The organism is Pseudoalteromonas sp. SW0106-04 (genome assembly GCF_001293805.1).
Taxonomy (GTDB): domain Bacteria; phylum Pseudomonadota; class Gammaproteobacteria; order Enterobacterales; family Alteromonadaceae; genus Pseudoalteromonas; species Pseudoalteromonas ruthenica.
The window spans coordinates 1-57671 of sequence record NZ_BCAI01000010.1 but is presented as its reverse complement, the minus strand read 5'-3'; the positions used below and the strand labels follow the sequence as shown (position 1 = coordinate 57671).

51 protein-coding genes (1 of these 51 running past the window's edge) are annotated in these 57671 nt (G+C 46.4%); 17 read left to right on the top strand and 34 right to left on the bottom strand.

Annotated elements, in window-relative coordinates:
* On the bottom strand, positions 1–434 hold the start of the coding sequence (glmS, locus tag W04_RS12195) for a glutamine--fructose-6-phosphate transaminase (isomerizing) (protein ID WP_022944908.1). Its footprint begins 1387 nt before the window's first position; the window shows 434 of its 1821 coding nt (coding positions 1–434); it begins with the start codon at positions 432–434; the stop codon falls past the left edge of the window.
* A gap of 63 nt (positions 435–497) precedes the next feature.
* On the bottom strand, positions 498–1262 hold the full coding sequence (locus W04_RS12190; protein WP_022944907.1) for a DeoR/GlpR family DNA-binding transcription regulator: 765 nt from the start codon (positions 1260–1262) through the stop codon (positions 498–500).
* Between the two features lie 241 nt (positions 1263–1503).
* Here W04_RS12190 and W04_RS12185 point away from each other — a divergent pair, with 241 nt between their 5' ends.
* Complete coding sequence (locus W04_RS12185; RefSeq protein WP_053911022.1) at positions 1504–2976, top strand: methyl-accepting chemotaxis protein; 1473 nt, start codon at positions 1504–1506, stop codon at positions 2974–2976.
* A complete protein-coding gene (locus W04_RS12180) occupies positions 2963–3481 on the top strand; it encodes a DUF6436 domain-containing protein (protein WP_053911021.1) in 519 nt (172 codons plus the stop codon). Before W04_RS12185 ends, W04_RS12180 begins: the two co-directional genes overlap by 14 nt.
* A 5-nt stretch (positions 3482–3486) precedes the next feature.
* On the opposite strand, the gene W04_RS12175 is transcribed toward W04_RS12180, so the two are convergent.
* From W04_RS12175 to W04_RS12155, 6 genes are all read right to left on the bottom strand, one after another.
* Positions 3487–3807: a DUF6482 family protein gene (locus tag W04_RS12175; protein WP_045979451.1), complete on the bottom strand. Its 321-nt coding sequence runs from the start codon at positions 3805–3807 to the stop codon at positions 3487–3489.
* A 98-nt stretch (positions 3808–3905) separates the two neighbouring features.
* Positions 3906–5336, bottom strand: coding sequence for an FtsX-like permease family protein (locus W04_RS19105; protein WP_231658135.1), 1431 nt, complete (start codon positions 5334–5336; stop codon positions 3906–3908).
* Positions 5337–5354: 18 nt separating this feature from the next.
* Positions 5355–6311, bottom strand: a complete 957-nt coding sequence (locus W04_RS19100; RefSeq protein ID WP_231658134.1) for an ABC transporter permease — start codon at positions 6309–6311, stop codon at positions 5355–5357.
* Between the two features lie 169 nt (positions 6312–6480).
* Complete coding sequence (locus tag W04_RS12165; RefSeq protein ID WP_053911020.1) at positions 6481–8874, bottom strand: FtsX-like permease family protein; 2394 nt, start codon at positions 8872–8874, stop codon at positions 6481–6483.
* Between the two features lie 2 nt (positions 8875–8876).
* Positions 8877–9584, bottom strand: a complete 708-nt coding sequence (locus W04_RS12160) for an ABC transporter ATP-binding protein (RefSeq protein WP_022944901.1) — start codon at positions 9582–9584, stop codon at positions 8877–8879.
* Between the two features lie 10 nt (positions 9585–9594).
* Complete coding sequence (locus tag W04_RS12155) at positions 9595–10848, bottom strand: efflux RND transporter periplasmic adaptor subunit (protein ID WP_053911019.1); 1254 nt, start codon at positions 10846–10848, stop codon at positions 9595–9597.
* 219 nt (positions 10849–11067) lie between these two features.
* Between W04_RS12155 and W04_RS12150 the strand changes: the two genes are divergently transcribed.
* From W04_RS12150 to W04_RS12140, 3 genes are all read left to right on the top strand, one after another.
* Positions 11068–12465, top strand: coding sequence for a sigma-54 dependent transcriptional regulator (locus W04_RS12150; RefSeq protein WP_053911018.1), 1398 nt, complete (start codon positions 11068–11070; stop codon positions 12463–12465).
* A 5-nt stretch (positions 12466–12470) separates the two neighbouring features.
* On the top strand, positions 12471–13766 hold the full coding sequence (locus tag W04_RS12145) for a PAS domain-containing sensor histidine kinase (protein WP_053911017.1): 1296 nt from the start codon (positions 12471–12473) through the stop codon (positions 13764–13766).
* 194 nt (positions 13767–13960) lie between these two features.
* Positions 13961–15199 (top strand): LysM peptidoglycan-binding domain-containing protein, encoded by a 1239-nt coding sequence (locus W04_RS12140; protein WP_053911107.1) that lies wholly within the window; start codon positions 13961–13963, stop codon positions 15197–15199.
* Here W04_RS12140 and W04_RS12135 read toward each other — a convergent pair.
* The 22 genes from W04_RS12135 to rpmH all read right to left on the bottom strand — a co-directional run bounded on the left by W04_RS12135 (position 15196) and on the right by rpmH (position 35347).
* Positions 15196–15870 (bottom strand): hypothetical protein, encoded by a 675-nt coding sequence (locus W04_RS12135; protein ID WP_053911016.1) that lies wholly within the window; start codon positions 15868–15870, stop codon positions 15196–15198. The two genes, W04_RS12140 and W04_RS12135, sit on opposite strands and share 4 nt — an antisense overlap.
* A 124-nt stretch (positions 15871–15994) precedes the next feature.
* The gene (locus W04_RS12130) at positions 15995–16531 is read right to left on the bottom strand and encodes a hypothetical protein (RefSeq protein ID WP_157576434.1); all 537 of its coding nucleotides are present in this window, start codon (positions 16529–16531) and stop codon (positions 15995–15997) included.
* 91 nt (positions 16532–16622) lie between these two features.
* The gene (glmU, locus tag W04_RS12125) at positions 16623–17984 is read right to left on the bottom strand and encodes a bifunctional UDP-N-acetylglucosamine diphosphorylase/glucosamine-1-phosphate N-acetyltransferase GlmU (protein WP_053911014.1); all 1362 of its coding nucleotides are present in this window, start codon (positions 17982–17984) and stop codon (positions 16623–16625) included.
* A 227-nt stretch (positions 17985–18211) separates the two neighbouring features.
* Entirely contained in the window at positions 18212–18634 is a 423-nt protein-coding gene (locus W04_RS12120; RefSeq protein WP_022944891.1) for a F0F1 ATP synthase subunit epsilon, read from the bottom strand.
* A 13-nt stretch (positions 18635–18647) separates the two neighbouring features.
* On the bottom strand, positions 18648–20033 hold the full coding sequence (gene atpD / locus W04_RS12115; protein WP_022944890.1) for a F0F1 ATP synthase subunit beta: 1386 nt from the start codon (positions 20031–20033) through the stop codon (positions 18648–18650).
* A gap of 32 nt (positions 20034–20065) precedes the next feature.
* Entirely contained in the window at positions 20066–20926 is an 861-nt protein-coding gene (gene atpG / locus W04_RS12110; RefSeq protein WP_053911013.1) for a F0F1 ATP synthase subunit gamma, read from the bottom strand.
* 53 nt (positions 20927–20979) lie between these two features.
* Positions 20980–22521: a F0F1 ATP synthase subunit alpha gene (gene atpA / locus W04_RS12105; RefSeq protein WP_022944888.1), complete on the bottom strand. Its 1542-nt coding sequence runs from the start codon at positions 22519–22521 to the stop codon at positions 20980–20982.
* A 14-nt stretch (positions 22522–22535) separates the two neighbouring features.
* Positions 22536–23069: a F0F1 ATP synthase subunit delta gene (gene atpH, locus W04_RS12100; RefSeq protein WP_053911012.1), complete on the bottom strand. Its 534-nt coding sequence runs from the start codon at positions 23067–23069 to the stop codon at positions 22536–22538.
* Positions 23070–23085: 16 nt separating this feature from the next.
* Positions 23086–23556, bottom strand: a complete 471-nt coding sequence (gene atpF / locus W04_RS12095; protein ID WP_022944886.1) for a F0F1 ATP synthase subunit B — start codon at positions 23554–23556, stop codon at positions 23086–23088.
* 45 nt (positions 23557–23601) lie between these two features.
* A complete protein-coding gene (atpE, locus tag W04_RS12090) occupies positions 23602–23835 on the bottom strand; it encodes a F0F1 ATP synthase subunit C (protein WP_053911011.1) in 234 nt (77 codons plus the stop codon).
* A 56-nt stretch (positions 23836–23891) separates the two neighbouring features.
* Positions 23892–24749: a F0F1 ATP synthase subunit A gene (gene atpB, locus W04_RS12085; RefSeq protein ID WP_053911010.1), complete on the bottom strand. Its 858-nt coding sequence runs from the start codon at positions 24747–24749 to the stop codon at positions 23892–23894.
* Positions 24750–24764: 15 nt separating this feature from the next.
* The gene (locus W04_RS12080; protein WP_053911009.1) at positions 24765–25145 is read right to left on the bottom strand and encodes an ATP synthase subunit I; all 381 of its coding nucleotides are present in this window, start codon (positions 25143–25145) and stop codon (positions 24765–24767) included.
* A 145-nt stretch (positions 25146–25290) separates the two neighbouring features.
* Entirely contained in the window at positions 25291–26211 is a 921-nt protein-coding gene (locus tag W04_RS12075; protein ID WP_053911008.1) for a ParB/RepB/Spo0J family partition protein, read from the bottom strand.
* Between the two features lie 20 nt (positions 26212–26231).
* Positions 26232–27017, bottom strand: coding sequence for a ParA family protein (locus W04_RS12070; RefSeq protein ID WP_022944881.1), 786 nt, complete (start codon positions 27015–27017; stop codon positions 26232–26234).
* Between the two features lie 16 nt (positions 27018–27033).
* Positions 27034–27654, bottom strand: a complete 621-nt coding sequence (gene rsmG, locus W04_RS12065; protein ID WP_053911007.1) for a 16S rRNA (guanine(527)-N(7))-methyltransferase RsmG — start codon at positions 27652–27654, stop codon at positions 27034–27036.
* A gap of 15 nt (positions 27655–27669) precedes the next feature.
* On the bottom strand, positions 27670–29559 hold the full coding sequence (gene mnmG / locus W04_RS12060; RefSeq protein ID WP_053911006.1) for a tRNA uridine-5-carboxymethylaminomethyl(34) synthesis enzyme MnmG: 1890 nt from the start codon (positions 29557–29559) through the stop codon (positions 27670–27672).
* 410 nt (positions 29560–29969) lie between these two features.
* On the bottom strand, positions 29970–30407 hold the full coding sequence (gene mioC / locus W04_RS12055) for an FMN-binding protein MioC (RefSeq protein WP_053911005.1): 438 nt from the start codon (positions 30405–30407) through the stop codon (positions 29970–29972).
* Positions 30408–31315: 908 nt separating this feature from the next.
* Complete coding sequence (mnmE, locus tag W04_RS12050) at positions 31316–32680, bottom strand: tRNA uridine-5-carboxymethylaminomethyl(34) synthesis GTPase MnmE (RefSeq protein ID WP_053911004.1); 1365 nt, start codon at positions 32678–32680, stop codon at positions 31316–31318.
* Between the two features lie 105 nt (positions 32681–32785).
* Positions 32786–34411, bottom strand: a complete 1626-nt coding sequence (yidC, locus tag W04_RS12045) for a membrane protein insertase YidC (RefSeq protein WP_053911003.1) — start codon at positions 34409–34411, stop codon at positions 32786–32788.
* A gap of 27 nt (positions 34412–34438) precedes the next feature.
* On the bottom strand, positions 34439–34690 hold the full coding sequence (yidD, locus tag W04_RS18735; RefSeq protein ID WP_082079318.1) for a membrane protein insertion efficiency factor YidD: 252 nt from the start codon (positions 34688–34690) through the stop codon (positions 34439–34441).
* A gap of 93 nt (positions 34691–34783) precedes the next feature.
* Positions 34784–35209: a ribonuclease P protein component gene (gene rnpA / locus W04_RS12040; protein ID WP_053911002.1), complete on the bottom strand. Its 426-nt coding sequence runs from the start codon at positions 35207–35209 to the stop codon at positions 34784–34786.
* Between the two features lie 3 nt (positions 35210–35212).
* Positions 35213–35347: a 50S ribosomal protein L34 gene (rpmH, locus tag W04_RS12035; RefSeq protein ID WP_045980711.1), complete on the bottom strand. Its 135-nt coding sequence runs from the start codon at positions 35345–35347 to the stop codon at positions 35213–35215.
* Between the two features lie 569 nt (positions 35348–35916).
* Between rpmH and dnaA the strand changes: the two genes are divergently transcribed.
* Genes dnaA through gyrB form a run of 4 tightly spaced genes read left to right on the top strand, consistent with a single transcriptional unit; the run spans position 35917 to position 41955 of the window.
* A complete protein-coding gene (gene dnaA / locus W04_RS12030; RefSeq protein ID WP_026111101.1) occupies positions 35917–37317 on the top strand; it encodes a chromosomal replication initiator protein DnaA in 1401 nt (466 codons plus the stop codon).
* 10 nt (positions 37318–37327) lie between these two features.
* On the top strand, positions 37328–38431 hold the full coding sequence (gene dnaN, locus W04_RS12025; protein WP_053911001.1) for a DNA polymerase III subunit beta: 1104 nt from the start codon (positions 37328–37330) through the stop codon (positions 38429–38431).
* A 3-nt stretch (positions 38432–38434) separates the two neighbouring features.
* Positions 38435–39526: a DNA replication/repair protein RecF gene (gene recF / locus W04_RS12020; RefSeq protein WP_053911000.1), complete on the top strand. Its 1092-nt coding sequence runs from the start codon at positions 38435–38437 to the stop codon at positions 39524–39526.
* An 11-nt stretch (positions 39527–39537) separates the two neighbouring features.
* Positions 39538–41955 (top strand): DNA topoisomerase (ATP-hydrolyzing) subunit B, encoded by a 2418-nt coding sequence (gene gyrB / locus W04_RS12015; RefSeq protein WP_022944870.1) that lies wholly within the window; start codon positions 39538–39540, stop codon positions 41953–41955.
* A gap of 76 nt (positions 41956–42031) precedes the next feature.
* On the opposite strand, the gene W04_RS12010 is transcribed toward gyrB, so the two are convergent.
* Positions 42032–43171, bottom strand: coding sequence for a S8 family serine peptidase (locus W04_RS12010; RefSeq protein ID WP_053910999.1), 1140 nt, complete (start codon positions 43169–43171; stop codon positions 42032–42034).
* 289 nt (positions 43172–43460) lie between these two features.
* Between W04_RS12010 and glyQ the strand changes: the two genes are divergently transcribed.
* The 3 genes from glyQ to W04_RS11995 all read left to right on the top strand — a co-directional run bounded on the left by glyQ (position 43461) and on the right by W04_RS11995 (position 47000).
* Complete coding sequence (glyQ, locus tag W04_RS12005) at positions 43461–44360, top strand: glycine--tRNA ligase subunit alpha (RefSeq protein ID WP_026111100.1); 900 nt, start codon at positions 43461–43463, stop codon at positions 44358–44360.
* 8 nt (positions 44361–44368) lie between these two features.
* On the top strand, positions 44369–46438 hold the full coding sequence (gene glyS, locus W04_RS12000) for a glycine--tRNA ligase subunit beta (RefSeq protein WP_053910998.1): 2070 nt from the start codon (positions 44369–44371) through the stop codon (positions 46436–46438).
* Between the two features lie 109 nt (positions 46439–46547).
* On the top strand, positions 46548–47000 hold the full coding sequence (locus tag W04_RS11995; RefSeq protein ID WP_053911106.1) for a hypothetical protein: 453 nt from the start codon (positions 46548–46550) through the stop codon (positions 46998–47000).
* A gap of 3 nt (positions 47001–47003) precedes the next feature.
* Here W04_RS11995 and tusA read toward each other — a convergent pair whose 3' ends face one another.
* From tusA to fadB, 3 genes are all read right to left on the bottom strand, one after another.
* Entirely contained in the window at positions 47004–47243 is a 240-nt protein-coding gene (gene tusA / locus W04_RS11990) for a sulfurtransferase TusA (RefSeq protein ID WP_022944865.1), read from the bottom strand.
* 108 nt (positions 47244–47351) lie between these two features.
* A complete protein-coding gene (fadA, locus tag W04_RS11985; RefSeq protein ID WP_053910997.1) occupies positions 47352–48515 on the bottom strand; it encodes an acetyl-CoA C-acyltransferase FadA in 1164 nt (387 codons plus the stop codon).
* A 2-nt stretch (positions 48516–48517) separates the two neighbouring features.
* Entirely contained in the window at positions 48518–50680 is a 2163-nt protein-coding gene (gene fadB / locus W04_RS11980) for a fatty acid oxidation complex subunit alpha FadB (RefSeq protein ID WP_053910996.1), read from the bottom strand.
* Positions 50681–50981: 301 nt separating this feature from the next.
* On the opposite strand from fadB, the gene W04_RS11975 reads away from it, so the two are divergent.
* The 5 genes from W04_RS11975 to W04_RS11955 all read left to right on the top strand — a co-directional run bounded on the left by W04_RS11975 (position 50982) and on the right by W04_RS11955 (position 57567).
* Positions 50982–52865: a transglycosylase SLT domain-containing protein gene (locus W04_RS11975; RefSeq protein ID WP_053910995.1), complete on the top strand. Its 1884-nt coding sequence runs from the start codon at positions 50982–50984 to the stop codon at positions 52863–52865.
* A 60-nt stretch (positions 52866–52925) separates the two neighbouring features.
* Positions 52926–54248 carry a Xaa-Pro dipeptidase gene (gene pepQ, locus W04_RS11970; RefSeq protein ID WP_053910994.1) on the top strand — a complete coding sequence of 441 codons (1323 nt, stop codon included), beginning with the start codon at positions 52926–52928 and terminating at the stop codon, positions 54246–54248.
* Positions 54249–54307: 59 nt separating this feature from the next.
* Entirely contained in the window at positions 54308–54922 is a 615-nt protein-coding gene (locus W04_RS11965; RefSeq protein WP_053910993.1) for a YigZ family protein, read from the top strand.
* A gap of 39 nt (positions 54923–54961) precedes the next feature.
* Positions 54962–56413 carry a TrkH family potassium uptake protein gene (locus W04_RS11960; protein ID WP_053910992.1) on the top strand — a complete coding sequence of 484 codons (1452 nt, stop codon included), beginning with the start codon at positions 54962–54964 and terminating at the stop codon, positions 56411–56413.
* 944 nt (positions 56414–57357) lie between these two features.
* On the top strand, positions 57358–57567 hold the full coding sequence (locus W04_RS11955) for an EF-hand domain-containing protein (RefSeq protein WP_022946908.1): 210 nt from the start codon (positions 57358–57360) through the stop codon (positions 57565–57567).
* Positions 57568–57671: the final 104 nt, after the last annotated feature.

The following is a 57671-nucleotide window of genomic DNA, read 5'->3' as shown; positions in this document are numbered from 1 at the left end:
GCACTGAGCAAGGAGTTGTGCTGTTGGCGCAATTGATGGATAAGGTGCACCATAACTTCGGTATCTGTTTGCGATACAAACTCGTAGCCATCGCCTTGTAGCGCTTCGCGCAAACTGGCATGGTTTTCGATAATGCCGTTATGAACCAGTGCTAATTCACTGTTAGAGACATGCGGGTGGGCATTAGCTTCGGTAACGCCACCATGGGTCGCCCAGCGAGTGTGGGCAATGCCCGTTGTGCCGGAAACATTGGCTTCATTGAGCGCACTTTCCAACGCCGCCACCTTACCCACAGCTTTAACGCAATTTAAGGTGCTTTGTTGCGATAGCGCTACGCCTGCTGAATCGTAGCCACGGTATTCAAGGCGCTTAAGGCCCTCAATTAAAATTCGGTTCACAGGGCGTTCGGCAACAGCCCCTACTATTCCACACATAGATTCTCCATTTGCACAGTATGTGTTGTTAAAAAGCCCGATGTTGTCGGTCGGGTTATGTGTTTATACCTTGGCGCAAATTAAATGTACGCCATGCGCGCTGATCTCTTGGCGCAAGTCTGCAGCCAAGGTGTTGTCGGTGATCAGAGTGCTGACCTTGTGCCAAGGCAGTTCTAAATTTGGGATACGGCGGCCTATCTTGTCAGACTCCACCATCACCACCACTTCACGGGCCGCTTCAGCCATCACTTGGCTTAGGCCGATAAGTTCGTTGAAAGTAGTGGTTCCACGGGAAACATCGATACCATCAGCACCGATAAATAAAGTGTCGAAATCATATGAGCGCAATACCTGCTCTGCTACTTGCCCTTGAAAAGACTCTGAATGTGGGTCCCAGGTGCCACCGGTCATCAATAAGGTCGGCTCGTTCTCTAACGCCAGCAAGCGATTTGCAACATTAATGGCATTGGTCATCACCACTAGGCCTCGTTTGCTCGCCAGTTCAGGGATCAAGGCGGCGGTGGTGCGCCCGCTATCGATGATAATGCGGTGATGATCTTTAATAAGCTGAGCGGCTGCCTTGGCAATAGCGCGTTTACGGGCTGAATCTTGCGGCTCTTCACTGGCCACAATTTCATTGGGTAAGGCAATCGCGCCACCGTATCGGCGTAGCAAGAGGCCGTTTTTTTCAAGTGTTGCTAAGTCCTTTCGAATCGTAACTTCTGATGTTTGCAGCTGCTCCGCTAACGCCTCTACTGAGACTTCACCCACTTCATTAACTTGGCTAAGAATAGTATGGCGGCGTTGCTGGGTATTGCGCTTAGTCATTCAGTTATACTTAAGTTTCGATTCGAAAGATAAACCATTATAGTCGAAACTTTATGTTAAGCTCAATGCACAAATGGTATGCGCATAAAAATAGTCGCAAAACCCTTAATTTCGGCTTAAGCACAATCAGTGAGTGATCAACACTGATACGAGCAACGTAATAATTTCATTACTTAATTTGCGCTTGCTCTCGCCAGCGCCTAGCCTAAAACAACGGAGTGTTTAATAAAGGAAGTTCAACTTGGTTAAATCCTCATCATTGTTCATATCGCTGTTTATTATTCTCACCGTTGAGTCACTCGCACTGGGTTTGTATTACGACAACATCGGGCAAGGCTTAGTCATCAGCTTTATTATCGCTTCTTTACCTATATACCTGCTTAAAAGCGCCCCGCAAAGTCGGCTGACACACCATGTGAGTGCTGCCGCATTGATGATGTTCTCATTTTTGCATATTCATCAAGCCTACGGCCTGATTGAAGTGCATTTTGAGATTTTTATCTTTATGGCGATTTTGGTCATTTTTAAAAACTGGCGCATTTTTATCACCGCACTTTTATTAGTCGCTGCGCATCACATCAGTTTTTACTTTATGCAAACGGGCGATGTAGGCGTTTACGTATTCGATCCACAAAGACTCGCCTTTAGTACCGTGCTTATCCACGCTGTATACGCCACAGCAGAAGCACTCATTGCTGCTTATATCGCACACATGTTGTATCAGGAATATCAAGGTGGAAAAGCGCTGGAGTCTGCCATAGAGAAGATAGCCCGCGACCCAATGAAGCTAGACCTTTCTGTGCGTGTTGATGCGAAAGATAGCAATGCACTGGCACAATTCAATACCCTACTCGATCAACTCAGTAGCGTTGTTGATTCGGTCCATAAAGAGCAGCAAGCGCTTATTCAAGGCGCCACCAAGGTGGCTGAGCTACAACAATTACTCACCCAAAACGCCGAACATAAGCAAACGCAAAATAACCTGATTTCTCAAGCAGGAGAGCAGGTGAGTGATGGCTTTAGCCAAGTTCAAAGCCAAAGCGAGCACGTGGCCGACCAATACGCGATGATCTCAACGCAACTGCAAGGTGCCATGAAAGAAGTCCATGAGACCGATGCACAAAGCCATGCTTTAGCGCAAATGCTCGACACCACGCAGCAGCAGTTAAAGGATTTGGAGTCTAGCTGTGCGCTTATCTCTAACCTGCTCAATGACATAAATGCCATTGCCGAGCAAACCAATCTATTAGCATTGAATGCCGCTATAGAGGCAGCCCGGGCGGGCGAGCAAGGCCGGGGCTTCGCGGTAGTCGCCGATGAAGTAAGATCGCTTGCCAATACCTCAAAGCAAGCCACCGACAAAATAGCGCATACGCTTAAAGATCTGGTCGCTAACAGTGATAAATCGACCACCTCCATGGGGCACTGCATTGATAAAGTGAATATTGTCGAGCAACTGAGTTCCTCGGTCCTGGAGGCTATCTCAGCGGTGGAACAAACCATGATAGTGATTAAGGATGATTCTGATAATGTTAAAGAAATTGTTTTGCAGCAAGCCAGTAATACTCAGCAAATAGCCCAGCAAAGTGTTCATGTACGCGAACTATCAGAAAAAGACAGCATCAACATCCATCAGCTTGATGAGCAGGTGGCGAACATGCTCAATGCTTTAGATAGTTTGAAGGCTCAGGTATCTCGCTTTGTCCAGCGCTAACAAACAAATATTGAAGTTGGTTATCAGCGGCCTATGGCTGCTGTGCAGTGCAGTGGCTTTGTGGTTTGTGGCCGAAAAACGGGCCACTGTGTTTGATCCAAACAACATGTTGCAGCAGCCACAGTGGCAACGCTCGTTACTGCCGATATTGGCGGATATTGATAGTGAAAAGCACCGCACCACCTTGCTGTTGGTGGGCAATGAGCAATGTCATTGCCAACGAGTCGCTGCGCCTCACCAAAATAAGATCATAGCTGATGCTCGCCGAGCAGGAATAAAGGTTCGCCAGGTCGATGCATCGTCACTGCCCACAGGCCTACTGCCTGCTGTGCCCGCAGCCATTATGTTAGCGCAAGGCAACGTGCTTTACGCTGGCCCCCTCTCTGTGGGGCTCGGGTGCGCCATCGAAGATGGCATTATTGATACCGTTATAAGCAACTACGAAAATGGCTTTCACAGCTCGATGCTAGTAAGCAAGGTCTCTGGCTGCTACTGCCGTGTGTAGCAGCGCTACACCGTTGAGCCGGCTCGCTTGAGCTGACGAATTTCCATATTGCTGATGCCATCACCACAAAAATCACTGGGTCCTATTTCTTCATACGCAGACTGCATTTTCAATAATGCTTGAGTCGCGCCGAGTTCGACCAGCGCACACTCGGCTTCACGCAAAGAATTAAAGGGTTTCAATGTGTCGTTGTTATCGCTCAGAATATGATAATTACCGTCGGTATCAAGGGCTCCGGCTAAATAATGATTAGCATCGGCGTAACTAAGGATGATGGCGCGATATTGGCTATCGGCTAACGCGGCTTTAAGTTGATTTGCTTGCATAGGTTGCACTCCTCACTCTATTAACTGTTAAACGCAGCAACAGCGGGAATGGATTAAAAAAAGCGCACTTTCGTGCGCTTTGAGTAGGGTTGGGTTAATTATTCATAGCGCAGCGTTAACGAAGGCCGGGTGCTAGCCGCTCTAAAGGCGAGGCTAGCCACAGTTAACCAGGTGATCATGGCTACCAAAGCGGCGGCGACAACGTAAAACCACATAGCCTGATCAATACGCTCATTAAAGTTGGCCAGCCAGTCACCCACTAGCCAGTAGGTTAACGGAAAGGCAATGGCAGTACTTATGGCCACCAGCAGTAGGAATTCTTTGGCGAGCAAGTTAACGATACTTAACCTAGATGCACCGAGCACTTTGCGCACAGCCACTTCTTTTTGACGGCGTAAGGTAGAGAATGCAGCTAATCCAAAGGTACCTAGGCAGGTTAATAAGATTGCCAAAATACAGAAGATGGCAACTAAGGTAGAAACACGTTCATCGTTTTTATATAACGCGCGGTAGTTATCTGCTACCAGCTCAATATCAGCATTGTGCACATTTAACTGGTCACTGACGATCTGCTGCACCTGCGTTTTTACTGCGTTAAGCTGGCTCGGCTCAAAGTTAATAATCAACTTGCCCTCGTTGGCCCAGCTAAAGCCGCACACCAAGATTAAAGGCGATGCCGAAGCCTCACGTGCTGAACCAATGGTGACATCATTGATCACGCCCACAATTTTGAGCACTTCTTGGTTGTCTCCGGAGCTGCTGTAAAGCTCTTTGCCAATGGCTTGCTCAGCACTGTCATAACCGGCCACTTTAACGAATGATTGCGATACCAGCACCCCAGCCCGGCCGTTGCCATCGTCGCCTAAGCTATGCCAATCACTGCCGTAGTCGGCGCTCAGGTCGCGCCCAGCAATAACCTCTAGCCCAGCGGTTTTAGCAATATTAAAGCCCACGCCAATAAAAGGGATCACAGCATCATTTAACTCACCGTTATCCGAAGTCACAGTAAAGCTGGTGTTGAATGACGAGGTAAAAGAGGCATCGGTAATGCTGCTAGAGATCACGCCAGGTACAGCATTGATGCGCTGATTCAAGACATTGTTGTGCTTGAAGTACAATTGCCTAGCCGGGATATCATCCACCTCTAAACGGTGTTGTTTTTCATAGCCAACCGCCAACGATTGCAAGTGACTAAGTTGCTGATGCAAGGAGAATGCACCGATGATCAGGGCAATAGATAAAGAGGCTTGCAAAGTCAGCAACAACTTGCGCACCAAAATAGCAGTACGACCGCGCTGAATATCACCGCTGAGCACGCGTTTCGCGCTAAACGCTGACATAAAAAATGCGGGGTACGCGCCAGCTAACACGCCCACCGATACCACGACCGCGACTAAAATAATGCCAAACTCTGAAAAATAGTTGATCACCAAAGTGCGTCCTACTAATTGGTTAAACGCTGGTAATGCTAATTCCAGTAGCGCGCACGCAAGCACCGCTGCCACACTGGTTACCAATAAGGATTCCACTAGGAATTGATTAATAATTTACGCCTTGCTCGCCCCCAGCGCCTTGCGTACACCCACCTCTTTGGCTCGTTTAGCCGACTGCGCGATGCTCATATTAATGAAATTAAAAGCCGCCAACACGATTAATAGAATACTCAGCGAAAAGCTGATCAACACCACGGTGTACGAGCCATTTTCTTTAAGCTCATAACGGCTATCGGAATGCAGGTGAATGCCAGGTAAGTGCTCAAAGGATAAGGTCACGAAACCGAGCGACTGATCTGGGTAAACAAGTTCAGGGTAAGCCTCGGCAAAACGTGCTTGCTCGGCTTTGATATCAGCGTCGGCAGCAAAGCGTACATACACATAAAAGTTATTGAGCTGGTAATTAGGATTTTCGTCCTGCATTGCCACTAACCCGGAAAAAGCAAAGTGGGTATTATCTTGCAAATCGGCGAATACGGCGGTAACTGTGTAGGTCGTTTGCCCTTTGCTCAAGGTCTCACCAATGGCATTAGCCTGGCCAAAAATACGTATGGCTTCATGTTCGCTCAACGCGATTCTGTTCGGTGCGCTCAGCGTGCGCTGCAAATCACCAAACAGCACATCGAGCGCAACAAAGTCGGTGATATTGGTGCCTGTGGCAAATAAATCTTTCATTTTGTAATAGTTGCCATGAGCACTAAAATCCCCAGATAGCCGAGGGTGCATTTTCAAGGCAAAGATATCCTCTACCGCACCATTTTTTGCCACCTCTTGCGCTGCGTAGTAATTAGTAATCGGCGCATTCACTCCCATTTCACGAAAGTGTTGCGATAACCGATAAGTGTGCTCAAAGTGGGGCTGATGCGCGTCTACACTGGCCTCAAAACGGGCAAACAGTGCCATTAAAATAGCCGCAGCCAAGCCCACCGCTAAGCCAAATACGTTTAATAGAAAATGTTGTTTATGGGTTACGAATGCGCGTAGCGCAGCCGATAAGTAACTAGTGAGCATAGGTGGACTCCTGCTGATGTATATACAAGCTGAGTAATGCCAATATCTGTCTGCTTCGCGCGCTATTGTTCGCCACTTCGAAGTCGTTATTGTTGTTCGCCGGCATATTGCATATGTTTTTTATCATTGTGATTTTTTGCGGCGACGCCCTAACGGCGCCGCCTACACCTTATTCGTATCTCAGTGTTAACGAAGGGCGCGTACTGGCCGCTTTAAAGGCTAGCCCCGCAACCGTCAGCCAGGTAATACCGGCAACAGCGAGAGCGGCGATGCCATACACCCAGATAGCCTGCTCAATACGGTCGTTGAAGTTTGCTAACCAATCACCCACCAGCCAGTAGGTCACTGGATAGGCTATGGCAATGCTCAGCGCCACTAGCAGTAAGAATTCTTTAGCTAAAATGTTGATAATACTAGTTCGAGAGGCACCAAGAACTTTGCGTACAGCAATTTCCTTTTGTCGGCGAATAGTCGCGAATGACGCCAAACCAAAGGTGCCTAAGCAGGTTAAGAACACGGCCAACGCAGTGAATATAAAAACCACTTGCGACACGCGCTCATCGCCACGCAGTAAGTTTTTATAGTCCTCTGAGAGTAAACTGATTTTAGGCTCATAAATCTTGGCATGATTGGCTAATACCGTTGTTACTTGCTGCTGAATGTATGGCAAGTTTTGCTGATCGATATTCATTATCACCTCAGCCACAGGGCCATAACTCAGCCCACATAGGAACATGATGTTCGAGTTTGCATCTTGGGCATTGCCCACTTTTACATCGGCTACCACGCCGACCACTCGCATTGCCATCCCTTGCCCTTGAGTGGTAATGGTTTTACCCACCATCTCACTCGGCTGTGAATACCCCGCTTGCTTAGCAATAGATTCGGTTACCAAGGTGCCAACCTGAGTGGTACCATTAATTCGCTGCGCCCAATCACCAGCATACTCGGCGCTAAAGCCACGACCGGCAACGAGCTTAAGACCTAAGGTTTCCACAACATTAAAATCGGTACCTATAATTGGCGTTAAGCCTTCGGTGCTCTCACCATTAGGCCACACCGGTGCCACGGTATTGTTGATTGAGACAGTGAGCTGAGTATCCACCACACTGACATTGTTTACGCCTTCAATTGCAGCGAGATTTTTAACTAAGGCACTGGGCTCTTTGGTCAGCACCATTTTGCGCGGCAACTCAGAGATAACTAAGCGCTGTTGCGTTTCATACCCCAAAGGTAAGCTTTGTAAGTAGGCTAATTGCTGCTGCAAAGTCACAGTGGCGATAATTAAAGCTATAGATAACGAGGCCTGCAAGGTAAGTAAGCTCTTACGAACAAATATTGCGGTATTACCTCGCTGTAAATCGCCACTTAACACCCGTTTCGCGCTAAATGACGAAATAAAGAAGGCAGGATACAGCCCTGCAAGTAAGCCCACCGCTACGGCCACTGCCAGCACCACAACGCTAAACATAGAGGCGTAGTTAACCACCAGCTCTCTATCTACCAAGGCATTAAAACTAGGGAGAATAAGCTCAACAGCAATGCACGCGAGCACCATAGACAGCAACGATACCAACACCGACTCTGATAAGAACTGCGTCACAAGCTGAGCTTTACTTGCACCTAGAGCCTTGCGCACACCCACTTCTTTGGCGCGTTTAGCCGATTGCGCCACGGTCATGTTAATGAAGTTAAAGCCAGCGATAAGTATCAGCAATACACTCAGCCCGGCACAAATTACCACCACCTGCTTAGCACCCCCCGTTTTCATTTCAAACGGTGATTTAGCGGTTAAATGCAGATCACGCAGTGGGTGTAACTCAATGCTCACCTGATAGCTTTCATCGTTAGCGAAGTACTGCTCTGTGAGCGTTTGGGCCAGAGCCTGGGTGTCGGTGTTAGGAGCCAGCTTTAAATACACATAGCTGTGGTTGGCACGCAGGTTTTCCGGGTTATGTTCAAAATAGGCCAGGGACTTAAAGGCAAAATGGGTGTTGTCGGCCAAATCGGCGAACACGGCTCGCACGGTGTACTGGCCATGCTCGTGCACCAAGGTTTCACCCACTGCATTCACCTTGCCGAAGATACGCAGGGCCTCGGATTCGCTCAATGCCAAGCCATTTGGCGTACTCAACGCCTGACTTAATGAACCATCTAAGGTGCGCAAGGCAATAAAACGCTCAATATTAGCGGTGGCGCCAAACAAGCCATCCAACTTATAACCTTGAGAGCGATAGGTCACATTGGCAGGGGTGGCCTGAGTTTGTTCTGACAAAGTTAGGGCAAACACATCCTCGATTTGACTGTAACTTTGCGCATTTTTTGCCTGCGTGTAGTTAGAGATAGGGATCACCGCCAAGCCAAGTTTGCTAAAGTCTTGGCCCACGCGATAAACCCGCTCAGCGTCGGGCTGCTGCGCGTCATAGGAAAGCTCATTGACGGCAAAAAGCGCCACCAAAATAGCTGCGGCTAAGCCCACGCTCAAACCAAACACGTTGAGCGCGAAGTGCTGCTTTTGTAGCTTAAAAGCACGCAGCGCTGTAATTATGTAACTTAAGATCATGGCTATGCCACCTCTGTATTAACCGCAGGGTTAGCGGCATTGGCTTTATCCACCATGATTTGGCCATCAAGCAGTCGAACTAGGCGGTCGGCATAGTTCCCTTCTTTCTCTGAGTGCGTCACCATGATCACTGTGGTGCCCTCGCGATTAAGTTCACGCAGCATGGTCATGACTTCATCCCCGTTTTTAGAGTCCAAATTACCGGTGGGCTCATCGGCGAGGATCAGCTTAGGGTTAATTACCAGTGCTCGCGCGACGGCGACGCGCTGCTGCTGACCACCGGAAAGCTGTTGCGGTAAGTGATCGCCACGGTGATCGATGCCTACGCGCTTTAAAATAGCTTCAACACGTTGCTTGCGCTCAGCTTTATCTATTTTTTGATATTGCAGCGGCAGCTCAACGTTTTCATACACGGTGAGCTCATCGATAAGGTTAAAGCTTTGGAACACAAAGCCAATACTGGCTTTTCTCAGCTGCGCTAATTGCTTTTCGTTGTAGCCAGCAATGTCCTCACCCAGAAACTCAAACTGTCCGCTAGTTGGCGAATCAAGCATGCCAAGGATAGATAACAAGGTAGATTTACCACACCCTGAAGGGCCCATAATGGCCAAGAAATCACCCTCTTTAACGCTGAGGTTAATATCGTTAAGTGCAGTTGTTTCAACGTCTTGAGTACGAAATACGCGCGATAAGTTAGTTAGCTTGATCATCATTGTTCCTTTAAAATTGTAATTGTTGTGCTTTATCGAAGTTGGCGTAGCTTGAGGTGATCACTTTGTCACCGGGCTCAAGGCCGCTGAGCACTTCGTAATAATCTTGGTTTTTTCGACCTAGGCGGATGTCGCGGCGAACGGCGCCACTGTTATCATCATTCATGACATACACCCAGTTGCCGCCTGAGCTGCTAAAGAATGCGCCTCGCGACAACAACAGCGCATTATCTTGACTGCCGCCAAGCATCAGCTCGACATCCAAGCTCTGTCCCCGTTTTATGTTGCTCGCTTGCTCTGGCAGTTCGACTTCAATTTGAAATTGTGATTGCTGTACGCGACTGTCTATTTTGGTGACTGTGGCGCTGACATCCCCTTGTTCAAGCTCAATAATGACCTCCATACCAGAGCGTACTTGGCTGAGATAAAACTCATCTAAGCGGATCACTAGCTTGTACTCATTGGGTATATCAATCTGACCTAAACGCGCGCCACGGCTCTTTGATGCGCCAATTTCGACATCCAACTCACTCAAATACCCATCTACCGGGGCAGTGATCAGCAAGTTATCGAGGTTGCGACGCGCAAACTGAAGGTTTTTCTCGAGCATTTCAGCACTATCTTGTAGCTGTGCCAACTGCACTTCGCGAATGCTTTTCTCTTGCTGTTGGCGCTCAATAGTGAGCTCTTTACGCGCTTGATAATAAGCCAAATCTTCTTTTAGCTCAGAGAGCTGCTCTTGAGAAAGCATGCCTTTTTCTACCAAAGGTGCAGTTTGCTTAAGGCGGCGAGTTAGGTGGGTGATTTTCAGTTCAATTTCTAATAAATCTCGGCGTAAGTTTAAGCGGCTGGTCTCCATATTCATCTGGGTGTTACGCAGAAAGTTAAGTTGCTCAGTAACTTGTGCTTCCCGGCTCATTACATCAAGTTGTAAATTGGTGTTACTTAAACGCACCAGAGGCTGACCTTTTTTGACAAACTCACCCTGCTCTACAAGACGCTCTTCCACCTGCCCACCGGCAATGGTGTCGAGATAGATGGTGGTTTTTGGTACTACTTGCCCACGTAAACTTAGTGCATCGACAAATTCGCCTTGGTTCACGGTGCTTACCGTTAAATTACTGGCATTAACCGTTTGGCTACGACCTTGTGAAGAGCTTTGACTAAACCCGTACGCAGCGGCCGCAACACCGAGAGCAATAACCGACATTGCGACTTTCTTCGCGTGCTTTTTTAAGCCTGATGATTCTATTTTTCTATCCATCTCAGTCATCCAATATATGTGTTCGCTATATAAGGGGTAACTATCAAGCTCCGTGCCAAAATTTAATTTTCATATATTTCAGTGCGTTATTGTTAAAACAAGATTATTTTGAGCAATAAGGTGTCCGCTTATAGAACACCTCAATTCTTTACAGTGCCCATTTGTGGACAGGGAATGAATAACTGGGGTAGGCTAAAAAGAAAAAGCCAAGGCAGGGATATGAAACAGGCAGGCTCTATACTAGTGGTTGATGACAACCCCGATATTCTTATCGCCGCGCGTTTATTACTTAAACAGCATTATCAAAGCGTTAAAACCACTGACAACCCTTTTGATATAGAAGGTATTGTTAACGAGCAACAACAGGCTGACCAGCCCATTGATGTGATTTTATTGGATATGAACTTTACCCAAGACTCCATCAGTGGCCAAGAGGGATTCTACTGGCTAAAAAAAATCGCCGCACAAGACCCCACTATCGTGGTGCTGCTTATGACTGCATATAGCGACATTCAACTAGCTGTAGATGCAATAAAGGCTGGTGCCGCAGATTTTATCGCCAAGCCGTGGCAAAACGATCAGCTGTTAGCCAGTGTCGCTGCGGCTTTTAGCCACGCCAAAGACAAGCGCCAAGTGGGCCAGCTCAAGCGCCAAACCCAAGGCTTAAACGATGCATTAAATAGCAATAAGTTTGCCTTTTTAGGGCAAAGCGATGCGATGTTAAAAGTGTTCGATACCATCGAACGAGCAGCCCAAACCGACGCCAATATTCTTATCACCGGTGAAAGTGGTACCGGTAAAGAGCTCACTGCCCATGCTATCCACCAGCAAAGCCTACGTCATAGCGGCCCTTTTATTAGCGTTGATATGGGAGCCATGAGCGCATCACTGATGGAGAGCGAATTATTTGGCCATAAAAAAGGCGCTTTCACTGATGCCAAAGAAGACCGCGTTGGCCGCTTCGAACTCGCTGGCGGTGGCAGTTTATTCTTGGATGAACTAGGCAATTTGCCGCTGGAGCAACAAGTGAAGCTTTTGGCAGCATTGCAAAATCGGCAAATCACGCCCATTGGTGGTAGCAAAACCATCGATGTCGACATTCGTTTAATCAGCGCCACCAATGATAATTTACATGAGGCAGTCGGCGAAGGCCGTTTTCGTCAAGATTTACTGTATCGAATCAATACCGTGGAAATCGCCCTGCCGCCGCTGCGCGAGCGTCATCAGGACATTCCTTTACTGGTTGACTACTACCTCAACCATTTTGGCCAAAAATACAAACGCGAACTTAGCGTTAGCAACTCCAGCATACAGGCGTTAAGTAGCTATCAATGGCCAGGCAATGTACGCGAACTAGCGCATGCAATAGAGCGAGCGGTGATCCTCTCTACCGGCACTGAGCTAGATATTGGCTCAGTTATTAGCGCACCGGCGACCACCGGTAGCGTAGCACCACAGCAAGGTGAGCAATATGATACCTTCAACCTAGAAGAGCTTGAACATCGCGCAATTCGCGCTGCACTCACTCACTTCCAAGGTAATGTGAGCCACGCCGCTAAAGCATTAGGGCTGACTCGTGGTGCCATGTATCGACGCTTAGAAAAATACGGGCTTTAACACTGATGTCTGCAAATACAAAACTGTCGTTATTGTTAGCTGGCGTTATACTCACGGCATTAGGCGCCCAATATAGTTGGTACAGCTTACAATTACCGGCGCTAACCACAGGCATGGTATTGGTCGCACTGGCCTGCATTTGCAGTATTTTAGTGCTGTTTAAACGCCAAAGCCGCCAAGCGCAATTAGCACTTAAAGCCCTGGCTAACGGGGATAGTAGCCTAGGGTTGCCTCGCAACCATCCTATGCGGGTACAGTATAACGAAGTTAAAGAGCAAATCTTGCAAGCCCGGTTGGCTGCGGAGCAACAAGCCCAGTTTATGCAAACCCTGCTAATCCATATCGATATGGCGGTGTTAGTGTTCGATGCGCAGGGCAATATTATTGAACAAAACCCGGCTGTCGCAAGGCTGCTCGGGGCTCCCGTGAAAGATCTGCAATCGTTAGCGCAGCTCGGTGAGTTTATTAGTGAAGCACAAAGTCAGTGTCAATCAACCGCTCTATGGCAGCGAGGAGAACAGCAGGACACCTTGTCTATACAAATAAGCTTGGCCACCATCCAAGGGCAAGAGCTAAAAATTGTGACTTTGCAGTCGATTCATGAGCAATTACTACTGAAAGAACAACAAGCCTATAAGCGCTTAACGCGCGTTCTCACGCACGAAATTGCCAACTCGATTACCCCACTGTCATCATTGGCACACACCTGCACCGGTCTGTTGCCACAAGGACTGAATTTTACCGATAGCGAAGATAAAGAAGACTTAGCACTTGCTTTACAAACCCTGCATAGCCGCACTGAAGGGTTAAGCGCCTTTATCGCACGTTTTCGATCGATCAGTAATCTGCCCAAGCCAGATCTCAAGGCGCAATCTCTTGCAGATGTGGTAACACGTTGTTGTGCCCTCTTCAAAACAGACTTGGAGCAGCAGCATATTACTCTAGAGCTACAAACCCACAGCGACACTTTAGTGATGTGTGATGCCCAGCAAATTGAGCAGGTATTAATTAATCTGATCAAAAATGCCATAGAAGCAATGAGTGTGAACTGTGCAGACAAAACCTTGTCTATGGTTGTTGATAAAAATAGCCAAGGGCAGTTATACATTGCCGTGTGTGATACCGGTGGTGGCATCAGTAAACAAGCTCAAGAAATGATGTTCGTGCCTTTTTTCACCACCAAACAGCAAGGTTCAGGGATAGGTTTAGCGCTGAGCAAACAAATTATGGTTAGCCATGGTGGCGACCTAACCTACCATGAGCAACCCCAAGGGGCATGTTTACGCTGCGTCTTTGGCTAACACCAATGAGCTCTGAGGGCGCAGTTAGCAAGCCCTCGCTTCAGCGGCCGCTCAGATTTAGCTCACCTTATGTTAAGGTGCCAACGCTAAGCTGATTCGCCGAAAATGACCGAATTCAGTTTATAATTTAAGTAGCATTTATGTATCGAATTTCAGCGCTATTAGTTTTTTTGTTCCTCGCGGGTTGCCAGAGCATGAGCTCGAAGCCCCAGCCCCCTGTAAACAGTGACACCATAAAAACCGAGGCTCAATCCCCAAGTGTAAGTGAAAAGGCGGTACCGCCGTCAGTGCAATCGAAAAAGCCGCAACAACCTCAACAAACACCGCAACAAGTGGACGATGTATGGCAACGTATCCGTATGCAGTTGAGCTTTGCGGACTCGACTCACCCGGATGTGACAAAGCGCGTTGACTGGTATTTATCACATCCTAATTATATGGATGAAATAAGTCGTCGTGCCGAACCTTACTTGTATCATATAGTGACAGAGGTAGAAGCGCGAAACCTGCCAATAGAGTTAGCGCTAATGCCACTGATTGAGAGTGACTTTGATGCCAGCGCCTACTCTCACAAGCATGCTAGCGGCCTATGGCAGTTAACGCCTTCGCTTGCTCAATACTTTGGCGTTAAAATCACGCCTTGGTACGATGGCCGTCAAGATGTATTCGACAGTACAGCGGCGGCGCTAGACTTTATTGAATACCTGTATAAGCGTTTTGATGGCAACTGGTATCATACTATTGCTGCATACAATGTTGGTGAAGGCCGAGTGCGCAATGCTATTGCGGCCAATAAAAAAGCGGGGAAAAGCACGGATTTTTTCGCGCTCAAACTGCCCAAACAAACGCGCAAATATGTGCCCAAACTGCTTGCTGCAGTGCATTTGCTAAAACATGAAAAAATGGACTTCCCAGCAATTGATAACAGCCCAGCCATTTCGCCTCTCCCCATCAAAGGCGCGGTTATTTTAGCCGATAAGTCGCAATGGCAAGATGTGCAAGACCTCAATCACGGCGTAATCCGCTTTCCGGCGATCATCGATGCTCCGCATTTAGTCGTACCCAAGGCGAAGCAACAACACTGGCAGCAAGCCATTGCCAAACAACAAAGTAGTGATTACAGCCAATGGCAGCATTACACCATTGCTAAAGGAGATAGTTTAAGTGTTATTGCCGAGCGTTATGCGCTTAGTGTTAAACAGCTAAAGACGTTCAATAACCTTAGCTCCGATCGTATTCGCATTGGTGATAAGCTGATTTTACCGGTATTAGCCGATGAGCAAATCGAACATAAGGTCAGCTCGGGTGAAAGCTTATGGAAAATTGCCCGCCAGTACCAAGTGAGCATTGCCAAATTAAAACAGTGGAACAACCTTTCAAGCAATATATTACAGGTTGGCGACACCCTCACTGTGTTTCTATCACGCAGTTAATCCTGCAACCATTTACTCATGGCCGCATCAAAGGCGGCCTGCTTTCTTTGTTTGAGATGCGGGCAAATGACTTCACCTGCAGGCATATCCGCTTGTGCCATCGGTGAAGAAGCATCCATGACAAAACAGCGCCCATCTTGGCGTAATAGATAGTTACCCGTCACCTTGTCACCGGCGAGCACCTGCATCGCGCCTGTTGATTGCTGCACTGATGTGATATCTGGACCGGAGTAACGAGGAAGCTCATCAAGCTGTACCTTGCCCACCCCAGCTGATGACTGCGTTTTTGCAAACGCACGAGTGACACGTTGCTCAAAGTGCGCATAAGGGTTTATTTTCACCAGGGTTTTGTCTGCTTTTTCAGCAGCAGCCGCACGGTTTCTAAGAGCTTCACCATGCTGATTAGCTTTTCCTTCACCTTCCTCTTTTTGAGCGAGCGTGGCTGAGCCTGAGTCATTATTCACTGAGCGCTGCGGCTTAATCGTCTCTGGCGCATGCACGGGCTGCTGGTTCTTATTTTCTGGCGGTGGCAAGCGAATCATCACCACCTGCATTGTTGCCGGTGGCTCTTGCTGATGTGCTCGCATTACCGCCGGAGTGGCGGTGCTCAACACATACCCAAGAATTAACATATGGCAAGTAATTGAAATGAGTAAGGCGCGTAAAAACATATCCCTATGCTACATAAATAACATCACCTTATAAGGACTGCAGATACGACTATTTAGTTCATGGGGCTGCGTAAAAATAGAACAAGCCGCATAGCGCGGCTTGTTTTAACTACTTTAAAACCTACTACTTCAGGTTTTCAATAAGCTCATTGGCACGCAGTACAGTCTCATGCAAGCTGTTTTCCAATACGGCATCAACCTTGTCATTATGACAGATTTCAATATCCGTCACCCATGCGGTAACAAATGACTCATTGTGTAACAAAGTAGAGCTGGGGCAAGGCTCAAAGTCATTATATGACGCCCACACTGGCCAGAGTAGATAGTTTGCGACAAACAAAGCTAAGCCACAAAAAAACATTTTATTAAATACTTTACCCACCTGTTTTTGAGCAAGTCTTATACGCTCGTTATCTTTCCACATTTCTTTCGCAGAGCCAATGACGGCAACTATAAAAACGAATAGAATAAGAATCCAGCCTATCACCGTGCAAGACATTATTGGGTCAAATACAATAACAGATAGCCCACTGACTGGATATTTAAAGTGTATTTCCGTCAGCTCAAAACCAAATGAAAACATAAACCACGTAAGTCCAACAACGACTAATGACATACCTGCCAGACAGTACAAATAAAAAGAATCAACTTCCTTGCCCACTTTACCTCTCCTGTAATACAACCAAACCCATATATAGAACAAGCCGCATAGCGCGGCTTGTTCTATTATCACTTGGCGAGTGCTTAACAGCTTAGCTCTTTTTTGTAGGGCGTTGCCAGCCGTCTAAATTACGCTGCTTGCCTCGCGCTACCGCCAGCTGTTTATCGCCCACATTAGTGGTCACGACTGAGCCGGCACCCACTGTGGCAGTGGCGCCAATTTCTACCGGAGCCACCAGCGAAGAGTTGGAGCCAATAAAGGCATGATCGCCGATAATAGTTAGCGACTTATTAACGCCATCGTAATTACAGGTGATTGTGCCGGCGCCTATATTCACCTTTTCGCCTATCTGTGCATCGCCCAAGTAGGTCAGGTGGTTTGCTTTTGAGCCCTTTCCTAGACGGGACTTTTTCATTTCCACAAAATTGCCGATATGAGAGTCTTCTTCCATAACTGCCCCGGGGCGTAGGCGCGCATATGGGCCTAAGGTGCACTTCGCAGCGACACTGGCATCTTCAATCAAGGTATTAGCCTTGATCACCACACCATCACCAATTTTGCAGTCTTTTAATACGCAGTTCGGGCCGATAACAACATCGTCGCCGAGTTCTACCTGACCTTCAAAGATGACATTAACATCAATGTGTACATCCTGACCTGTGGTCACTGTGCCACGTACATCGATGCGGGCCGGGTCGGCTAGACTCGCACCGTTAATCATCAACTGTTCGGCTTGCCAACCTTGATAGGCACGCTCTAACTGAGCGAGCTGTACGCGATTGTTAGCGCCTTCAACTTCCATAGGGTGCGATGGTTGGCTTGAACTGATTTCAACGCCTTCTGAGTGGGCCATAGCGACAATATCGGTAAGGTAGTATTCGCCTTGAGCATTACTGTTCGATAGATTGCCCAACCACTTTTTCAACAACCCGCCATGACAGGCCATGATACCGGTATTAATTTCGGTAATTTTCAGTTGCTCTTCATTGGCATCTTTTTGCTCGACAATACCCACCAGTTTGCCATTATCGCGCAGCATACGCCCATAGCCATTAGGGTCGGCCAAATCCACGGTAAGCACCGCTAGGCCACGCTCAGGAGTGGCTTTTAATAGCCCTTCTAAGGTTTCTTGCTTGGTCAGTGGCACGTCGCCATATAAAATCAGTACTCTATCGTCATCGCCAATATGTTCTTTGGCTACCGCGACAGCATGGCCGGTGCCTAGCTGCTGATCTTGTAGCACCCAATTGACCTCATTATGACCGAGTTGTTGTTTAAGCAACTCGCCACCATGGCCATAAACTAGGTTGGTGCTGGTGGCCCCTAAGGCCTTAGCATTATCAATGACGTGTTGAACCATCGGCTTGCCAGCAACCGGATGCAGCACCTTAGGCAACTTAGAACGCATGCGTGTACCTTTACCCGCAGCTAAAATTACAGTCGTTAAATTCATTCTAATATCCTTTTTTCGCGACGTGACAGCGCACACTCAGCTCACGCTTTAAGTTGGCACATCCTGTGTCCGAACACAGCTGGCTAAAAAGCCGCCAGCGATGTTCTGGTATGGCTATCGACAATACCGACCATTGTATCTGTAACAGTGTGAACATAGAAAGAACAGACATAAAAAAACCCGCGCTTAAAGCGCGGGTTTTTGCAAACCTATGAGGTTGGAAGCGTTTAGCTGTTACGCAATTGACGAATAACACGAAGCTGCGCAAGCGCCTCTTCGAGTTGAATCGCAGCTTTATGGTAATCAAGCTCGCCACTGCCAGCTTTATCCATTTGCTCTTGCGCTTCACGCTTAGCCTGCTCTGCCGCTTGTTCATCAAGCTCTTCAGCTCGTACAGCGGTATCAGCAAGGACAGTTACATTATGAGGTTGTACCTCTAATGTACCGCCAGCAACATAGATGATTTCTTCACCACCTAGTTGCTTTACTAAACGGACCATTCCAGGTTTGAGGGCAGTTAGTAGCGGTGCGTGGCCAGGCATAATACCAAGCTCACCTTCACTACCTGTCACTTGAAGTGATTCTACGCGGCCAGAGAAAATCATCTCTTCAGCGCTTACAACATCAAGATGTACGGTCATAGCTGCCATACTCCCCTCCTAGTTACATGCTTTTCGCTTTTTCAACAGCTTCTTCGATTGAACCTACCATGTAGAACGCTTGCTCTGGTAGCTCATCGTATTCGCCGTCAAGAATGCCTTTAAAGCCTGCGATAGTGTCTTTCAATGAAACGTATTTACCTGGCGCACCTGTAAATACCTCAGCAACGAAGAACGGCTGAGATAGGAAACGCTGGATCTTACGTGCACGTGATACTACTTGCTTATCTTCATCAGACAGCTCGTCCATACCTAGGATGGCGATGATGTCTTTCAGCTCTTTATAACGCTGTAGTACGGTTTGAACGCCACGCGCGATGTCGTAGTGCTCTTGACCGATAACAAGCGGATCTAACTGACGTGAAGATGAGTCAAGTGGGTCAACCGCTGGGTAGATACCTAGTGACGCGATATCACGAGATAGTACAACTGTTGCATCCAAGTGCGCGAACGTCGTTGCTGGTGACGGGTCAGTCAAGTCATCCGCTGGTACATATACCGCTTGGATTGAAGTGATTGAGCCAGTCTTAGTTGACGCGATACGCTCCTGTAGTACACCCATCTCTTCAGCAAGTGTAGGCTGATAACCTACCGCTGATGGCATACGACCTAGTAGTGCTGATACTTCAGTACCGGCTAGGGTATAACGATAGATGTTATCTACGAAGAATAGTACGTCACGACCTTCGTCACGGAACTTCTCAGCCATAGTTAGACCAGTCAAAGCAACACGTAGACGGTTACCTGGTGGCTCGTTCATCTGACCATATACTAGCGATACTTTATCGAGTACGTTTGAGTCGTTCATTTCGTGATAGAAGTCATTACCCTCACGCGTACGCTCACCAACACCAGCGAATACTGAGAAGCCGCTGTGCTCGATTGCGATGTTACGGATAAGTTCCATCATGTTTACGGTTTTACCTACACCGGCACCACCGAATAGACCAACTTTACCACCTTTAGCGAATGGACATACAAGGTCGATTACCTTGATACCAGTCTCTAAAAGTTCAACTGAGTTGCTCTGCTCTTCGTATGAAGGTGCAGCTCGGTGGATAGACATACGGTCTTCTTCACCGATTGGACCAGCTTCATCAATTGGGTTACCCAATACATCCATGATACGACCTAGGGTCTTAGTACCAACTGGAACCATGATTGGCTCGCCAGTATTCTCTACTGCTGTACTACGACGTAGACCGTCAGTAGTACCTAGTGCGATAGCACGTACCACACCGCCACCTAGCTGCTGTTGCACTTCTAGTGTCAAACCTGCTAGGTCGCCTTCTGTAATTTTTAGTGCGTCATATACGGCTGGCACGTTGTCTTGTGGAAACTCGATGTCCACAACGGCGCCGATAATTTGGACGACCTTACCTAAACTCATGTCAATTCCTCTCGTTAAACTTTGCCGAAGCGTTAAACCGCTGCCGAACCGCTCACAATCTCACTGATCTCTTGTGTGATTGCTGCTTGACGCGCTTTGTTGTACTGCAATTGCAACTGATCCATCAGGTCGCCGGCATTATCAGTTGCAGCTTTCATTGCAACCATACGGGCGGCCTGCTCAGAGGCAGCATTCTCAACCACACCTTGATAAACTTGTGACTCAATGAAACGCACCAACAGAGTTTCCAAAATGGCCTCTGGTGATGGCTCGTACAAGTAGTCCCAAGCGTGGGCTGATACTTCTTCTTCAGCTTTTGGCAAAGGTAATAACTGATCGATTACTGGCTCTTGCTTCATGGTATTAACGAAATGGTTATATACCACGAACAAACGGTCAATTTTGCCTTCAGCGAACTCATCGAGCATTACTTTCACAGGACCAATTACGTCCTGAACTGAAGGGGCATCTCCAAGGCCTGCCTTTTTCGCGGCAAGCTGACCACCAAAGCTTTGGAAGAACCCAGCAGCTTTGCTGCCTAGGGTTGCGTAAGTAGCGTCAACGCCCTTTTCTTTCCAAGCCTTTACGTCTTGTGAGACTTTCTTGAACTCATTAGTGTTCAAGCCGCCACACAGACCACGGTCTGTAGAGATAACAATATAACCAACTCGCTTTACATCACGCTCTTCTAAATAAGCGTGACTAAAGTCAAGATTCGCTTGAGCAATACGACCGATCACTTTGCGTAAGTTCTCAGCGTATGGACGGCTAGAAGCAACACGCTCCTGTGCACGCTTCATTTTTGAAGCGGCAACCATTTCCATTGCGCTGGTGATCTTCTGAGTATTTTTAATACTCCCGATCTTGCTTTTAATCTCTTTTCCGCTGGCCATGACTCTCTCTCCGAATCTCGGTGAGCGCAATGCACTCACCTTAGATAACTAAATTACCAAGTTTGCGTTGACTTGAACTTCTCAAGAAGTTCTTTCAACTGTGCTTCAATCTCGGCGTTGTAGTTACCAGTTTCATTGATTTGCGCCATTAGCTCTGCGTACTCGCTTTTAGCGAAGCCGATTAGGCTTGCTTCGAAGTCCATGATTTTGCTTACTTCGATGTCAGCAAGGAAGCCTTTTTCAGCAGCGAAAAGTGATAGAGACATTTCCGCAACAGACATTGGCGTGTACTGTTTCTGCTTCATTAGCTCGGTTACGCGCTCACCATGCTCAAGTTGAGCACGTGTTGCTTCGTCAAGGTCAGAAGCGAACTGCGAGAACGCCGCAAGTTCACGATACTGAGCAAGCGCTAGACGGATACCACCACCTAGTTTCTTAACGATCTTAGTTTGCGCAGCACCACCTACACGCGATACAGAAATACCGGCGTTAACTGCAGGGCGAATACCTGAGTTAAACAAGTCAGTTTCCAAGAAGATCTGACCATCGGTGATTGAAATCACGTTGGTTGGTACGAAGGCAGAAACGTCACCACCTTGAGTTTCAATGATTGGCAATGCCGTCAATGAACCTGTTTGACCTTTCACTTCACCATTGGTGAACTTCTCAACGTAGTCAGCGTTTACACGTGCTGCACGCTCTAGAAGACGTGAGTGAAGGTAGAAAACGTCACCTGGGTATGCTTCACGGCCCGGCGGACGCTTAAGTAGAAGTGAAATCTGACGATACGCTACCGCTTGCTTAGACAGGTCATCGTATACGATAAGCGCGTCTTCACCACGGTCACGGAAGAATTCACCCATAGTACAACCAGCAAACGGTGCTAGGTACTGTAGGGCTGCAGATTCAGAAGCAGATGCTACAACAACAATCGTGTTTTCTAGGGCACCGTGCTCTTCTAATTTACGTACTACGTTAGCAATAGTCGATGCTTTTTGACCAACCGCTACGTACACACACTTAATGCCTGTGTCTTTTTGGTTGATGATAGCGTCGATTGCTAATGCAGTTTTACCAGTTTGACGGTCACCGATAACCAATTCACGCTGGCCGCGACCAACTGGAATCATGGCATCGATAGACTTATAACCAGTTTGAACTGGCTCATCTACTGATTGACGGTCGATTACACCTGGGGCGATTTTTTCGATTGGCTCGAAACCTTCGCTATCCAGTGCACCTTTACCATCGATAGGCTGACCTAGGGTGTTTACTACACGACCTAGAAGACCATTACCGACTGGTACTTCAAGAATACGACCTGTTGATTTAACTTTTACGCCTTCTTTAAGGTCAGCGTAAGGACCCATTACTACTGCACCTACTGAGTCACGCTCAAGGTTCAATGCGATAGCATAACGGTTGCCAGGAAGCTCGATCATCTCACCTTGCATACAGTCAGCTAGACCGTGGATGCGGATGATACCGTCAGTAACAGATACGATAGTACCTTCGTTACGTGCTTCACTTACAACTTCAAACTGCTCAATGCGTTGCTTGATCAGCGCAGAAATTTCTGTGGAATTAAGTTGCATGCTCTTTTTCCCAATTACGATTGTAGTGTGGCCGCTAAGCGGTCAACTTGGCCGCGTATAGACCCGTCGATTACGGTGTCACCGGCACGAATTACCAACCCGCCAACGACGGAGGCATCAACACTACAATTCAGCTTAACTTTGCGTGCGAAACGTTGTTCGAGTGCCGCGCCTAGTTTCTCTTGCTGCGCTGCAGCAAGCTCCGTTGCAGAAATCACTGTGACTTCGATTTCTTTGTCGAACTCAGCCTTAAACTCGGCAAATAGTTCGGCAACGTCAGGCAGGGCGGCTAAACGTTCATTTTCGGCCATTAGCTTGATAAGATTTTGACCCTGTTCGTTGAGTTGGTCAGCACAAACCTTGATGATTACATCGGCTTGGTCAGACACAGACGGCAGGCTGCCAATGACTGCATTAACCTGCTCATCGCTGGCCACTTGGCCAGCGAAGTGCAGCATTTCATGCCATTGGGCAACCGCGCTTTTCTCAACGGCAAGCTCAAAAGCCGCTTTAGCGTATGGGCGAGCGATGGTAGTCAATTCAGACATGCTCATACCCTCCTAGTTACAGCTCTGCGACAAGTTTTTCAACGATGTCGCTGTGTGCGGCTTGGTCGATCTCGCGCTCAAGAATACGCTCAGCACCGACTACTGCTAGAGTAGCAACTTGCTTACGTAAATCTTCTTTCACACGGTTACGCTCTGCTTCAATCTCAGAGTGACCTTGAGCTATGATGTTTTCACGCTCTTGCTGACCACGAGTTGTCTCTTCGTCAACAATAAGCGAGGCACGCTTTTTAGCTTGCTCGATGATTTCAGCAGCTTGAGCTTTCGCTTCTTTTAACTGTTCCGTGGCTTTTTGACGAGCCAGTTCCAAGTCTTTCTCAGCTTTATCAGAAGCAGCTAAACCATCTTCAATTTTCTTTTGGCGAGCTTCAATCGCACTATTTAGCGGTGGCCATACGTACTTCATACAGAACAGCACGAACACCGTAAATGCGATTAATTCACCGATAAGAGTGGCGTTAATATTCACGACCGCTCCTCCTTATTGACAGTTGTTCTAAGAGCTACTAGTGAATTAAAGTGCGAACAACATGTACATAGAGATACCAACACCGATCATAGCTACGGCATCGATAAGACCAGCAAGGATGAACATTTTAACCTGTAGTGAAGGTGCAAGCTCAGGCTGACGCGCACACGCTTCTAGGAATTTACCACCCATGTTACCGAAACCAACTGCAGTACCGATTGCACCGAAGCCGATAAGTAGAGCAACAGCGATATACTTAAGACCTATTACTAGTTCCATTTTTTTCTCCAAAGTTTCAATTGTAAATTAAAGTTAAAATTTAAAAGTGTAAAAAATTAGTGATTATCTGAGCTTGCCATGCTTAGGTAAACGATTGTTAGCATCATAAATACGAATGCTTGCAGCCAGATTACTAAGATGTGGAACGCAGCCCAAATAAAGTGCAACGGTAGTTGCATTAAACCAACAGCGCCGATAAGGATGAAGATCATCTCACCTGCATACAGGTTACCGAACAAACGCAGTGCCAATGAAAACGGCTTAGCAATCAATGAAATTAGCTCTAACAGCAAGTTACATGGAATTAAAAACACCATTGCTAGCTTGTTCTTAGTGCTAAACGGGTGCAGCGTTAACTCAGCAAGGAAACCACCGATGCCTTTAATGCGAATTGAGTAACCAATCATTAGCAAGAATACGCCAATGGCAAGACCTGCAGTCATGTTCAAGTCAGTGGTTGGTACGATTTTCATGTATACGTCATGAGAGTCCATACCAAATGCTGTTTCGCCCACCCAGCCTGCAAATGCAGGAAGGAAATCAACCGGGATCAAATCCATAAGGTTCATTAGGAATACCCAAACGAAAATCGTTAAGGCAAGGGGGGCAATTAACTTACTTTTACCGTGGTAAGTGTCGCGTACGTTGTCGCCAACGTATTCAACGATCATTTCAATGAAGCATTGAAACTTACCAGGTACACCTGTGTGTGCTTTTTTAGCGGCGCCACGGAAGATCCATAAGAATATAAGACCTAATCCGATTGACCATGCGAGGGTATCTACATGCCATGTCCAGAAGCCACTGTCCGCACATGCTTTGTTGAACTCAATACCGGCATCGGTTGAGCACATCTTTGCATTGGTCAAGTGGTGCTGAATATGGCTCGATAGAGTCACTTCTTCTGCAGCCATGTTTTATCCCAAAAGTTAATGATTAAAAAAAATCGGTGCTATCCACTGTGTGGCAAATATCAGCAAATAAGCGCTGAAAAAGGGTACTGGAAGCAATAAAAAATGTTTAAAAGCCAGTACGAACATACACACAGTGAGCAAAAACTTTAACGCCTTTCCTCGTTTCAACGAGCTTAGGACTTGTTCTGATTTACTTGCGCCCATATATCTAAATGCATAAGCGGCAAATACAAAATTAGGGAGTACAACAGTCAAGCCTCCAAGCCATGCTGAGAGACCGGCTTCTACTCCCCAACCTACTAAAACTATTACTGCAGCGATTGTTGCTACGACACCCTGAAAAAGAACGCCCTTAAATGCGGCGCGGCGATACGGGCCTGCTAACCTTTGCGTCACTTTTTATTAACCTTAATAACGTTAAATTTTATTAGGGTGTGAAAACTGGCGAAATTATACTTGTTTTTGGCTGATTTGCAACTTGAGTCAGTGCGATTTGGGGGAATTTCACCCCCGTAAAACAGGGGTGAGAGCGCCTTAGCGACTAATCTTTAAACTGTGGGTCAATACGGTGAAGAATTCCGTCTAACTCCTCAAGGTTTGTGTAAGAAATCACCAACTTACCTTTTCCTTTTTGGTTGTAGTTAATTTCTACCTTAGCGCCGAGATTATCTTCGAGCTTTTGCTCTAACTGTATGACATCTGGATCTTTTTCTTTCTTCTGCGGCTTTTCTACGGGCTCTAGAATAGAACGCACGAGTTTTTCGGTTTCACGCACGGTTAGCGCTTTAGCTACGGCAGTGCGTGCCGCTTCAGACTGCAACTCGCCACTTAACGCTAATAAACACCGAGCATGACCCATTTCAATATCGCCATGCTCTAACATGATTTTAACATCATCGTTAAGGTTATTGAGTCGTAATAAGTTAGTGACAGTGGTGCGCGATTTGCCAACGGCATCAGCCACTTGCTGGTGCGTTAACTCAAATTCATCAATCAGTCGACCTAAAGCGATGGCCTCTTCCATAGCATTTAAATCTTCACGTTGAATGTTTTCAATCAACGCAATAGCAACTGCTGCTTCATCCGGAACTGCCTTGATAAGGCAAGGCACCACATCAAGTTTAGCTAACTGGGCGGCGCGCCAACGGCGTTCACCGGCGATGATTTCATAGCTGTCAGGTGCAACTTGGCGCACGACGATGGGCTGAATAATACCTTGTGCACGAATGGAGGAAGCAAGTTCTTCTAACGCTTCCTCTGACATATCTTTTCGCGGCTGGTACTTTCCAGGACGTAAAAATTCGATCGCTAACTTTTGCAACTCACCACTTTGCGCGTTCGCTTGCGCTTGTGAGTGTTCTTCAACAGATGCATCTGCGCTTGGCGCTGGGCCAGGTGCTGGCTTAGATGACGTCAGTAGGGCGTCTAGACCCCGTCCTAATCCACGTTTTTTAGCAGACATTGGTTGGCTTACCTCTACGTTTAGGCGACTGCAGGTGTTTGTTTTTCTTTTCTGCGCAGTATTTCACCGGCCAAGGCAAGGTAGGCTTTGGCGCCTGCAGAGGCTCGGTCATAATACATGGCCGGCGCACCAAAGCTAGGGGCTTCTGCGAGACGAACATTGCGCGGAATAACGGTTCGGTAGACCTTATCGCCAAAGTGCTGTTTCAATTGCTCAGAAACATCATTGGCAAGGCGGTTGCGCGGATCGTACATGGTTCGCAAGATGCCTTCAATCTGTAATTTCGGGTTCACTAACTGCGCCAATTGCTCGATGGTTCCCATCAGCGCTGTAATTCCTTCAAGGGCATAGTACTCACACTGCATAGGCACAAGTACCGAATCAGCGGCGGCCATGGCATTGACGGTCAGCATGTTCAGTGAGGGCGGGCAATCGATGAAGATATAATCATATTGCTCTAGAATTTTCTCCAACGCGTTACGCAGGCGCACTTCGCGTGCGAACAATTCCATAAGCTTAACTTCAGCGGCAGTCACATCGCCATTAGCGGCGATTAAGTGGTATTCACCCGAGGTTTGCTGGATGACAACGTCATCAAAAGGCTGCTCTTCAATGAGCAAGTCATAAATAGTGGCGACATCATCGTACTTATCAACGCCGCTACCCATGGTCGCATTGCCTTGAGGATCGAGATCGATAAGTAAAACTTTACGCTTGGTCGCAGCCATAGAGGCCGCCAAATTCACGGCTGTGGTGGTTTTACCCACGCCTCCTTTTTGGTTTGCAATTGCAATGACTTTAGCCACGGTGATCCTCTGCCAATTAAGCTTTTTTTAGAATTATAAGATGACGTTCGCCCTGAAGCTCTGGAACTGATAACTCAATGTCCTGGGAAAACGAAAATCCAGCAGGGAGGTTGGCAAGTTCCTGCTCAGGATATTGGCCTTTCAAAGCTATAAAACGTCCATCTTGATCAATTAAATGTGCGCACCAATGCAACATATCATCAATAGAGGCAAAGGCACGAGAAAGCACTCCATCTAATTTAACACTTGGCTGATAATCTTCAACTCGACTCTGTACGGCGGTTACATTTTTTAGGCCAAGCTCATGTTTTACTTGCTTAAGAAAAGTCACACGCTTGCCAAGGCTATCCAGTAGTACAAATTCGGTGTCGGGTAGGGCAATGGCTAACACCATACCCGGTAAGCCTGGGCCGGTGCCAACATCAATGTAGTGTTTACCCTCTAAATGTTCAGCTACCACCAAACTATCCATAATATGCTTTACCAGCATCTCATTAGGGTCGCGAACAGACGTCAAATTGTATGCTTTGTTCCACTTGTTCAATAAAGCAACGTAAGCGAGCAACTGATTAATTTGTTGCTCGTTTAGAGAGATATTGGCAGCGGCCAATAACTGCGTAAATTTTTTTTCTAACATGGGTGTGTTATGTGGTTACGCTGACTTGCGTAACATGCCCTGCTTTTTCAGATACACCAATAATAGCGAAATCGCCGCTGGAGTAATACCAGAAATACGCGATGCTTGGCCAATGGTGTCCGGGCGAGCTTCGCTAAGCTTGGCAACAACCTCATTTGATAAGCCTGATACTTGGCTGTAATCAAACTGTGCAGGCAAAATAGTTTGCTCATGGCGCAGCTGCTTTGCGATCTCGTCTTGTTGACGAGCAATGTACCCAGCATACTTTGTTTGAATCGCTACCTGTTCGAGTGCTTGCTGGTTGTCTGACTCACTCGCTAAACCTTCGATAGCGGTAAGATCGCGATAGTTGATCTCAGGGCGACGGATCAACTCTTCTAAACTGGCTTCACGGGTCATCGGTGATTTTAACAACGCGTTCACTGCTTCCTGTGCTGGGTGATCTTTATGGATCCAGGTGGAACGAATACGCTGTGTTTCTTGTTCCATCACTTCTAATTTTTCATTAAATGCAGCCCAACGCTGGTCATCGACCAAGCCCAGTTCTCGGCCTTTCTCGGTGAGACGCAAGTCAGCATTATCTTCGCGAAGTAGTAATCGGTATTCGGCACGTGAAGTAAACATGCGATAGGGCTCTTTGGTACCTAGCGTGGCTAAGTCATCAATTAATACCCCTGTGTATGCTTCATCACGGCGTGGAGTCCAAGCTTCTTTGCCTTGTACTTGCAACGCGGCATTCATACCAGCAATAAGCCCTTGTGCTCCGGCTTCTTCATAACCTGTGGTGCCGTTTATTTGCCCAGCAAAGAAAAGCCCTTGAATAAACTTCGTTTCTAATGACGGCTTAAGATCCCGAGGGTCGAAAAAGTCATACTCAATGGCATAACCAGGGCGACAGATGTGGGCTTGCTCAAATCCAGCGATGCTGTTGACTATTTGCATCTGTACGTCAAATGGCAAACTCGTGGAAATACCATTTGGGTATAGCTCATAAGAGGTTAACCCTTCTGGTTCAACGAAGATCTGATGTTTATCTTTATCGGCAAAACGAACTATTTTATCTTCAATCGATGGGCAGTAACGCGGACCGATCCCCTCAATCACGCCTGAATACATAGGCGATCGGTGCAGATTTTCATTGATAATCTCGTGCGTTTTGTCGTTTGTGTAGGTGATATAACAGGGGATCTGCTGCGGATGATCTTCCACCTTACCCATAAACGAAAACACAGGTGTAGGCGTATCACCAGGTTGTGTTTGCATTTTGCTGAAGTCGACGGTGCGAGCATCAATTCGTGGAGGCGTGCCTGTTTTCAGACGATCAACGCGAAAAGGTAATTCACGTAAGCGCTGTGCTAACGCAATTGAAGGCGGATCACCAGCGCGGCCACCTTTAAAGTTTTCTAAGCCAATATGGATTTGGCCACCTAAAAAGGTTCCTACGGTAAGTACCACGGATGGTGCACTGAACTTCAATCCCATCTGGGTGACAACACCTGTAACTTTGTCACCCTCTACAATCAGATCATCACAGGATTGCTGGAAGATCTTTAAGTTTTCTTGGCGCTGCAGAATCGCTTGTATTTCCGCTTTGTACAACGCTCTATCAGCTTGGGCACGAGTTGCACGTACAGCAGGGCCCTTCGATGAGTTTAATGTTCGAAATTGGATCCCGCCTTTGTCGATCGCTTTTGCCATGGCACCGCCAAGGGCATCGATCTCTTTCACCAAATGGCCTTTGCCGATCCCACCGATTGCAGGGTTGCATGACATTTGCCCTAAGGTGTCCATATTATGCGTTAGCAATAGCGTATTCATGCCCATTCGTGCAGAGGCCAAAGCGGCTTCTGTACCAGCGTGACCGCCGCCAACGACAATGACATCAAAGTGCTCATGAAAAATCATTTAATGCTTCCTACAACCAGTGAAATATTAAGAGGAGGCGTATTCTACCTAGAAATTAGCTTAAGGGAAATGGTTAAATAATGTTCACTCAAGGTAAAGAGATCTTATATATAAAAGGATCTTTTAAAGAGATCTTTTATTGATCTTACTACTAGGATCCTACTTTTCTGTTGATAACCCTATAAAACGTATGATTAACAACAAATTAAGCGATCTAAGTTATTGTGAGTATGATCGGATCTAGTAGGGGAGAACATCTGATCAAAAGGCCCTTTTATACACAGGCAAGATTCGCTTCGATCTTATCAAGTGTATAATCATGGTTAAGATCGCAAGATACCAAGCTTTTATCCACATACCGATCGAAAAAACAATAAATATGTGTATAACTTTTTAGTAAGATCGTTTTATTACAAGTGTTTTAATAGTTCTGGTAACCACCGTTCAGCCGTATCTTCAGGTAGATCTTCGCCAAGAACATCTATCTCCAAGCGAGGTAAGAGTGGCTGAGCTTGTTTTGACAGCAACAACTGCTCGATGTTTTTGGCCGCATAGTTATAGGTATCGTAACTAGAATCTCCTATACCAATGATCGCAAAGCGAATATTGTCGAGATTAGTGAGGGCATTGAGATCTTCAACAAAAGGCTGCAAATTATCAGGATAGTCGCCAGCGCCATGGGTTGATGTGCAGATCAACCATGCAGCCTCCATTTTCATATCCTTAAGATCAGGTTGCTCATGTAAAGTACAGCTTATGCCTTGATCTTCCATTAAGTCACTTAACTGTTCGGCCACATATTCAGTGCCGCCCATTTGACTACCAATAATAATTTCGAGCTGGCTCATTGTTACTACGCCTAAATGTTGTTGCACCCATGATACCTGATCTGTGGTTAGGCTCAATTGATCTTAATCCCTGTGTGTAGTTCTGAACATCAATAGCTGTTTAAAATAAATATATAATTATGATAAATATAGAGTTTTTAATTTTTAAAGCTGTTGATAAAAAGTCGATAAGCTTAGGTTAAAAAGCCATACCCGTTCATCATAACTGGGTAATTTCATGCTATTTTCTACTGATAAAGAAAAATTGCATGGGTGTGTATGCTTTGCTTGTGGATAATGATCAATAGAGATTATCTCGGTGTATTTTTGGATCTATAAAACTCATTTAATAGATCCAATACTTCTATAAATTTTCTATTTATTGGCTTCATTTCTTTTGTGAGTGCCCGTTTTTTTGGATCTGATGCGCTTAATGTGCCAAGCCTCCAGCCTCAAATGATTTGTTAATGTTAAAACCCATGAATGACTGCTACCCAAACTAGCTATGTGTGACAGATCTTTTCACTGTTAATCACACTTTTTGGTGCAGATAGGCATATCAGTTCTTAATTAATCACTATAAAAACTGCTCAGTTACGAGTCGCTGGTAGCTAATATTCACACAAAATAGCGCCGATTTTGCCGCAAATATGCATAATCACTATGCTGTTGCTGTAGGCACTTAGCATCGGTGAGAGCTTATTTAACGCTAGGTTAGCATTGTTTTTTGCCAATAAATTAGCTGGTGACGAGCTCACTTATTCGTTCGTTTTGCCCTGATAGCTAGCAGTCATTTTAGGATTGAGTCGTTGACTATGAGGTGATCCAAGCTTTTTTTGCTGATGATAGGTGTATTTTGGAGTGTTGAGTTACTGAGCGGGAGCTGAAAAAAAGCCCACACAAAGGTGGGCTCGCTAAACTTTATTAATCTATTTACCGATACAAAAGGAGCTGAAGATCTTGCCGAGTAGATCGTCAGAGGTGAATTCGCCGGTGATCTCGCTTAAATACTGCTGGGTTAAACGCAGCTCTTCTGCCAAGATTTCCCCGGCCACATGGGCTTCAAGTTGCTCTTGACCCGTATACAAGTGCTGCTGCGCCCGCTCTAATGCATCTAAATGACGGCGGCGAGCCATAAAGCTGCCTTCTTGGGTGCCCTCAAAACCTATGCATGATTTAAGGTGCTCTCGCACATGGTCAATGCCTTGTGCTTGTTTGGCGCTGAGGCGAATAACCGGGTGAGTAGGGTGGTCATCAAATCCTGGTTGCTCGCCACTGAGATCGACTTTATTCCTGATCACGGTAATGCCCATATTGGCGGGCAGCTTAGCGGTAAACTCTGGCCATATTTGCTCTGGAGTGGTGGCATTCGTCTCCGTGGCATCAACCATAAACAGCACACGATCGGCTTGGTTGATTTCTTCCCAAGCGCGTTCTATTCCTATTTGCTCGACCTTATCTGGGCTTTCACGTAGTCCTGCGGTATCAATAATATGCAAAGGCATCCCATCGATATGGATATGCTCTTTTAATACATCACGAGTGGTGCCTGCGATATCGGTGACAATGGCGGCATCGCGCCCTGCAAGGGCGTTAAGCAAGCTTGATTTACCGGCATTAGGGCGACCAGCAATGACCACGCGCATACCATCACGAATAATGCTGCCTTGCTTCGCTTGTTTGCTTACTGCCGCGACCTTATCGAGAATAGCTTGCAAGTCGTTGCCAACCTTACCATCACTAAGAAAATCGATTTCTTCATCAGGGAAGTCAATGGCCGCTTCCACATACATGCGCAAGTGAATAACTTGCTCCACCAGCTCTTCAATATGTTTTGAAAACTCGCCTTGTAGTGAGTGCAGGGCACTTTTAGCCGCTTGTTCTGAGGTTGCATTAATTAAATCGGCAATGGCTTCGGCTTGGGTTAAATCAAGCTTATCGTTGAGAAAAGCCCGCTCCGAGAATTCACCGGGCTTGGCCAAGCGTACGCCCTCAAGTTGGCTAATCTCTTTTAACAACATGTCGAGAATCACAGGGCCGCCATGGCCTTGTAGTTCTAGCACGTCTTCGCCGGTGAAAGAATGTGGGCCTTGAAAGAACAGCGCTATGCCCTGGTCTAATTGTTGTTGCTGCAGGTCATTAAAAGGCAGGTATTCGGCGTAGCGGGTACGTGGGCAGCGTCCTAAAATGCGCTCTGCGACCAGCTTTGCATGGCTGCCAGAAACACGAATAATACCCACACCACCACGACCTGGCGCGGTGGCTTGAGCAACGATTGTATCTTGTGAAAGCATAGAATTACTCGATAAAGCCTGAATGGATGTATTGTAACCTAATGTTGTTATAAACAATAAAAAAGCGGCTCTTAGGCCGCTTTTTTTAGCTTCAATAGCGGGTTGTTAACCGCGTACTTTCATGCCTTTTTTCTCCATACCGCGATAAATAATCAGCATTTGCGCAATGGAGATAAGGTTAGACACGAGCCAGTATAGAACCAGACCTGATGGGAACCATAAGAAGAAAACCGAGAAGATTACTGGCATCCAGGTCATCATCTTTTGTTGCATCGGGTCGGTAACCGTCATTGGCTGTAGTTTCTGCATCAAGAACATACTCGCACCGAACAAGATAGGCAGTACGTAGTAAGGGTCTTTTGATGACAGGTCAGTTAGCCATAGGCCGAACTCAGCATGACGTAGTTCTGGCGATTCTAGGAATACATAGAACAGCGCCAAGAAGATAGGCATTTGTAGTAACAGCGGGAAACAGCCACCCATCGGGTTTACTTTTTCCTTCTTGTACATTTCCATCATGGCCTGACCGAACTTCTGGCGGTCATCACCGTAGCGCTCTTTCAGTGCTTGCATTTTCGGTTGCAGGGCACGCATCTTCGCCATGGAGGTGTACTGCGCTTTCGTTAATGGGAAGAGTAATGACTTCACCACAATAGTGATGGCGATAATAGCCAGACCCCAGTTACCTAAGAAGCTGTAAAGGAACTTAAGTAGGGTGAGCAATGGTTGTGAAATAAACCATAGCCAGCCATAGTCAACAGCCAAATCAAGGTTAGGGTGAATGGCTTCAAGGGCATCAGTGTCTTTAGGGCCCATATAGTAAGTGGCGCTGATGTCTGCGGTGCTATTGGCTGCCACTGTAATTGGCTCTGATTTTACACCAATTTGCGCAACTGAAGGCGTGATAAGGCGCATATAGACGGTGTTTTGTTGCTCTTGGTTTGGTACCCAGGCACTGACAAAGTAGTGCTGAAGAAAAGCGATATAGCCGCCTTGCGTGGTTTTATTTAATTGTTTGTCTTCAATATCAGAGAACGAGTATTTTTCATAATTTATCTCGTCTGTACCGTAAGCACCACCAAGGTAGCTTTGATCAATTAAACTGCCTTTTTCTTGCACTGTACGCTTAACTTGTGCAAACAACTGCACTTGCAGTGGCGCTGCGGTGGTATTTTCTACGTTGTAGTCCATCGCTACATCGTACTGACCCTGTTTAAAGGTGTAAGTTTTAGTAAAGCGAACGCCTTGCTCATCAACGAAAGTCAGCGGCACCGTTAAGGTATCGCCATTGAGCGTATATTGTAGCTTCTCAGAGTCATACACTGGGCGTTCGGCCTGCGCATCAGGACCATTTAAACCAATTAAGCCACTTTGTGAGAAGTACTGATTGCCATCAAACTCCCCCAATAATAGGTAAGGAGTATCGCTGCCATGGGTTTCAGCGTGCTCAAGCAACTTAGTTTCGATGATGTCACCGCCCAAGGTATCAATTTTTACGGCAAATACATCGGTAGTCACTTCGATAATTTTACGGTCCACAGCAGTGGCAGTAAGGGAATTATCAACGTCTGATTGCGGTACATCTGACTGACCGGCCTGCTGGCTTTGCGTCTTTTGTTGCGTTTGGGCACTAGGCTGCTGCGGTTGGTTGTAGTCATTATTCCATTCTTGGAATAATAAAAACGACACCAACAACAGGCCGATTATTAAAAACGTGCGTTGCGATTCCATAACAGCTCTTATTTCTCGTCGTTTAGATTAATGATGGTTACGTTTGCTAGGTACGGGGTCATCCCCACCAGCATGTAAAGGATGGCATTTTACTATTCGTTTCGTTGCCAACCAACTGCCTTTTATTGCTCCGTGCATTTTTATAGCTTGCAGAGCATACGAAGAGCAGCTCGGATTAAAGCGACAACTGGGCCCAAGTAGGGGGCTTATCCACTTTTGATAACCTCTAATTACAATAATGAGGCTGTGTTTTGGTATAGCCAAAATATGGGCGATCATAGGTAAGCCTCAGTACTGAGCAGAGTGATTGTGAATACTCAGTGAGTGTCGATTAAAAGGTGAGCTAAAGATACCTGAAAAAGACGCTAAATTCTATGATTGCTGGCGCTTTTGCTGCCCATTAGGACGCTTTTTGCCATGACGTCTGGGTGGTGGCTTGTATCCTGGTTTACAACGCTCATTGATTTTTCGCCATAACTTATCAAGCTCAGCACGAATTTCGGTATTAGAACGCTCATCAATACCGCGCTTAACCATAAGCACAATATCAATGTTATCTAACTGATGTTGATTGAGACGAAAACTCTCACGGGCGATACGCTTAATGCGGTTGCGTTGGTTGGCTTGCTTCACATTTTTTTTTGCTACGGTTAAACCAATGCGAGGATTATCTAAGTTGTTTGGTTTAGCTAGTAATGTGAATAGAGCGGTTGCTGCCCGAGCGGGCTCGTTAAAAATGCGGGAATAATGCGAGGGAGTTAACAGTCGTAACTCCCTGCCAAAGCGAAAGTCTTCCACTAATTAAGCAGAAAGTACTTTGCGGCCTTTAGCACGGCGACGTGCTAGTACTTTACGGCCATTTGCTGACGCCATGCGAGCACGGAAACCGTGAGTACGCTTGCGCTTAAGTACGCTAGGTTGAAAAGTTCTTTTCATAACAATTCCATCCGATCGGTTAAGGTTTAAATTAACTGTGTGGGTCGCGATCCTCACACAGACGCAGACACTGCACAAAGCCAAGTGATTTACACCGGACAATAAGCGGTGCCTTAGCGAGCGCGGAATTCTATAGATAGTCTTGGCCAAAGTCAATGAAAATAACAGTGCTATGGGAGTAAGGGAGCGAAAAAATTGTGCTCAGATCGGCGAGCGATCTTAAAAAGATCGGTGATTAATTGAAGTTTTCCACAGGCTCTGTTTAAAAAGTGCATAAATCCACTTAATAACCTGAATTGATCTTAAAAATTGAATACGATCAAACCCTAATTAATGGCCTGGCTAACTTCTATTTTTAAAATTTATATTAAATAAAAACAGTGTCTTACGTAAATTTTGCGCCGGGAGCATAATTTCTAAAAAAATCAATATTGAAGTTGTGGATAAATAGGCGTCATAATGGACAGCCGGATCGCACCAAGGCGCAGATTCAGGGAAGACAAGCAACGACAACCTTCACCCGTGATGTACGGGTATCAATAATACAAACCTAATTTCGGGAGTACACTGTGTATCTGTCAGTTTGGCAAAGTTGTTTATATGTGTTGCAGGATGAACTACCGTCGCAACAATTTAGTATGTGGGTGCGCCCGCTCCAAGCTGAAAGTACAGACGACACTTTAACTATTTATGCGCCTAACCGTTTTGTGCTTGATTGGGTTCGCGAAAAGTACCTGAACCGGATCAATGAACTATTAGTTGAAATTTGTGGTGACGAAGCTCCCGAATTGCGCTTTGACGTGGGCAGCAAACCGATACTCAACGGTAACACGCCCGCCCCCAGTAGTAATACGAATAATACCCAGGCAGCGAGTGCTAGCAGCGCTCCAGCGGTCACCCAAAGTGCGCAGGCACCTGCCGCAGTAGAACCGGCACCCAAGTCACAGTACAAATCGAATATCAAAGAAAATTATACCTTTGACAATTTTGTTGAAGGTAAGTCAAACCAATTAGCTAAAGCAGCAGCGACACAGGTGGCGGATAACCCAGGTTCGGCATTTAACCCTGTCTTCATTTATGGTGGTACAGGCTTGGGTAAGACGCACTTATTGCACGCGGTGGGTAACGGTATTTTAGCTAAAAAAGAAAACGCTAAAATCGTTTATATGCATTCCGAGCGCTTCGTGCAAGATATGGTCAAAGCTCTGCAAAATAATGCCATTGAAGAGTTCAAGCGCTATTACCGCAGTGTTGATGCCTTACTTATTGATGACATTCAGTTTTTTGCTAATAAAGAGCGCTCTCAAGAAGAGTTCTTTCATACCTTTAATGCGCTGTTAGAAGGTAATCAGCAAATTATTCTGACTTCTGATAGATACCCAAAAGAAATAGAAGGCGTTGAAGACCGTCTTAAATCACGTTTTGGCTGGGGCTTAACTATTGCGATTGAGCCACCGGAGTTAGAAACTCGGGTGGCTATTTTGATGAAAAAAGCGCAGCAAAGTAAGATTAATTTACCCCATGAAGTGGCCTTCTTTATTGCCAAGAAACTGCGCTCAAATGTGCGCGAATTGGAAGGCGCACTTAATCGGGTCATCGCTAACGCAAACTTTACTGGGCGACCAATTTCAATCGACTTTGTTAAAGAAGCCTTGCGCGATCTACTCGCTTTGCAAGATAAGTTGGTGACTATCGATAATATTCAACGCACAGTGGCAGAGTATTATCGAATTCGCGTATCAGATTTACTATCTAAACGCCGCAGCCGCTCTGTAGCTCGTCCACGACAAGTGGCCATGGCGCTATCTAAAGAATTAACCAATCACAGCCTGCCAGAAATAGGCGATGCCTTTGGTGGGCGTGATCACACAACCGTGCTGCATGCATGCCGCAAGGTTAAATCACTGCGTGAAGAAAATCACGAAGTGAAAGAAGACTATCAAAATCTAATAAGAACTTTGTCATCTTAAGGTCAGCCTTATGCAAATTACTATCGCTAGAGATCAGTTTTTAAAACCACTCATGCAAGTGTCTGGTGCTATTGAGAGAAAACATACCCTGCCAATTCTTTCAAACGTATTGCTAGAGGTGCGTGATGGTCAACTTTATATGACTGGGACAGACCTTGAGATAGAGCTTGTTGCCTCGGTCACTTTGGAGGAGCCCACTGCCGATACTAAGATTACTTTGCCAGCTAAAAAGCTCTTAGATATCTGTAAAAGCTTGCCTGATGGCAGTGACATCAACTTAAACTCGCAAGAGCATCAGGTGGTACTGACCAGTGGTAAAAGCCGCTTTGCGCTATTGTCGTTGGCGGCCGAAGACTTTCCTAATTTAGAACAGTGGGATGGTGAGGTTGAGTTTCAGCTAAGCCGTATGGAACTGAGAAAGCTACTCGAGAACACCCACTTTTCCATGGCGAATCAGGATGTTCGTTATTACCTTAATGGTATGTCATTTGAATTAGAGAATGATGAAATAAAAACCGTTGCCACCGATGGCCACCGCCTCGCATTAGCGTTTAAAAAGTTACCTCAATCGCTTAATTCGCAGCGCCAACTTATAGTGCCACGCAAGGGCGTGCAAGAAATCATGCGGTTAATGCCGGCAGATGATAATCCTGTGACTATTCAGTTTGGTGCCAATCATATTCGAATTAGCGATGCAGAGTTTACATTTACTAGTAAATTAGTTGATGGGCGCTTTCCTGATTATCGCCGCGTTTTACCTCGTGGGGGTGATAAGATTATTACTGCAAATCGGGAGTGGCTACGCAATGCTCTGCACCGAGTGTCTATTTTGTCTAACGAAAAGTTTCGTGGTGTGCGCTTAAACTTAAGTAATGGCTTATTAAAAGTCAGTGCCAATAACCCAGAGCAAGAACAGGCCGAAGAAGTTGTTGAGGTTATGTATCAAGGTGATGAGTTAGAAATCGGTTTTAATGTTTCTTATTTGCTGGATGTTCTAAACACGGTAAAAACTGAAGACGTTACAATTACGCTTGCCGATTCGAATAGTAGTGCGCTGATGGAAGCGACAGGTGACAGTGAAGCGCTCTACGTTGTTATGCCTATGCGTCTATAGATAATGAGCATTACTTCTCTCAGCCTCAATGATTTTCGAAATGTTGAGGCTGTTTCTTTATCTCCCCAAGACATAAATATCATCTACGGGGAGAATGGCAGCGGCAAGACTAGTTTTCTCGAAGCCATATACTTCCTTTCCCATGGACGTTCTTTTCGTACCAATAAGTATCGCAACGTGATTCGTCATGGGGCGCAAAAATTTACTCTGCACGCAAAAAAGTACAGTAATAATCTCACCATCCCAATGGGGATAAGTAAAAATGTACAGGGCGAGACCCAAGTCCGTATTCAGGGAAAAGCAAGCCGACGTATATCAGACTTAGCTCAGGTATTGCCTGTGCAAGTCATCACACCTGAAAGTTACTCCTTCTTCTTTGGTGGACCGAAGGAGCGACGGGCATTTATTGATTTGGGTGTGTTCCACGTGGAACATGAGTTTTTAAATGCTTGGCAAAACTTTAACCGCATACATAAACAACGTAATGCTTTACTCAAGCAAAGGCCCCGGGATATCAAGCTTCAACTTGCTGTATGGGATAAAGAATTTGTGCGTTTGGCACAGCATATTACGGCGCTAAGAGAATCTTATATTGAGAGGTTTAAAGCGCATTTTTTTGATAGACTGTGTGCTGAACTTGAATTGATGCAAGGCCTGAAAATCGAGTTCCATTGCGGGTGGAAACAGTCAGATTCACTCGCTGATGTACTGTCAGAAAACCTCGAACGCGACCTTGCACGTGGATATACATCGAGAGGGCCCCATAAGGCGGATATAACGATAAAAACCGATATGGGTGCAGCAGAGCATGTCTTTTCAAGAGGACAGCTAAAACTGCTTTTATATGCGCTTAAAGTAGCGCAAAATAGCTTAATTGAAAAAGAGACCGGGAAGCAGTCACTGTTGCTAATAGACGACTTACCCTCGGAGCTCAGTGAAGATACAAAGCGCAAGGTGGGCCAATTATTATCCCATTGCCAAGCGCAAATATTTATAACGACAATTGAGTCCGAAAGTGTCTCTGCCGTGTTAGAAGCTTTGGATAGAACTGAAGCTTTGTTCCACGTGAAACATGGCAAACTAATAACAAGATAAATGGAAACACCATGTCTGAAAATTACGATTCATCAAGTATTAAAGTACTGAAAGGATTAGATGCAGTACGAAAACGGCCAGGAATGTACATTGGTGATACCGATGATGGCACCGGTTTACACCATATGGTTTTCGAAGTCGTCGATAACTCAATCGATGAGGCACTAGCAGGGTACTGTGACGACATCTTCGTAACTATCCACACCGATGGCTCAGTATCAGTTCGCGACAATGGTCGTGGTATCCCAACTGAAATCCATGAAGAGGAAGGAGTCTCAGCGGCTGAGGTTATCATGACCGTACTACACGCCGGTGGTAAATTTGATGATAACTCATACAAGGTATCCGGTGGTCTGCATGGTGTAGGTGTTTCGGTCGTTAACGCATTATCAGAAAAGCTGGCACTGGAAATTCGCCGCGAAGGTAAATTACATAAGCAAACCTACACCATGGGTGAGCCTGATGCGCCGCTTTCTGTAATTGGTGATTCGGAAACCTCAGGCACAGAAATTCGCTTCTGGCCGAGCTCAGAAACATTCAGCGATATTAACTTCCATTACGATATTTTAGCTAAACGCTTACGGGAATTATCATTTCTGAACTCTGGCGTATCTATCATTTTGACCGATGAGCGCGAGGAAGATAAGCGTGACCACTTTAAATATGAAGGTGGTATACAAGCTTTCGTTGAATACTTGAACCGCAAGAAAACACCAGTTCATCAAAATGTTTTCCACTTCACCCATGAGCGTGAAGATGGCATCAGCGTTGAAGTATCGATGCAGTGGAACGATGGCTTCCAAGAAAGTATTTTCTGCTTTACCAATAATATTCCTCAACGTGATGGTGGAACGCACTTAGCCGGTTTCCGTGCAGCGCTCACCCGTACATTGAATGGTTATATGGAAAAAGAAGGCCTTAACAAAAAAGCCAATGCGTCGACCAGTGGCGATGATGCCCGTGAAGGTCTAACCGCAGTTGTTAGCGTTAAAGTGCCAGATCCAAAGTTCTCATCGCAAACCAAAGATAAACTTGTTTCCAGCGAAGTGAAATCTGCTGTTGAGCAAGCGATGGCTGAAAAGTTAGGTGAGTTCTTACTTGAGAACCCAAGTGATGCAAAAGTCGTTGTCAGTAAAATAATTGACGCCGCACGTGCGCGTGAAGCAGCGCGTAAAGCGCGTGAAATGACGCGTCGTAAAGGAGCCATGGATTTAGCCGGCCTACCTGGTAAGCTAGCTGATTGCCAAGAGAAAGACCCTGCGGAGTCTGAACTTTACATAGTGGAGGGTGACTCAGCGGGTGGCTCTGCGAAGCAGGGACGCAATCGTAAAAACCAAGCTATCTTGCCACTTAAGGGTAAAATCCTAAACGTTGAAAAAGCCCGTTTTGATAAAATGCTTAGCTCACAAGAGGTGGCTACGCTCATTACGGCGTTAGGTTGTGGTATTGGCCGTGATGAATACGACCCTGAAAAACTTCGCTATCATCGTATTATTATCATGACCGATGCTGACGTAGATGGCTCGCACATCCGTACTCTGCTACTGACTTTCTTTTATCGTCAAATGCCAGAAATCATTGAGCGTGGTTATGTCTATATTGCTCAGCCACCGCTGTACAAAATTAAAAAAGGTAAGCAAGAGCGGTATATCAAAGATGATAATGCACTCGTTGAGTACTTAACTTCTCTCGCACTAAACGGTGCCGCACTGTATACCAGTGAGGGAGCAAGTGCTATTCAAGATAACGCGCTAGAGAATCTAGTTCGCGATTATCAGAGCACCGAAAAAGTCATTGAACGTTTAGCGAGAAAGTACCCATCTTCAATGATGAACAGCTTAATCTACCAACCTCGTATTAGTGAGTCTGAGCTTGATAATGAAGAGAAGGTGTTAGCATGGACGAAAACACTGGTAGAAGATTTAATTGCTAAAGATGAAGATGCGGCTATTTTCAGCGCACACACGCAATTCGACGAAGAGCGTAAACTCTATTATCCGCTGATCAATATTCGTCAGCACGGGGTTGATAAAGTCTATGTACTGAACCACGATTTCTTAACCTCCAAAGACTATCAGCGTATTAGTGTTACAGGTGAGAAAATCACAGACCTGATGCAAGAAGGCGCTTATGTTCAACGCGGGGAGAAAACGCAGCCAGTGAGCAGCTTTGTTGAAGCACTAGAGTGGTTAATTGCCGATTCTAAGCGTGGCCTATACACCCAGCGCTACAAAGGACTGGGTGAGATGAACCCTGAACAGCTGTGGGAAACGACGATGGATCCTAGTGCTCGCCGTATGCTTAAAGTGACCATTGAGGACGCTATAGCGGCAGACCAATTGTTTGCAACTCTAATGGGTGACCAAGTAGAGCCGCGCCGTGACTTTATCGAGCAAAACGCACTTCGTGTTGTGAATCTAGATGTGTAGAAATAAAGCCTAATAACGTATAACTAAAAGCCCTTACACAAACATGTAAGGGCTTTTTTTGATTTAATACTTAATATTAAAGATGGATAATATCATCGGCATTGCCATCTGGATCACTCAACGCCGATCCGTCTGTGCCTGGATTACCATTGCTCATCATGATCACCGCGCACGCCGCTGGTGAAGCCATTGATGTGCCAGACATTGTGGTAGTGCCACCCCCTTGGCGTGTGGAAAGAATACCGACTCCAGGTGCGGCATAATCGATAGGTGGGTTGCCAAAGTTACTGAAACTAGCAAAGCGGTCGCTGCTATCTGTTGCTGAAATAGTATAAACCCGGTTATGGGAGGCGCTCGCTGGAGAGACATTATTGGCATCTTGGCTTTCATTGCCTGCGGCCACTACAAAAAAGGCTCCCGATTGTTGTGCAGCATTTTCGACCGCATCGTTAAGTTCCTGATTGAAGCCTCCGCCTAAACTCATATTTGCACAGTCGCCTGATGAGGCATTAGCGGCGACATGATCAATACCTGCTAGTACCCCAGACCAGCTGCCAGAACCGCGAGAATCGAGTACTTTTACAGGGACCACATCAGCACCTGCTGCAACACCAACGACATCGATACCGTTATTAAGAGCAGCGATAGTGCCGGCGACATGAGTACCATGACCATTGCCATCATCCATGTCTGCGTCACGCCCTTTAGAAAAAGCGGTAAAGCCACGGTTAGCATCAACGTTGAGATCAGCATGGTCTAAGTCAATACCGGTATCGAGTACCCAAGCGGTATAGCCGGAACCATCCACTGGACCTCCAACACGCGTGACGCTCCAAGGCGTTTGTTGAGATTGACTGCCGCCGCCACCGGGCTTACCTTTTTTTGCTGGTGAGGCATAGGCAATGCCATCTTCGGTGAAGCGCATCACATCGGCCTCGTTTGCAAATACCGTTTTCGCTTTAGCGCAGCTCATATTAACAGCCATACCTTTGATCGCATTTTTATATAGGTGCTTGGCTTGAGCTTGTGCCTTAGTCAACATACCGCGTGCTTTACCTTCGACATCGAAGCGAGAAACCGAGTCATTAAAACGGATAATACAGGTATTATCGATCTCCATCTGTGCCGCCATGCCAGTAAAACTAGGGGCGCTTTGTGCAGTGGCTATACCGGTGGATGCAGCGAATACCGCTGTGGCTAAAAGTGTCTTTTTCATTTCAAATCCTATCTTAGTTATATTTTATTGGTTAAAGCGTGGTTAATACTAATTTAACAAAGACAGACTGCTTTGCTGATAATGCAATAAAGAAGAATTAAAAATACGAATAATGAACTAGGTGAGAAGAAATAATTCAGTGATGTTTAAATGAATAGATTATGAATGTGAAAGGAAGGGGCTGTTAGCTACAGAGCCACTGTAAAAGAAACTGCTTAAAACACAGCGTGGCAGCAGGTATACTGTGAGCAATAAAACCGCACTCAAAGCAGCAGAATCTAACCTCATTATGCAAAAATACGACTTACAAACCTTTCAAGGCCTTATCCTAGCGTTACAGGATTACTGGGCACAGCAGGGCTGTGTTATTGCACAGCCTTTTGATCTAGAAGTGGGCGCAGGCACGTTTCATCCACTCACCTTTTTAAAAGCCGTTGGCCCAGAGCCAATGTCGAGTGCGTATGTGCAGCCTTGTCGCCGTCCTACCGATGGCCGCTATGGTGAAAACCCTAACCGCCTACAGCATTACTATCAATTTCAGGTAGTTTTAAAGCCGTCTCCGGACAATATCCAAGACCTATACTTGGGCTCACTCGCTGCATTGGGAATTGACACACTTAAGCATGAAGTCCGTTTTGTTGAAGACAACTGGGAATCGCCAACTCTGGGTGCTTGGGGATTAGGATGGGAAGTGTGGCTAAATGGCATGGAAGTCACGCAGTTCACCTATTTCCAGCAAGTAGGGGGGCTTGAGTGCGCGCCAGTAACCGGCGAAATCACCTATGGTCTAGAGCGTTTAGCCATGTATATTCAAGGTGTGGACAGTATTTACGACCTCGTGTGGGCTGACGGCCCGATGGGCAAAGTGACCTATGGTGATGTTTTCCACCAAAACGAAGTAGAGCAGTCGAAATACAATTTCGAACATGCCGACGTTGATGCGCTATTTAAGCAATTCGACCAGTGCGAAAAGGAAAGCCAAAAACTCATAGAAGCAGAGTTGCCATTACCAGCTTATGAGCAAGTGATGAAGGCATCGCACGCATTCAACCTTCTCGATGCACGTCACGCTATCTCAGTGACAGAGAGACAACGTTATATTCTGCGCGTTAGAGCCTTATCTAAAGCCTGTGCAGAAAGTTACTACGCGGCGCGTGAAGCGCTCGGATTCCCGCTGTGTAAGGATTAAGAATACCTATGTTACAACAGAATCTTTTAGTTGAAATTGGTACTGAAGAGTTACCACCGAAATCACTGCGCACACTTGCAGAAGCCTTTGCTGATGCATTAACCGCACAACTGGACGAGCTTACTCTCGGGCACCAAGGTGTGCAGTGGTATGCATCGCCTCGCCGGTTGGGGTTGATGGTGTTGCAACTGGACGAAAAACAACAAGACAAAGTGGTCGAGAAGCGTGGCCCAGCAGTCAAAGCTGCGTTTGACGCCGATGGCAACCCAACCAAAGCGGCATTGGGTTGGGCTCGTGGCTGTGGTATTGAAGTCAGCGATGCGGAGCGCCATATCACCGATAAAGGCGAGTGGTTACTACACAAGGCCAATGTTCCTGGTCAGGCGGTACAAGAGCTGATTGTAGACGCCGTAGCTAAGGCATTAACTAAACTACCTATCCCTAAACCTATGCGTTGGGGAGCTAACAAGACTCAGTTTATTCGCCCGGTACACACCGCGACCATTTTCTACGGTGCAAGCTTAGTTCAAGGTGAAATTCTTGGTAAAGCGATCGGTAACGAGCTTCAGGGGCATCGCTTCCATCACCCAGAGAAAGTCGCGATTCATCACGCCGATGAGGCGCTAGTTAAGCTGCAGGAAGCCTACGTTGTCGCGGATTACGAGGCGCGCAAAGCGATGATCCGTAATCAAATTGATGCCGCTGCAGCAAAAGTGGGTGCCCAGGTTGCGATGGATGAAGAACTGTTAGAGGAAGTGACCTCGCTGGTTGAATGGCCGGTGACGTTAACCGCCTCTTTTGAAGAAGAGTTCTTGGATGTGCCAGATGAAGCACTGATCTACACCATGAAAGACGACCAAAAATACTTCCCACTGCTCGATAGCAATGGCAAGCTGATTAATAAATTCTTATTTGTTTCCAATATTGAGAGTAAAGACCCAAGTGTAGTGATCTCTGGAAATGAGAAAGTAGTGCGCCCACGTTTGGCTGATGCACAGTTCTTTTATGAGGCAGATAAAAAGAAAACATTGGAAAGCCGCTTAGCGTCTCTTGATTCCGTGTTGTTCCAAAAACAACTAGGTACCTTGAAAGATAAATCAGAGCGAATTAGCGCGCTATCAGGCTACATTGCAGAGCAATTGAGTGCCGATAAAGCTTTAGCAGAGCGGGCCGGTTTGTTAAGTAAAACCGACCTAATGACAGAGATGGTGATGGAGTTCACTGATGTTCAAGGCGTGATGGGGATGCATTATGCACGTCATGACGGTGAGCATGAAGATGTCGCCAATGCCATGAACGAGCAATATATGCCGCGTTTCTCTGGGGATGAATTACCACATAGCACTATCGCTTGTGCTGTGGCTCTGGCAGATAAGTTCGACACCTTAGTGGGTATTTTTGGTATCGGCCAAGCTCCGAAAGGTGACAAGGACCCATTTGCCCTGCGTCGTGCAGCAATTGGTGCGCTTCGGATCATGGTAGAGAAGCAACTACCTTTAGATGTGCTTGATATTATCGCCAAAGCACAGCAACTGTTTGCTGATAAGCTCAGTAACAGTAATGTCGCTGAGGATGTATTTGATTTCCTCCTAGGGCGTTTCCGTACTTGGTATCAAGAGCAGGGTATTGCCGTTGATGTAATCCAGGCTGTGCTGGCGCGTCGACCTTCTAAACCCCTTGATTTCGACCTGCGTGTAAAGGCGGTAAGCCATTTCCGTAGCTTAGAGCCTGCAGAAGCGCTGGCAGCGGCAAATAAACGAGTGGGTAATATCCTCAGCAAAAATGGCATCAAGGAAGTCGGTGCCATTGATAAAGCGTTACTTCAAGAGCCTGCCGAGCAGACTTTGGCTGAGCAAGTAGCGGCCTATCAAGCGAAGTTATCGCCATTGTACGAACAGGGCGATTATCAGCAGGCATTAAGTGAATTGGCGAATATACGTCAAAGTGTTGATGCCTTTTTCGATAACGTAATGGTGATGGCTGACGATGATGCCGTTAAGAACAATCGCTTGGCGCTATTGTCACAATTACAATCGCTGTTTCTGCAAGTTGCTGACATTTCTGTTTTACAGAAATAGTGAGTATTTTTCATAGTGATAGTAAAAGCCAGCATTAAGCTGGCTTTTTTATTGAAGCCTTTGCACTAATTTCTTAGACTGGAGAAAAGTGCGCTTAAAGTGGAAACAAATAATAATGACAAAGCAAATTCCGTTACTCGTTTCAGCCTTACTATTGGGGGCTTGCTCAAGCTCAGTGACTATCGATGATATCGTGCCTGCTGAGGAAGTGAAAAAGCCGTTATTCTTGCGTGGTGATTTCTCGTTGTGGGATGCACAGCCAGAGTATCAAATGCAACGAGTGGCGCCAGCCATCTATGAGACCAAAATTCGCTTCTCTACGCCGGGGAAGGCCTATGAGTTCAAAATAGCCGATGCTCAATGGAGTGCTGGTTATAATTGCGGTTATCTTGACGAAGGGCTTGATAAAACGTTAGAGCTTGGCCTACCAGTTCAGGCAGACTGCAACAGCGTATACAACTATTTTAGCTTTACGCCAGAGGAGAAAGGTTGGTACAAAGTGTCTATCAATTTCTCTCGCTTTAAAAAGCCCTTGGTAACAGTCAATCAAGTGTTTGAATAAGGCCTACTGGCCTTTTCTGATCAAATACTGATACGGGGCTTGCTCGGTTTTCTGGGCCACCAAGGTGTGGTCCATAAAACGACAAAAACTGGGAATATCACGAGTCGTTGAAGGGTCATCAGCGGTGATTAGCAGGGTCTCGCCTTGGCGCATTTTGCGCACGGTGCCGCGCACCATCATCACCGGTTCGGGGCAACGTAGGCCCATGGCGTCAAGAACATGGTCAGCTTGGTCAAAGTTCATTGGTGTCGTTGCCTTAGAATAAAAGCGCTAGTTTACCCAAACTTTAGATAAGAAAAAAGGCGGGAGCAATAATGCTTAACCCGCCTTTTTGTCACCAAGCTGATGTGGCTATGGACGTTCGAACACCGTAGCAATACCTTGGCCTAAACCAATACACATGGTTGCAAGGCCGTATTTAGCGTCCTTATCTTCCATAATATTGATAAGCGTGGTGCTGATCCGTGAACCAGAGCAACCCAATGGATGCCCAAGTGCAATTGCACCGCCATTTAGATTCACTTTTTCATCGACCTTATCCAGTAGACCTAAGTCTTTAAGCACTGGTAAAGACTGCGCTGCGAATGCTTCATTAAGCTCAGCAACGTCAATATCATCAATGCTGATGCCTGCCTGCGCCAATGCCTTCTTAGTCGCAGGGACCGGACCATAACCCATAATTGATGGATCGCAGCCGGCGACCGCCATTGACTTAACACGAGCACGAATTGGCAAGCCTAGCTCTTTAGCTTTGTCTTCACTCATAACCAACATGGCAGAAGCACCGTCAGACAACGCTGAAGATGTGCCTGCAGTGACGCTACCCGAGGCCGGGTTAAATACAGGACGAAGCTGAGATAAACCCTCGACGGTGGTTTCTGGACGAATAACTTCATCATCTTCAACCAAGGTCAATGCACCACTTTCATCATGGCCTTCCATCGGTAGGATCTCGCTTTTAAAGCGACCCTCTATTGTGGCTGCATGAGCGCGTTGGTGTGAGCGAGCGCCGAACTGGTCCTGTTGCTCGCGGCTAATACCGTGCAAGGTGGCAAGATATTCAGCTGTTAGTCCCATCACACCTGCGGCTTGAGCTACAGAAGTAGCGAGCCCTGGGTGGAAATCATTACCATGGGTCATTGGTACATGGCCCATATGCTCCACACCCCCGATAAGGTATGTGTCGCCGGCACCGGTCATAATTGCGCGTGCCGCATCATGCAACGCTTGCATTGATGAGCCGCATAATCGGTTTACAGTGACTGCTGGCACTGTGTGTGGAATACCCGCCAACAGTGCGGCGTTACGGCCGACGTTAAAGCCTTGTTCTAAGGTTTGCTGTACGCAACCCCAATAGATGTCGTCTATTGACGCAGGATCCACAGCAGGGTTGCGCTCTAATAGGCCTTTCATCAAGTGGGCACTAAGGTCCTCAGCACGCTTGTGGCGGAATACGCCATTTTTTGAGCGGCCCATAGGTGTACGAATACAATCAACGATGACAACATTATTCATGATTATTGTCCCTCCACTTGATAAAACACGCGGCCTTGCTCGGCCCATTGACGTGTTTGGTCAGATACTTGGTAAATCGCACCAAGGTGTGCGTACTTATCGGCAGTTGCTACAAATCTAGCCAGGCCGACTTGGTCTAAATAGCGGAATACACCGCCTCTGAACGGCGGGAAGCCAATACCATATACCAACGCCATGTCTGCTTCTTGTGGTGAAGCAATGATGTTTTCTTGTAGGCAAAGCAGTACTTCGTTGATCATCGGTACCATACAGCGGTCGATCATTTCCTGCTTATCAACGTCTTTCTCACTGTCGCTCAGCGTTGATAGTAACTTTAATGCCTCGTCATCATGGCTCTTCTTCAAACGGCCACGGCGATCAGGAGCATAGCTGTAGAAGCCTTTGCCATTTTTCTGACCATAGCGTTTAGCTTCTGCAAACACGGCGACTGGATCTTTCTCTTGGCGAGCCATACGCTCAGGGAAGCCTTCAGCCATCACGCCAGTGCAATGGAAGGCGGTATCAATACCCACCACGTCTAGTAGGTAGGCGGGCCCCATTGGCCAACCAAAGACATTTTCCATGACTTTATCGATTTTTGCGAAGCTGATTCCTTCGCTGACCATTTTGCTGAAGCCAGCAAAGTAGGGGAATAGCACACGGTTTACGAAAAACCCAGGGCAGTCATTCACAACGATGGGCGACTTACCTAGCTTAAGGGCATAGTCGACTACAGCGTTAACGGTATCTTCTGAGGTTTTCTCGCCACGAATCACTTCTACCAAAGGCATCTTTGGAACGGGGTTGAAAAAGTGCATACCGCAGAATTTTTCAGGTTTCTCTAGCGCTGTGGCAAGTTCATCAATACGAATAGTCGACGTATTTGATGTTAGTACAGCATTGTCACCTAAGGTTTTCTCAAGGTCGCTTAATACCGCTTTTTTCACCTTCGGATTCTCAACCACGGCTTCAACTACGATATCAGCACTTTGCACATCCGCATCGTTGAGAGTCGGTTTGATTTTTCCTAGTACGCCGACCATCTTATCCATGTTCATATGGCCGCGTTTTACTTTTTTACCAAGTAGCTTTGCTGCCTCGCCCATACCTAAGTCGAGAGCATCTTGGTTAATGTCTTTCATGACAATAGGTGTGCCTTTGTAGGCTGACTGGTAAGCAATACCGCCGCCCATAATGCCTGCACCTAGTACCGCAGCTTGGTTGATGGTGACACTACTACCCTTGGCTTGCTTTTTAGCTTTGCCTTTAATGAACTGATCGTTCAAGAAAATACCGGTTAGCGCAGCCGCTTCATTGGTTTTAGCCAGCTTGGCGAAGTTGGCATTTTCTACTGCCATGGCTTCGTCGCGACTCATATTTGCGGCTTCTTTAATGGTTTTCACTGCAAGCACTGGCGCTGGGTAGTGGCCTTTAGTTTTGCCCATAACCATGCCTTCGGCCATGGCAAAGCTCATGCCTTGCTCCACCTTATTCATCTTCAATGGCGCTTGTTTTGTTGCGCGGCGCTTTTGCCAATCAAGCTTACCCGCAATGGCTTGCTCCAGCATATTGATACATGCATCAACAAGTACGTCATCAGCAACCACAGCATCAAGTGCACCTACTTTTAGTGCATCATTGGCGCGGTTTTCCTGACCCGTAGTGATCCAAGTCATGGCATTGTCTGCACCGATGATACGAGGTAAACGCACGGTGCCACCAAAGCCGGGCATAATACCCAGTTTGGTCTCAGGTAAACCGATTTTAGCTTTGCTGCTACCAACACGGAAATCAGTCGCCAGAACCCACTCACAGCCACCGCCAAGAGCCATACCATTGATGGCACTGATAGTAGGGAAAGGTAAGTCTTCTAAAGCATCAAACACATCGGTTGCGTTTTTAATCCAGCTTACAAGCTCTTGCTCTGGTCTTTGGAAAGTGGGTAGGAATTCAAAAATATCAGCACCAACGATGAAGTGATCTTTATCGCTGGTAAATACCATGCCTTTAATGTCGTCACGTTGACGTAATTCTTTGATGGCCTCTAAGCAGTCGTTTAAGGTTTGTTGAGATAGTTTATTCACTGAACCAGGTACAGTGAACTTAAACTCAGCAATTTGGTCCTTTATAAAAGAGACTACAAAGGAATCGCTCTGAAATATCATGGGTATCTCCCTTTGTTTCATGTGAAACTGGTACGATGAGTTGGGTTTTCGATCAGTGTCGCGTCTTTAATCCGAAAATGCAATGAAAATTTCCGGCTAAAATTTACATTCGGTTAAAAATTAACGCTGATACGAGATGCGACCAAAACACGTATAGATGCGGTTACTAAAGGTCAAAACTCATCCATTAATGTAGTACAGTTAAGATGGTTCGCTGAACCAATAATGGTAACGTGCCTTTTTGAGCATTTTTAGTGTTATTCCGTTACCTGTGTTTCGCGCGATAAAACGTAGGATTATCATGAAACGATTTATACATGTGTTACTGGCTGCATCCCTACTGCACGCCTCCAGTGCTTCTTTAGCCAGTGACAATGACGATTTTTTAGAGGCGGAAAAGGTGGCCTGGTCAGGCAACTATAAAGAGTTTAAGCGCCTCAATAGCCAACTCGATCACCCCCTTAAGCCTTATGTCGAGATGGCCTTTTATAAACGCCATCCGCAGTTAAAATATCAAACAGAAATAGAGCGCTTTTTAAGCGTGTACCAAAATACTCCCCTCGAGTGGCCGGTGCGTCGAGCCTGGCTTAACTACTTAGCTAAAAGAGGACGAAAAGCCGACTTTGTTGCTAACTATCAACCGACAAGCGATGCGCAGTTAAAGTGCCAGTACCTAGATTTTCAATTGCAACTAGGTGCCCCTGAGCGAGCAATATTAGCGCAAGTTGCTGATCTCTGGGTGGTTGGACAATCTCAACCGAAACAGTGTGATTCCTTGTTCGCTAAGTGGCGTGATGCTGGGATGCAAACCCCACAACGGGTATGGCAACGGGTAGGGCTGGCAGCACGAGAGGGCGAACACCACTTGCTGCGCTACCTGAAAACATTGCTACCGAAAAATGAGCGTTATTTAGCGGATTTATATTCTGCGGTGCGCAAAGACCCCAGTGCTGCAGCAGGTTTGTACCGATTCAAAAACAAAAGCAGCAAAGAAGCGGAAATTGCCCATTATGGCGTTAAGCGTTTGGTATGGCGAGATCCGGAACTAGCGATTCGAGCATGGACCAAACTCGATAACATGTTCACTTTTACCGATGAGCAACGTCAGGAAATTAACTATGCCTTTGCTTATGCATTAGCGGTAAAACAGCATGATGAAGCGAAGTTTTGGTTAAATAAAGTGCCCGATGCGGGCCATGATAAAAAGCTCATGCAGTGGCATCTGGCGAATATGCTCAGAGAGCAAGATTGGCCAGGGATATCAGCATACTTCACTAATAAAACCAATCTCAGCAATGGCCATAAATACTGGCTTGCATACAGCTATTTTCGTCAAGGGCGGGCACAAGAGGCTCAAGATATATGGCTGCCGCTGGCACAACAACGAGATTATTATGGCTTTCTTGCCGCCGCACGCTTGGACCAACCGGTTAACCTCAATAGTAAACAGTTGATGTTGCCGCCTGGGTTGAAGGAAAAGGTGGCTCAGGCGCCAGGCTTCAAACGCGCCAAACGTTTGCATGAACTGAAGCGCTACACCAGCGCGCGCAGGGAATGGAATTACCTAATAGACACTTCAAGTGAAGCGGAGAAACTAGCGGCTTCGGTATTAGCCGGTGAACAAGGCTGGCATGACAGTACCATCTTTACATTAGCGCGTATAAAGGCTTGGGATTACGTGGATTTACGCTTCCCCGATGCATTCACCGACTTATTTAAGCGCTATAGCCGCCGCAACAAGGTGGATATGGATTGGAGTATTGCTATTGCTCGGCGTGAGAGCTCTTTTGCTCCGGATGCCCGCTCTCGGGCCAATGCGCGTGGCTTAATGCAGCTTCTTCCTAGCACCGCGAAGTATATTAATCGTAGTACCGTGTCTTCACGGCGTTTGTACGAGCCCAGTACCAATATCAATTTGGGCACCAAGTACCTAAAGTACTTAGAGGGTAAAACTAATGGCAACCAAGTGCTAGCAACAGCGTCTTACAATGCGGGTTATCACCGTGTACGTAAATGGTTACCGGATCAAGCTATGCCTGCGGAGCTGTGGATTGAATTGATCCCGTATCGGGAAACGCGCGACTATGTCAAAAATGTATTTGCTTATCGGCAAGTATACCTTACTAAACAAGGCAAAAATGAAAACATCCTAGCGTCTATTCTTGATATGCGCATAGGTGGTTAGCCGCACAGCTGGCGGCTGTGATAGACTGCAGTTAATAATATTTAGCAAAGTGGGTGATACATGAATAAATTAGCGGTGTTATACGCTGAACATATTGCAACCTTGCAAAAGCGCACGCGCGAAATTATCGAACGCGAAAACCTAGACGGTGTTGTTTTCCATTCTGGCCAGGCGAAGCGCCAGTTCTTAGACGATATGTACTACCCGTTTAAGGTGAATCCACAATTTAAGGCCTGGTTGCCAGTGATCGATAATCCACACTGTTGGATTGTCGCGAATGGCACTGATAAGCCAAAGTTGATTTTCTATCGCCCTGTGGACTTTTGGCACAAGGTCCCCGATGAGCCGAATGAGTATTGGGCTGACTACTTTGATATTGAACTGCTAGTGAAACCGGATCAGGTAGAAAAGTTACTACCCTATGATAAGGCACGATTTGCATATATTGGCGAATACTTGGAAGTCGCTCAAGCTTTGGGTTTTGAGCTGATGAATCCAGAGCCGGTAATGAACTTTTATCATTACCACCGTGCCTACAAAACGCAGTACGAACTTGCTTGTATGCGTGAGGCGAATAAAATCGCTGTACAAGGTCACAAAGCTGCGCGAGATGCGTTTTTCCAAGGCAAGTCTGAATTTGAAATTCAACAAGCCTATCTTTTAGCGACCCAACACAGCGAAAATGACACGCCTTACGGCAACATTGTGGCGCTAAACGAAAACTGCGCCATTTTGCACTACACGCACTTTGATCGTGTTGCTCCTGCTAGCCATCGTTCTTTTTTGATTGATGCTGGTGCGAACTTCAATGGCTACGCAGCCGATATTACTCGAACCTATGACTTTACTGGTGAAGGGGAATTTGCTGAGCTTGTTGCCACTATGAAGCAGCATCAAATTGCACTATGTAACCAGTTAGCGCCTGGCAAGTTGTATGGTGAGTTACACCTTGACTGTCACCAACGTGTGGCGCAAACACTGAGTGACTTTAACATCGTCAACTTATCGGCCGATGAAATTGTTGCCAAAGGCATTACTTCAACATTCTTCCCACATGGTTTAGGCCATCATATTGGTTTACAAGTACATGATGTGGGTGGTTTTATGGCTGACGAGCAGGGCGCACACCAAGAGCCGCCTGAAGGTCACCCGTTCCTGCGTTGCACGCGTAAGATTGAAGTGAATCAAGTATTTACCATTGAACCTGGATTGTACTTTATCGATTCCTTGCTTGGTGATTTAGCAGCGACAGATAATAATCAGCATATTAATTGGGACAAGGTCGCAGAGCTTAAGCCTTTCGGTGGTATTCGTATTGAGGACAATATCATTGTTCACGAAGACAACCTTGAGAATATGACTCGCGAGCTAGAGCTCGATTAACCACCCATTCACTGCGGGGCCTAAGTGCCCCGCAGTTTGCTATCAATGATCCTGCCGTTATGTCTGAATACTCTTACCCTAGTGAGCCCTTAAGTTACGAAGAAGAAATCAAAAAGAGCACTTTTATTGTGCATGTGGCGCACACGCCGGATATTAGTGCGGCAAAGGACTTTATCGCCGATATCAATCGCCGTTACCCCGATGCCCGCCATAACTGCTGGGCTCATGTAGCAGGGGCTCCAGGAGGCAGCCATGTGTATGGCTTTTCCGATGATGGCGAGCCCAATGGGACTGCTGGAAAACCAATGCTGAATGTACTCCAAGGCAGTGGCCTTGGCGAAATTTGTGCTGTGACAACGCGTTACTTCGGTGGTATTAAGCTTGGGACCGGTGGGTTGGTTCGTGCCTATGGCGGTACGCTTAATAACGCGCTGGCGCAACTAGTTACCCAGGTTAAGGTGCCTAGTGTGGTACTCATTGGCGACAGTGACTATGCTCTACAGGGAGTCATAGAGCAAAGGTTGCAAACTCACTATCAAGTCCTTGATATTGAGAAGCAATACGATAGCGCCATTCGTTGGCAGATATGTATTGATGAGCGCCAAAGCCATGCAGCGATAAAAGATATCTTTGATTTAAGCCACGGTACTGTTGAGTTAAAAATAAAACAGTAAGACAATAACATGCAAACAAAAGTCACGGCGATGCGCTAGATGCAATACCGCACGATAATAAAAATACTGGGCCAGCTGGTGGCGTTATTCAGCATCACTATGGTGCCGCCAGCCTTGGTCTCGCTAATATACAAAGACGGTGGCGGCTTACCTTTTATTCTCGCTTTTGTCTTTAGCGTCATTGCTGGCTTAATTGCCTACTACCCCAACCGTAATGAACATGGAGATTTAAAGGCTCGGGAAGGCTTTTTAATTGTGGTGTTGTTTTGGCTGGTGCTGGGCTCGTTCGCATCTTTACCGCTGATTTTTCTAGATGCACCCAAGTTATCAATGGCAGACGCCGTATTTGAGGCGTTTTCTGGGCTGACCACTACCGGTGCGACTGTACTTACAGGCATAGAATATTTACCTAAGTCGGTGCTTTTCTATCGTCAGCAATTACAATGGCTGGGCGGTATGGGGATCATCGTACTTGCCGTTGCCGTGCTCCCTATGCTTGGCGTGGGTGGGATGCAGCTGTACCGTGCTGAGACGCCAGGGCCGGTGAAAGATTCAAAAATGACACCACGAATTGCCGATACGGCAAAACACCTGTGGTATATCTATGTGTCGCTTACCTTAACTTGCACGCTGGCTTATTGGATTGCGGGAATGAATTGGTTTGATGCGATTTGTCATGCCTTTTCAACCATAGCCATTGGTGGTTTCTCTACCTATGATGCGTCGATGGGGCACTTTGATAGCCCCGTGATTAACCTGATCTGTGTGGTGTTTTTACTAATTGCGGCAATCAACTTTTCACTGCACTATGCAGCTGTGGCCAGTCGTAGTGGCAAAGTTTATTTGCGCGACCCTGAGTTTAAAGCGTTTTTTCTGATTCAAGTGGCGCTCATCATTATCTGTTTCGCAGTGCTTTCCTCTAATAACATTTACGCTAATGGTGATGAAACTCTCGACCAAGCGATGTTTCAGGCCGTTTCCATCAGTACCACCGCCGGTTTTGCGACCGATAACTTCTCCGCTTGGCCGCTGTTTCTACCCATGCTGCTGATCTTTTCCAGTTTTATTGGTGGTTGTGCGGGCTCCACAGGCGGGGGAATGAAAGTAGTGAGGGTGTTTTTACTTTACTTACAAGGTATCCGAGAGCTTAACCGTTTGGTCCACCCGCGCGCCATCTATTCGATTAAGCTAGGTCGTAAAGCCCTACCAGATAAGGTTGTAGAGGCGGTATGGGGCTTTTTCTCTGCCTATGCCTTGGTGTTTGTAATTATTATGATCAGCCTGATGGGGACGGGGCTAGATAATATCACTGCCTTCTCGGCGACCGCCGCCTGCCTTAATAACCTGGGTCCAGGCTTGGGTGAAGTAGCCGCTCACTATGGTGACATTAGTGATAGCGCAAAGTGGATCCTGACATTGGCAATGGTCTTTGGCCGGTTAGAGATATTTACTCTCCTCGTGCTGTTTACCCCAACATTCTGGCGTGGGTGAGGCACGGTCGCTTGCGACTGCGAGTGACTTAACGTCACTCGTTGAGGGCCGAACGCGAAGGCGTGGATGCCTGAGCCGGGCGTCGCTTCAGGATGAATTCCGGCCACTATGCTATCCCTTTTCTATCGCGTGACAGTGACTTAACGTCACTCGTTGAGGGCCGAACGCGAAGGCGTGGATGCCTGAGCCGGGCGTCGCTTCAGGATTAATTCCTGCCACCATGCTATCCCTTTTCTATCGCGTGACAGTGACTTAACGTCACTCGTTGAGGGCCGAACGCGAAGGCGTGGATGCCTGAGCCGGGCGTCGCTTCAGGATTAATTCCTGCCACCATGCTCTCCCTTTTCTATCTCGTGGCAGTGACTTAACGTCACTCGTTGAGTGGCGTTGAGGCGTGGATACCTAGCGTAGGCACTCAATTGTTTTTTATCTCTTCTGTATTTCTTTTTGTTCTAAATTCCATCTCTTTACTGAACCAAAGATGCGTTGTTGCTAAAAAGCAACACAACGCTTGGTGTGCAGTCGGGGCTCAATCAAAATCCCCTTACAAATAGTCATTTAAGTTTTAAGTTGCTGAATTTTATGAAAATAAACATAAAAAATAATTTATGAGAATGATGGCATTACACTTTCATTCAGTTAAAAGTCACCTTCAGCTCAATCCAGGCAGGTAATTGGCTGAATTCAAGGTGAGAAGTTGCAAAATAACCTCTTGAAAAATATAGATATTATCTTTTAAGCCTGAACTATGTCGCAAAAGAGCAACAGAAAAACATAGTGTAACGGCTCTTAATTCCCCTGATTTACATATATCTACATGATAAATAATGCTTTTTTAATGTTGGCACCGGACTTGTAATAGTCAGGGTGAGTTTAAAACGCAGTAGCAATTAGCACAGAACGTTACTGATACAGATTTCAACAAGTAAAGAAGGATATTGATTATGAAACGCATGACTTCAACTTTAGCACTTATCACTTTAGCAGCTTCAAGCGCAGCGTTTGCAGCAGATTTCTCTACTTTAGATGCAGACGGCAATGGCGCTATCAGCAAGCAAGAAGCAGCAGTGGATGCAGAGCTTAGCAAACACTTCGACAAGCTAGATACCGATGGTAACGGTGAGCTGTCAAAAGAAGAGTTTGAACAAGCTTAAGCGCTTAGTTTAAACATCAATTTCAGATTTTAGTTTTCAGTCCAGAAGGATACTTATTATGAAACGCATGACTTCAACTTTAGCACTTATCACTTTAGCAGCTT

What these genes read in the sequence shown, in the direction of transcription:
- fadA (WP_053910997.1), bottom strand. Translation starts at nt 48,515, where the DNA reads ATGAATAATGTTGTCATCGTTGATTGTATTCGTACACCTATGGGCCGC.
- W04_RS12175 (WP_045979451.1), bottom strand. Translation starts at nt 3,807, where the DNA reads ATGCAAGCAAATCAACTTAAAGCCGCGTTAGCCGATAGCCAATATCGC.
- atpA (WP_022944888.1), bottom strand. Translation starts at nt 22,521, where the DNA reads ATGCAACTTAATTCCACAGAAATTTCTGCGCTGATCAAGCAACGCATT.
- W04_RS11965 (WP_053910993.1), top strand. Translation starts at nt 54,308, where the DNA reads ATGTCTGAATACTCTTACCCTAGTGAGCCCTTAAGTTACGAAGAAGAA.
- W04_RS12145 (WP_053911017.1), top strand. Translation starts at nt 12,471, where the DNA reads ATGTCTGCAAATACAAAACTGTCGTTATTGTTAGCTGGCGTTATACTC.
- dnaN (WP_053911001.1), top strand. Translation starts at nt 37,328, where the DNA reads ATGCAAATTACTATCGCTAGAGATCAGTTTTTAAAACCACTCATGCAA.
- fadB (WP_053910996.1), bottom strand. Translation starts at nt 50,680, where the DNA reads ATGATATTTCAGAGCGATTCCTTTGTAGTCTCTTTTATAAAGGACCAA.
- atpB (WP_053911010.1), bottom strand. Translation starts at nt 24,749, where the DNA reads ATGGCTGCAGAAGAAGTGACTCTATCGAGCCATATTCAGCACCACTTG.
- rpmH (WP_045980711.1), bottom strand. Translation starts at nt 35,347, where the DNA reads ATGAAAAGAACTTTTCAACCTAGCGTACTTAAGCGCAAGCGTACTCAC.
- W04_RS12190 (WP_022944907.1), bottom strand. Translation starts at nt 1,262, where the DNA reads ATGACTAAGCGCAATACCCAGCAACGCCGCCATACTATTCTTAGCCAA.
- tusA (WP_022944865.1), bottom strand. Translation starts at nt 47,243, where the DNA reads ATGAACTTTGACCAAGCTGACCATGTTCTTGACGCCATGGGCCTACGT.
- W04_RS12010 (WP_053910999.1), bottom strand. Translation starts at nt 43,171, where the DNA reads ATGAAAAAGACACTTTTAGCCACAGCGGTATTCGCTGCATCCACCGGT.
- W04_RS12075 (WP_053911008.1), bottom strand. Translation starts at nt 26,211, where the DNA reads ATGTCTGCTAAAAAACGTGGATTAGGACGGGGTCTAGACGCCCTACTG.
- rsmG (WP_053911007.1), bottom strand. Translation starts at nt 27,654, where the DNA reads ATGTTAGAAAAAAAATTTACGCAGTTATTGGCCGCTGCCAATATCTCT.
- yidC (WP_053911003.1), bottom strand. Translation starts at nt 34,411, where the DNA reads ATGGAATCGCAACGCACGTTTTTAATAATCGGCCTGTTGTTGGTGTCG.
- yidD (WP_082079318.1), bottom strand. Translation starts at nt 34,690, where the DNA reads ATGATCGCCCATATTTTGGCTATACCAAAACACAGCCTCATTATTGTA.
- atpD (WP_022944890.1), bottom strand. Translation starts at nt 20,033, where the DNA reads ATGAGTTTAGGTAAGGTCGTCCAAATTATCGGCGCCGTTGTGGACATC.
- W04_RS11975 (WP_053910995.1), top strand. Translation starts at nt 50,982, where the DNA reads ATGAAACGATTTATACATGTGTTACTGGCTGCATCCCTACTGCACGCC.
- mnmE (WP_053911004.1), bottom strand. Translation starts at nt 32,680, where the DNA reads ATGCTTTCACAAGATACAATCGTTGCTCAAGCCACCGCGCCAGGTCGT.
- glyQ (WP_026111100.1), top strand. Translation starts at nt 43,461, where the DNA reads ATGCAAAAATACGACTTACAAACCTTTCAAGGCCTTATCCTAGCGTTA.
- glyS (WP_053910998.1), top strand. Translation starts at nt 44,369, where the DNA reads ATGTTACAACAGAATCTTTTAGTTGAAATTGGTACTGAAGAGTTACCA.
- W04_RS12155 (WP_053911019.1), bottom strand. Translation starts at nt 10,848, where the DNA reads ATGGATAGAAAAATAGAATCATCAGGCTTAAAAAAGCACGCGAAGAAA.
- glmU (WP_053911014.1), bottom strand. Translation starts at nt 17,984, where the DNA reads ATGAATTTAACGACTGTAATTTTAGCTGCGGGTAAAGGTACACGCATG.
- W04_RS12150 (WP_053911018.1), top strand. Translation starts at nt 11,068, where the DNA reads ATGAAACAGGCAGGCTCTATACTAGTGGTTGATGACAACCCCGATATT.
- atpG (WP_053911013.1), bottom strand. Translation starts at nt 20,926, where the DNA reads ATGGCCAGCGGAAAAGAGATTAAAAGCAAGATCGGGAGTATTAAAAAT.
- recF (WP_053911000.1), top strand. Translation starts at nt 38,435, where the DNA reads ATGAGCATTACTTCTCTCAGCCTCAATGATTTTCGAAATGTTGAGGCT.
- W04_RS12140 (WP_053911107.1), top strand. Translation starts at nt 13,961, where the DNA reads ATGAGCTCGAAGCCCCAGCCCCCTGTAAACAGTGACACCATAAAAACC.
- gyrB (WP_022944870.1), top strand. Translation starts at nt 39,538, where the DNA reads ATGTCTGAAAATTACGATTCATCAAGTATTAAAGTACTGAAAGGATTA.
- W04_RS12120 (WP_022944891.1), bottom strand. Translation starts at nt 18,634, where the DNA reads ATGGCAGCTATGACCGTACATCTTGATGTTGTAAGCGCTGAAGAGATG.
- atpH (WP_053911012.1), bottom strand. Translation starts at nt 23,069, where the DNA reads ATGTCTGAATTGACTACCATCGCTCGCCCATACGCTAAAGCGGCTTTT.
- W04_RS12135 (WP_053911016.1), bottom strand. Translation starts at nt 15,870, where the DNA reads ATGTTTTTACGCGCCTTACTCATTTCAATTACTTGCCATATGTTAATT.
- W04_RS11960 (WP_053910992.1), top strand. Translation starts at nt 54,962, where the DNA reads ATGCAATACCGCACGATAATAAAAATACTGGGCCAGCTGGTGGCGTTA.
- W04_RS11955 (WP_022946908.1), top strand. Translation starts at nt 57,358, where the DNA reads ATGAAACGCATGACTTCAACTTTAGCACTTATCACTTTAGCAGCTTCA.
- W04_RS12160 (WP_022944901.1), bottom strand. Translation starts at nt 9,584, where the DNA reads ATGATCAAGCTAACTAACTTATCGCGCGTATTTCGTACTCAAGACGTT.
- W04_RS12165 (WP_053911020.1), bottom strand. Translation starts at nt 8,874, where the DNA reads ATGATCTTAAGTTACATAATTACAGCGCTGCGTGCTTTTAAGCTACAA.
- pepQ (WP_053910994.1), top strand. Translation starts at nt 52,926, where the DNA reads ATGAATAAATTAGCGGTGTTATACGCTGAACATATTGCAACCTTGCAA.
- mnmG (WP_053911006.1), bottom strand. Translation starts at nt 29,559, where the DNA reads ATGATTTTTCATGAGCACTTTGATGTCATTGTCGTTGGCGGCGGTCAC.
- mioC (WP_053911005.1), bottom strand. Translation starts at nt 30,407, where the DNA reads ATGAGCCAGCTCGAAATTATTATTGGTAGTCAAATGGGCGGCACTGAA.
- atpE (WP_053911011.1), bottom strand. Translation starts at nt 23,835, where the DNA reads ATGGAACTAGTAATAGGTCTTAAGTATATCGCTGTTGCTCTACTTATC.
- W04_RS19100 (WP_231658134.1), bottom strand. Translation starts at nt 6,311, where the DNA reads ATGCTCACTAGTTACTTATCGGCTGCGCTACGCGCATTCGTAACCCAT.